A 53,986-nucleotide genomic window follows, 5' to 3' on the forward strand; every position below is an offset into this window, starting at 1 on the left:
GAGGACCGCCAGCTCGGCTGCAAGGACACCAAGCAGCTCTACCCGGTCGGCAAGCTCGACCGGACCGAGGCGAAGACGGCGGTGGCCACCCTGGCCCCCACCGGCTGGACACCGATCGGGCCGGCCCTGCTGGGCGCGGCCGAGGACCTCAAGGGCGGGAACGCCACCCGGCGGATCGTGCTCATCACCGACGGCGAGGACACCTGCGCCCCGCTCGACCCGTGCGAGGTGGCGCGCGACATCGCGGCCCAGGGCATCCACCTGGTCATCGACACGCTCGGGCTCGTCCCGGACGCCAAGACGCGCAACCAGCTGGTCTGCATCGCCGAGGCCACCGGCGGCACCTACACCTCGGTGCAGCACACCGCCGAACTCTCCGGCCGCGTCAAGCAGCTGGTGGATCGTGCGGCCACGCCGGTCGTCACCCCGGTGGCCACCGAGGGAGCCAAGCAGTGCGCAGGCGCCCCGCAGCTCGGCGCGGGCCTGTACACCGACCGCGAGACGTTCGGCGAGCACCGCTGGTACCGGGTGGACGTCAAGCCCGGCCAGGAGCTGCGCGCTTCGGTGAGCATCGCCGCCGACCGGGCCGTCAACAACGACTACGGAGTCATGCTGCGGGCGACGACCGTGCACGGACGGGAGATCGTCCGCGGCTCGGAGGCGGGCGACGGACGCACCGACCTGCTCTCGACCGGTCTGCGCTACCCGAAGGCCGAGCTCGACGACGACGGAGCGGACGGCGACGGCAAGCAGGCGGCGGAGACCGTCTGCCTCCAGGTCAGCAACTCCTTCTCGGCACCCGCCTCGGTGAAGACCACGCCGGGCCTGCCCGTCGAGCTCACCATCGACCTGGTCGACGGGCCCGACGACGCGTCCGACGCGGCGGCGTTCGGCCTCGGCCGCGGCTGGTGGCTGCTCGGCGTGCTGGTGCTCGCCGGTCTCGTCACCGGTCTGCTGTGGGGCTGGATCTCCCGCTGGCGAATCTCGGTCTGGAGGACGAACTGATGCGTACCGTACGCATACTGACGGCCGCGGCCCTCTCCGTCGGGGGTGTGCTCGGCCTGGCCGGCGCGGCCGCCGCGGACACCCCGGCCGCGAGCGCGAGCGCGAGCCCTGGCGGCAAGGCGTCCGGGCCGACCGAGGCGGGCACGGCCTTCCGTACCGCCACGGCGATCCGGCCCGGCCAGCGGGCCACGGCCGAAGCGTCCACCGGTGACTACCTCTACTGGGTGGTCCCGCTGGACTCCGGGCAGCGGGCCACGGTCAAGGCCACGGTGAAGCTGCCTCCGGCGGCGAACCGGCACGGTGCCTCGACCTGGCAGCTCGACGTCTACGACGGGCTGCGCCGCCGCCAGGCGTGCACGTACGGCGCGCAGCAGGCCGCGGCGGCCAAGGAGGCCGACTCGGTCGAGCTGTCCTGCACCCTGCGCACCGTCCGCCCCGGAGCGGAGCCCTGGGCCAACGACCCGCTGCCCGGCAGCTACTACGTCCGGCTGACGGTCGTCGCAGTGGCGGAGGAAGACCTCGGTCTGCCGGTACGCGCCGAGGTCGAGGCCGCCACCAGGGACACGGGAGGCGCCTTCGCGGTGGACGGGGCCCTCGCGGCGCCGCTCGTACCCGGCATCGGCAAGACCGCGCAGGCGGGCTCCGGGAGTTCGGCCAAGCAGCCGGCGGCCGTCGGCGAGCCGGAAGGCGGCTGGTCCGGTGGCCGCTGGTCCGACCGCTGGGTCTGGACCGCCGCGGGCGGGCTGCTCGGCGCCCTCGCCGGGATCTTCGGGTACTCCGTCACCCGCGGCAGGGGCCGGCCCTCCCGGGTACCGCCCGGCGCCTGACCGCCCCGGCGGTCACGGCACCCGCCGTGGCCGCCCGCGCAGCCCCCGGGCGCGGGCCCGGGGGCTGCGGTCCGAGGTGACCCGCGAGTAGGCGGCTAGCCTGGTGGAGGGGCCGCGCGTCGAGGTGGTGGGCCATGTCCGAGAACGACAGGTACTGGAGCTCGGGGAACTGGCACGTGTCGCAGGGCCGGGAGGACGAGTTCATCGAACGCTGGACCGCCTTCCTGACCTGGACCAATGCGGCGAGCAACGGGTTCCTCTCGGCCAGGCTGGTCCGCGACACGGCCGACCCCGGGCATTTCGTCTCCTTCGCGTCCTGGCGGGACCCGGAGGCCATGGGCGCATGGCAGCAGAGGCCCGAGTTCGGCGAGCTCTTCGGTGAGTGCCGCGCCCTGTGCGACAGCGTCGAGGCGGGCGGATACGTCCTCGCCGCCTACGTCCGGCCGTAGGGTCCGTTCTCAGTCGCCCGGCTCCGAGTAGCCCGCCTCCGCGTGGCCCGAGTCCGCCGAGATGTCCAGCCGGCCCGGCGCTGCGGGATCGGCCAGCCCGGCCGCGACGTCACAACGGCCCGCTCCGGCCTTGGCCGTGACCCGGAAGCGGGTGGCCGTCGGCACGGTGAGCCGGAGCCGGCCCGCGCCCGCCCGTGCGGTGACCCGTTCCGGCGGGGCGACGAAGCCGGCGACGGCCGAGCCCGCACCGGCCCTGATGTCCGCCTGCGGCGAGGTGAGCCCGGAGGCTTCGAGCGAGCCGGAGCCGATGCTCGCCCGCAGCGGTCCGCGCAGCGCGTTCAGCCGGAGCACCCCGGCACCGACCTCGGCGTCGACGGCGCCGCCGAGTCCGCTGATCACGGCCGTGCCGGAACCCGCGGTCACCTTCACCGGGACGTCGGCGGGCACGGTGACGGCCAGATCGACCGAGCAGCCGATACCGGCTTCCACGAGGGCGCCGACCGCCGGACAGCGCGGCGTCAGCTTCACGGTGTCGCCGAGCCAGCTCTCCTCGATCCTCGGGGCGGCCGCCGACCAGCGCACCGCGGCCTGGTAGGTCACCTGCCGGTCGGAGCGGGGGCTGACGTGTACGTCGGCGCTGCCCGCGTCGATCTCCACGGCGGACACCCGCCGTTCGCCGCTGTCCCCGCTCAGCGTCCCGCTCTCGGTGGACGTGTACGCCCAGACCTGCCAGGCGGCCGGGGCGACGACGAGCAGGGCGCTCAGGACCGCGGCCACGATCCAGGCCACCCGCTGCGGGCGGCCCCGGCCGCCCCCGCTCACGAGGCGCCGTCCAGGAAGCGCAGGACCGCGAGGACCCGCCGGTGGTCGCCGTCGGCCTGCGGCAGGTCGAGCTTGGCGAGGATGTTGTTGATGTGCTTGGCGACGGCGCTCTCGCTGATGACGAGCCCGTCCGCGATCCCCGCGTTGGAGCGCCCTTCGGCCATCAGTGCGAGCACGTCCCGCTCGCGCGGGGTCAGCCGCTCCAGCGGGTCGACGCCCCCGCCGCGGCGCAGCAGCAGCTGCGAGACGACCTGCGGGTCGAGTGCGGTGCCTCCGGCCGCGACCCGCTTGAGGGCGTCGATGAACTCCTCGACGTCGGCTACCCGCTGCTTGAGCAGGTACCCGATGCCCCCGGTCCGACCGGCCAGCAGATCGACGGCGTAGCGCTCCTCGACGTACTGCGAGAGCATCAGGACCGAGGTCCCGGGCCATTGTTGGCGGATCATCAGGGCGGCCCGCACGCCCTCGTCGGTGAAGCCGGGCGGCATGCGGACGTCGACCAGGGCGAGGTCCGGCTCGTGTGCGGCGACGGCGGCGAGCAGGGCCTCGGCGTCCCCCGTCTCGGCGGCCACCTCGAAGCCGGCCATTTCCAGGACCTTGACCAGGCCTATTCTCAGCAGCACCGAATCCTCGGCGATCACAGCCCGCACGGCAGCTCCACAGTCACGACGGTCGGGCCCCCGAGGGGGCTGTTGATCAGAATGGTTCCGTCGACCGACCCTACGCGTTTGCGCAGGCCCACCAGTCCGGTGCCCCCGGCCGGATCCGCGCCGCCCACGCCGTCGTCGGTGACGGTGATGCGCAGCAGGTCGGCGTCCCGGCGCACCTCCACTCGGCAGCGGGAGGCCTTGGCGTGTTTGGCGACGTTGGCGAGGGCTTCGGAGACGACGAAGTAGGCGACGGCCTCGACGGTGGGGCCGGGCCGGTGCGACAGCTCCACGGTCAGTTCGACGGGCAGCGGCGCCCGGGCGGCGATGCCGGAGAGGGCCGCGTCGAGTCCCCGGTCCTCCAGGACCGCCGGATGCAGGCCGCGTACCAGGCTGTTGAGCTCCTCGATGGCCTCCTTGGCCTCGCGGTGGGCCTCGTCGATCACCGCCTTCGCCTCGGGTGGCAGATCGGTGAGCGTGGCGCGGGCGATGCCGAGGTTCATGGCGAGGGAGACCAGGCGCTGCTGGGCGCCGTCGTGCAAGTCCCGTTCGATCCTGCGGCGTTCGAGGTCCGCGGCGTCGAGGACGCCGGCCCGGCTCTCGGCGAGGTCCTCGACGCGGCGCTCCAGCTCCTTGGCCCGGTTGGGCCCGAGGAGGGCGGCCGCGGCGAAGGTGTCGAGCCGGGCCAGGGCGGCGGCGAGCCAGGGGGTGGCCAGGAGCAGCAGGCAGCCGAGCACGGTGGCGGCGTCGAAGCCCTGGGTCCAGCCCAGGCTGCGGTCCTCTACGGGCAGCAGCCACGCCCAGGCGTAGACGGTGGTCCCGGCGACCCCGTACGCCCAGGCCAGGACGATCAGCGCCCCGCCGGCCCCGGCGAGCGGGCTGACCAGCAGGTGGTATCCGTACTGCCGCCAGGTCGACTCGGAGCGCAGCCGTTCGAGGAGCCCGCGCGGGCGCAGCGGCCGGTGTGCGTACCCGACGGCGGGTATCTCCAGCTCCACCAGCTCCCGGAACCGGCTGCGTTGTAGCAGGGTGAGCAGCGGACTCAGGAGCAGCATCACGAGCAGCGCGACCAGGGCGCCGCCCGGGGCCACAGCCATGAACGTGACCGCGGCTGCGGCGGGCAGGGCCATCGGGATCGCGGATACGGTGAAGACGGTGGTGCGCCAGGCCCACGCCGACCAGGGCGCGTGGTCGGCGATCCAGCTGGTGGTACGCCTCAGCGCCCCGGAAAGTCCCATGTCAGTACGGTAATCGCACTGGTCGGGGGCCGATCCACCCCCCTGATGCCCGCTCGGGGGTGTAGCCAGTGCCACCCCCGGTTCGGACAGTGCCGCTACTGATTCCGGTCCTCCGCACGGCCAGAGTGGTCACCGTACCCGGGGGACGGACCGCCGGGGCCGGAAGGAGCTCCACCGCCATGACTCTCGTCGCCCCGCGCTTCCGGACCCGCCGCTCGCCCCGGCTGGCGACGCTGCTCACCGGCGCCGGGACGGCCCTGCTGCCGTGGATGCTGGTGCTGGCGAAGACCCTGCCGCAGACCGCGGAGGTCTCCAACTGGTCCACCGCCTGGATCGGGCTGGACGCCATGCTGGCCGCCGGCTTGTGCGGTACGGGCCTGCTGTTGAAACGACACGATCCCCGCGCGGCGCCACTGGCCGCCGCCACGGCCGCGCTGCTGGCGATGGACGCCTGGTTCGACGTGACGACCACGGCTGCGGGCAGCGCCCAGGCGACGGCCGTCGCGCTGGCAGTGTGCGCGGAACTGCCGCTCGCGGCAGCCTGCGCGGCGGTGGCGGTCCGCCGCCCGCGGCACGCGTAAGGACCACTTCCTAGACCGGGTGGCCGTCGGCGTCGGTGGGTTCCCGTTGCGTGGAGAACCTGGAGACGAACACGTCGAAGAGGCCGTCCGGGCGCCGGGTCAGCGTGGCCCCGTCCTGCCAGGTGCCGTTGTCCGGCCACCACTGGCTGCCGTACGGATCACCCTGGTTCTGGTGGATGTCGTGCATGCCGAGCCCCTCGTCGAAGGGCGCGCCGAAGATCAGGACCGGCCGGCCCGGGACCAGGATCGGCTCCAGCGCCTGCGAGGCCTCCAGGCAGGAGCCCGACACCCAGGGCTCGGGCGGATTCAGCCTGTCCAGGATCCGCTGGATCCACTGCGGCGGGTGGCCGCCGAGGAGGCAGCCGGGGCGGTCCGCGAGCGCAGGGTGGCGCAGGTAGTCGAGCGCGCCCGATCCGGACGTCCGGGCGAGGTCGTGGTAGCCGGGCGTCGGCGAGGCGACCGGGTCGAGCACCGAGGCGTGCAGGGTGAGGACCTTCCACTGGACGCCGGTCGCGGAGTGCTTGCCGTCCACGTCGACGGCGCACGCGTAGCGGCCCGCGGGCGTGTCGACCTCCAGGTGGACGTGGAACCAACGGCCCTGGTCGTCGGGCCGGTCGCGGAAACAACGGTGCAGCGTTCCGGACAGCACTCCGTAGTTTTCGAGCGGCATGCGGCCAGTCAACCATCCGGCCCGACCGGCGGTGGGCGCCCCGAGGCGTGTCCGCCGCGGTCCCGCAACCCATGGCGAACACTTGACGGAACGTTGACTCCCTCCGGAGCGAGCCGCACCGGGCCCGGTGGCTACGGTCCCTCCCATGCCCCTGCCTCCTCCCCTCCCGGTCCTCCCGTACCGCAAGCCGACCCGTGGGCGCGACTACTGGGTACTGGACGACGTACTGCCGGATCCCGATGCCGTGCGGGAGCGCTGCCTGGCCAAGGAAGACTGGACCGAGGGCTATCCGCACAAGCCCGAGAGCTGGCCGGGGCTGCGCGCCATGCCGGGTCTGGAGCCCGACGAACTGGCCTTGGTGGAGCGGCTGGTGCGCAAGTCGACCGGCGCACCGAAGATCTGGGCCGAACGGGCGGCGGGCGGCGGCACGTTCAACCACAACTGTGTCCAGGTCGTCGGAGAGGGCGAGTCGGAGCCGCGCCCGCACACCGATTCGCGCACGCTCTGCCGCTACGCCGCCGTGCTCTACCTCAACCCGGAGGTGCCGAAGGACTGCGGGACGAGTTTCTACCGCCAGAGCCTGCCCGGCGGCGCCCTCGGCGGCAACCAGGTGATCGCGCCCCACAACAACCTGGTCGACGCGCTGGGCACCCGCTTCGTCTCCCCCGACTCCTTCACCGAGGACGTACGGGTCCCCCACCGCGCCAACCGGCTGCTGCTCTACTCCGCGAACCTGATCCACAGCGCCACCGGCTACTGGGGCCAGACCCTGGAGCAGAAGCGGATGACGGCGGTCTTCTTCTGGAAGGCGTAGCGCCGCCCCGGATCCACCGGCAGGCGGTTCAGCCGCGGGTCGTACGGATGCGCTCCGCCTCGGGCGCCGGCGGCTGGGCCGGGACCGCGGGGACCTCTGCCGGGTACGCGGTGTTCCGGCGGATGTCCTGCACGGCGCGGCCCAGACAGGTGCGCAGGAGGCGGCCCAAGGGTCGCTCTATCAGCCGGTGTATGAGCCAGGCGAGCGCCACCATGAGCGCGGTCACGCCCAGGACGAGGGGGACGGGCCGCACGTCGTGGCGGAAGTGGTGGATGACCGTCAGCCCGGCCATCATGTGGATCAGGTACAGCGGATAGGTGACCGCTCCCGCGTGCCGCAGCCAGCGCCACCGGACGCGGTCGAAGGCGCCGAGGGCTATCCCCGCCATGACGAGGAACCCGCAGGCGATGACGGTGTGGGCCGGCCAGACCGGCGTCTGTGCGGCGGCGCTGCGTCCCAGGTTGCTGATCATGCGGCCGTGGACGTAGCTCTGCGCGAGGACGAACTGGAGGCCCACGATGCCCCACAGGACGGCATTGGGCCCGAAGCGGCGCATCAGGTGGAAGGCGATTCCCGCGATGAAGTACGGCGAGAACGTCGGGATCGCGAAGAAGGACAGCACACCGCTGTCGGCGGTGGGTGCCACCACGCCGGCCACGGTCCAGACCGTGCAGAAGAGCACGCAGTTGCGGTAGGTGACGCCGCGCAGGACGACCAGCGCGAACAGGGCGTAGAACTTCAGCTCGACGAAGAGGGTCCAGTACGCGTCGTCGATGTGCGGCACCTTGATGCCGCCCTGGAGCATCGACAGGTTCACCACGACATCGCTGAACGCCTTGACCCCGCGCACCTCCGGCCAGGCGAACAGGACACCGGCCGTGAAGAGGACGGCCGCCCAATAGGCCGGGAAGAGACGGGAGATGCGGGAGGCGGCGAACTCGCCCACTCCGCGTCCCCAGGCGCTCATGCAGATGACGAACCCGCTGACGGCGAAGAAGATCTCGACGCCGAGCCAGCCGTAGGCGGCGCAGGCGCTCGCGACGGGGAAGACGGTGGTGGCCGGTTCTCCCCAGCCGCTGTCCAGGGCCAGGTAGTGGTAGCAGAGGACGGCCAGCGCGGCAACGATCCGGACGCCGTCCAGGGCGGCCAGGCGGGCGCCGCTGCCCTGCCCGGCCCTCGGCCCGGGGTGTCCGATGGCTCTCGACGCACTCATACCGTGGTTGCCGCTTCCATTGGATGACGATCCGATGACCGGATTTGATCAACGGGCACCCTACAGGTCACCCACAAGAGCCGCCCCTGTCCGCCGGGCAAGGTGTGACGGAAATCTGACGGACACCCGCCGGCCCTGGTGCCGGGACGCCGCCGGTGGTCGAATCGGCCCGTGAGCCCCGCACCCGCACCCCCACCACGGCAACCGGACCCCGACCTCCAAGGCACCCCGATCGGCCGCCGCCTGGTCCTCGGCATGGTCGGGCTCGGCGCGGCCGGACTGGCCGCCGCCCCCTCTCTCCAGGGCGGCTTCGAGACCTTCCTCGGCGCGGCCGCCGTCAAGGACCCCACCGGCCTCACGGGCCTGCTGCCGAACGGCGGCGGGTTCCGCTACTACTCGGTGGCCTCCTCCGTCCCCGAGCGCGGCCCCGAGAACTACCGGCTCACCGTCGACGGCCTGGTCGAGCGGCCCATGGAGTACACCCTCGACGCACTGCAGCGGCTCCCGCAGACCCGGGTCGTACGGGACGTGCAGTGCGTCACCGGCTGGCGGGTTCCCGGCACCCCCTTCGAGGGAGTACCCCTGGCACGGCTGCTGGACGCCGCCGGGGTGCACCCGGAGGCCCGGGCCATCCGCTTCAGCTGCTTCGACGGAACGTACACCGAGAGCCTCACGCTCCCCCAGGCCCGCCGGGACGACGTCATGGTGGCGCTGCGCATGCAGGACAAGCCGCTGGCCCACTCCCACGGGGGTCCCGTCCGGCTGTACGTCGCCCCCATGTACTTCTACAAGTCTGCGAAGTGGCTCTCCGGCATCACCCTCACCCGTGCCGTCGAACCCGGCTACTGGGAAGACCTCGGATACGACGTCGACGCCTGGGTCGGCCGGTCGAACGGACGCGACGATGCCCCCACGGTCTGATCAGGCAGCGGAACGCACCACACACCCTGGGCGGATCCTGCGCTTCAGCCGCTCCGAGCGGTGGATCCACCGTGCCACCGCCGCGCTGATGGGTCTGTGCGTCGTATCGGCGGCCTGCCTGTACCTGCCGCCGCTCGCCGAGCTCGTCGGCCGTCGGCACTTCGTCGTCACCGTGCACGTCTGGTCCGGGCTGCTGCTCGGCGCGCCGTTCCTGCTGGGGCTCGCCTCGCGGGCCTTCCGCGCCGATCTGCGGCGCCTGGGCCGGTTCGGGCCGCACGACCGGGTCTGGCTGCGGGCCGCCCTGCGGCGGGACCGGACGACGACGCGGCCCGCGGGGAAGTTCAACGCCGGGCAGAAGGTCTACGCGGGCTGGCTGGCCGGTGCGGTGCTCGTGATGGCGGGCACCGGCGTGCTCATGTGGTGGACCGGTCTCGTCCCGCTCGTCCGGCGCACGGCCGCCACCTTCGTCCACGACTGGCTGGCCCTTGCCGTCGGCCTCGTGGTCGCCGCGCACATCGGCAAGGCCCTGGCCGACCCCGAGGCGCGGCGCGGACTGCGCACGGGTTCCGTCGGCCGCGCGTGGGCCGACCGCGAACACCCGCTGTGGCAGCCCGAGCCGCCGGGCCGGCCCGAGCCCTGATACGCGATGCGAGATGCGGGCCCGGCGGGGCCGGCCGGCACGGATCGCGTGCCGGCCGGCCCCGCGGAGGCTCCCGGCGTCAGCCGCCGTCGCGCACCGCGACGATGCCGTTGAAGACGCCGGCGTACGCGGTGCCGTCCGGGCCGAGGGTGATCGGCGCCCAGTTGTTGTCGTACAGGGGCCCGGTGCCGGTCAGCTGCCGCCAGCGGCGCTCACCGGTACGGAAGTCCACCGCGGTGAGGTACCAGGCGTCAATCCCGCAGGCATTGGGTTCCTTCTCGTAGAAGTAGAGCAGCCCGTTCCCGGTGGAGAGCTTCGGAACGACGGAGGGTGAGCGGATCGCGCTCTGCCACACGATGTCGCAGCCGCTGCCGTCGGCGCGGACATCGATCCGGCTGACACCGCCGACGACCGACTTTCCGAGCAGCAGGCTGGTGAGGTTCTCGTAGCCGTAGTTGTTCTCGACGACGATGCTGTTCCCCCAGGTGATCAGGGAGTTGTCGGTGGTCGAGGCGCCGCTGCCGAACACCGGGACCTTGCAGACCAGCCGCCGGTCGGCCGGGACGTCCGCGCCCCGCCGGTAGACCAGGACGTTCATCCGGTCGTCGGCGTTGTCGGTGATGGCGACGTATCCGTTGCCGAAGAGATCCGGGGTGGTGCCCGAACCCTGGTTCACGGAGCCGGGCTTGGTCCCCGTACCGCGGTCGTACGTCTGGCGCCACTGCACTTCGGGGGTGCCGTCGGGGGCGGCGCGGAAGCTGTAGAGGGCGTGGTCGGAGACGATCGACACACCGTCCTCGGCCACCGAGAAGGAGTTCTGGATCTCCTCGCCCTCAAGCCGGACGGAACGGATCTGCGCGGTCTGCGGATCCACGGTGCCCACGCGGCCCTGGCGGGTGACCCACCAGATGCGGCCGTTCCAGTCGGGCATCACGGAGGTGACGGGATCGCAGGTGCCGCTGGGCCGCAGGTTGGTCCAGGTGACGCAGTCGTGCGGGACCTGGCCGGTGAGGTCCCAGTCGTCGTCGACGGCGAATTTCCAGCTGCCGTCCGGGTTCTGCGTGTGCGAGAGGCGCAGGATGTGCTGGCGGGAGTCGGCCAGCACGGCCCGGTTCTGGTCGTCGAGATAGAAGTAGGCACCGCCCGAGGTGTCCTTGAAGATCTTCGAGAAATCGAGGGAGGTGATCGCCTCGACCGTCGAGGAGCGCTGCGGGAGCCGGTGTTCCGCGAGCGTGGCCAGCGTGCGGGGGTCGAGGAGCTTGACCTTGAAGCCGGTGAAGGTGCCGCACACCGTGACCAGCCGGCCGCCCGCGTCGAAGGTGGCGGTGGCGCACTCGCCGCCGAGGGCCGCGATCTTCTCGCTGGTCACCCGCGGGTTCCTGCCGAGCGGCCCGGACCAGGGCGAGGTGGCGCTGCCCCCCGCGTCGGAGTGCATGCCGCTGCGGCCGTTGGGCGCGAGGAAGGGGTGCTGGGGCGGCGCTTCGCCGGGCAGCGGGACGGCGGCCGCGGGGGCGCCCTCGTAGTGGCTGACCAGGCGGTGGCCGGGGGCCTGGGGTATCTCCTCGGCCTGGGCCGGGGAGATCCCGTACATCGCGGTGAAGACGATGAGGGCGGGGACCACGGCGCAGTTCAGCGTTCTTCGGAACATCCGGAATTCCTCCGTTCTCTTCCGTTCTGTTGACAATGCGTATGCCATCGCGCCGCCGCCAGACGCTAGATCGGTCGGCCGGAGGAGTCCATGGAAGAGCCGGATGATTCACGAAGGCGCAACAGACGATCAAGCCGGACGGGCGGACGGGCTCTACGGCCGCAGACCCGAGACCGCTTGGGCCGTGGCCGACAGGCCGTCGTGGATGGACGCCGCCATGCTGCTGCTCGCGAGGTGGAAGCCGAGCAGCACGCAGACGAGGGCGTGGGAGAACTTGAGGCCGCCGCTGCGCATGAAGATCCACGCGAGGACGAAGAGCAGCACGACCACGGAGAGCGAAATCACCATCGTTACCTCCTTAGGCGGCGCCATCGTGGCGCAGGAGGGGGTGCCTTCGGGCGAAACCCGTGTCCGCCGTACGGGTGTTGACGGTCCGTGACGGGCGATCGGTGCTTGACGATCCCGTCCCGCCGGGAACGGGAGGAGCCTGCGGAAGCAGCCCGGGGTCGCACGGGTATTGCCGCGCCGCCCACACCCGTGCCATATATGTCTAGACCTTTACGAGGAAGCGGAAGCCGAGGGAGCCCCGTGCGACGCACCGCCCCCCTGCTCGCCCTCTGCCTGGCCGCGACCGGGCTCACCGGCTGCACCGCGGCCGACACCACGCCGCCTGCGGCTCCCGCCGGGATCACCGCGCAGGCCGGCAGTGCCACCTCCGTGCACGTCATGTGGCAGGCACCCGCCCCGGCCGACGGGGTGACCGGCTATCTGGTGTTCCAGGCGGACCGGCTGGTGCGGGAACTCCCCGCCGACAAGACGATGGCGGACGTCACGGGCCTCACCCCGCAGACCGCCTACACCTTCACCGTGCGGGCCCGGGACGCCGCCGGGAACACCTCCGCCCCCGGCGCGGCAGCCGAGGCCACCACTCCGGCGGCCAAGGCCGAGGACCGCCGGGTGCCCACCGCCCCTGCCCGGACGACGGGCCGGGCGGACGGCCCGCGGTCGGCCACGCTGTCCTGGACGGCGGCGACCGACGACACCGGCGTGACCGCGTACGACGTCTACCAGGGCGGCGTCCGAATCCACACGGTCGGCCCCGCCGAGACCGGCACCACCCTGAGCGGCCTCCAGCCGGACTCCGTCTACACCTTCACCGTCCGCGCCCGCGACGGCGCGGACAACTCCTCCCCCGAAAGCCCGGCGGTGGACGTGACCACCCCGCCGTCCGCCGGGCAGGGACCGGGCACCGCACCCGCCGAGTTCACCGCGACCGCCTCCCCCGGGGCCGTCACGCTGACCTGGACCGCCCCGGACACCGGCCGTCCGACCGGCGAGTACGAACTCCACGTCAACGGAAGGCCCGTCACCGTCATCCAGTTCGGCGACGGCGCGGTGCCCCCGTCCGGAGCCACCCGGGTGGAGCACCGGCTCACGGTGACCGAGCCGGCCGGCACGCAGTGGACGCTCAAGCTGCGCGCCCGGCTGCCCGACGGCAACTGGGGGGCCTTCTCCGCGGAACGGAGCATCGTACTCATGGCATGAGGCACACGGCCGACGCCCCGGCAACGTGACAGCAATCCGGACCGAACGGCATTGCCGGACAAGAAGATCGCGCACAATACATTCGTGTTCGGTGAGTACGCGTTCAACAGAAAACAGTCGGATTCCGCAGAAACCGAGGGCGATCCCGAGCCGGCTCCCGGCGTCGTGCCGGGCAACCTGCCGCCCGCCCCGGCGGGCTTCATCGGCCGGGAGAGGGAACTCGCGGAACTGCACTGCCTGTTGCGTTCCCGCAGGCTGACCACCCTCACCGGGGTGGGCGGCGTCGGAAAGTCCCGCCTCGCCCTGCGGGCCGCCACCGACCCCGAACAGGCCCGGCCCGACGGGGTCTGGTGGGTGGAGCTCTCGCCGCTGCGCGACCCCGGCCTGCTCACCATGACCGTCGCCCACGCCGTCGGGCTGGCCGACCACTCCGCCCGCCCCCTCGACGAGGAGCTGTGCGCATGGATGGCCGACAAGGAACTGATGCTCGTCCTCGACACCTGTGAGCACATGGTGGCCGACTGCCGCCACCTCGTGGGTGAACTCCTGCAGTCCGCACCCGGGCTGACGGTCCTGATCACCTCCCGTGAGCCGCTCGGCAGTCCGTGCGAGAGGGTCGTCGAGGTCTGCCCGCTGCCCTGCGAGGGGCCCGACAGCGATGCCCTCGCCCTGTTCCGGGCCCGGGCCGTCGCCGCGACCCCGGAGGCCGCGGCCGCCTTCGAGGACCCCGAACGGGCCGAGCTCGCCGCCGAGGTGTGCCGCCGCCTCGACGGGATCCCGCTGGCCCTGGAACTGGCCGGCGCCCGGCTGCGGTTGTGGACGCTGGAGCAGATGGTGCAGCGCCTCGGCGCCCGCTTCGCGGTGCTTTCCGATACCCGGCCCGCGCTGCAGCCGCCCCGGCACCGGACGATGCGGACCGCCATCGGCTGGAGCCACGAGCTGTGCGAACCGGTGGAACGGCTGCTGTGGGCCAGGCTGTCCGTGTTCACCGGGGACTTCGACGTCGCCGCGGCCCGGGCGGTGTGCGCCGGCGGCCCGCTGCCCGCATCCCGGGTGGAGCGGGTGCTCGCAGGCCTGGTCGCGAAGTCCGTCGTGCGGCGAACCCGGGAGCGCGGCGGGGGCGACCGCTACCACATGCTGGACACCATCCGCGAGTACGGCAACGACTGGTTGAGCGAGCTCGGCGAGGTCCAGACGGTCGCCGACCGGCACGCCCACTGGTACGCGGCGCTCTCCCAGGCCGCCGACCGCGGCTGGCTGAGCCCGGGCCAGGTGGACTGGTACCGCAGGATGACCGCCGAGCACGCACAGCTGCGGACGGCGTTGGAGCACCTCCTGAGCGCCGACCCTGCGGCCGCACTCGAAATGGCCGGAGCCCTCTGGTTCTTCTGGTTCTCCTGCGGGCACGTCCACGAGGGCCGCGGCTTCCTGGAACGGGCGCTGAAGACGGCCCCGGGCACCGGGGCGGCCCACACCCAGGCCCTGTGGGCCCTCGGGCTGACCGCCCTGCTCCGGGGGGACATGGACGCGGCCCGGCGGATCGGCGAGGAGTGCACCCGTGCGGCGGCCCGGCTCGCGGATCCGGAGCCGGAGCTGCGCGCGGCGTATCTGCACGCCGCGTCGGTGCTGATGCCCGGGAATCCCGTACGGGCGCTGGAGCTGGCGGGGCCCCGGGCGCGGGCCGGCCACGGCGGCCGGACCAGCGGCCCGGGCTGGCTGCTGTGCCGGCTGGCCACCAGCTACGCCCTGTGCGACCTGGAGCGCTTCGAGGAAGCCACCGAGGAGGCGCGCGGACTGCGCGAGGCGTGCGCGGAGCTGGGCGAGCGCTGGCTGCGGGCCTACGCGGACTACGTGCTGGCGGTGGCGGCCTTGGGGCTCGGCCACCACGGCGAGGCGGCACGCCACGTACGGGCGATGCTGTCCGGGAAGCGGCTGCTCGGCGACCGGTTCGGCATCGCGCTCGGCCTGGACCTGCTCGCGGCGGCGGTCGCGGCCCTGGGCGACGGGGAGCTCGCGGCGCGCCTGCTGGGCACCGGGCACGCGTGGTGGCGCACGCTCGGCCGGCCGCAGATCGGCTCACCCTCGCTGAAGGCCCTGCGGGACCAGGGCGAGCGGCAGGCCCGCGCGACGATCGGCGACGAGGCCTACGAGACCGCATTCCTGGGCGGAGCGGCGGCATCCACCGGCTGAACCGCAGCCGGTGGGCCGCGTAACGTCGGAGCTCCCGTCAGTACGGGAGGGGTCTGCCCGACGGTGTGCGCAGGTCCAGGTCTCGGGGTGCGGGCTTGGGGACGGGCTTGCGGATCAGCTGCTGGCGCATGCGGCCTCCTTGCTCAGACCAGGGCCGGGCGGCGGGGTTCCACCGCACGGCCGTCGGGAAGCAGCTCACCGGTATCGTCGAAGATCACCAGGCCGTTGCAGAGCAAACTCCAACCCTGTTCGGGGTGGAAGGCCACGGTGCGGGCGGCGTCGTGATCGGCGCTGTCGGCGGACGGGCAGGGGGGCTGGTGGGAGCACATGGCGCACCTCCTCGCAGTGTGGGGCGGGAGGGCCGGTGGTCACCCGGTCGAATCCGCGATCCACGGTGGCGGTGAGTATTACTGATCGCCGCCCCCGGACGGAACCCATATTCGGGGTCCAGTTCAGGGTGTGTATGCCCGCTTACCATGCGCTCATGCCCGGTATCCGGATCGTTCACCGAACGCCCCTCCCGCCCCCCGAGGCGTGGCTGCGGCTGACGGACTGGGAACGACACGGCGCACAGGTTCCGCTCACGCGGACGATCATCGAAACGGCACCGCCCACGCGCGTCGGAACGGTCTTCACGGCACGCACGGGTGTGGGCAGGATCACCTTCGACGATCCTATGGAAGTCGTGCTCTGGCAGCCCCCGGAGGGGGCCGCGCCGGGGCTGGTCCGACTCGTCAAGCAGGGCCGCGCGGTCACGGGCTGGGCGGAGATCGCGGTCCGGCCCGGGCCGGCCGGCGGATCGCAGGTGGAGTGGCGTGAGGAACTGCGCGTACGCGGCCTGGGCCGTCCCTTCGATCCCCTGGTCGCGACGGCGGGCCGGCTCCTGTTCTCCCGGGCCGTCGTCCGGCTGCTGCGGGCGTGAGGGGCCGGGCTAGGGTCACGTGATCACGCCCGTCGATCACCGCGAGACCCAGGAGACACCCTGTGGCCACTCCGCCACCGCACCACGGCCCCGGCCCCGGCCCGTACCCCCCGTACGCCTCCCCGCAGGGCAACCCGTACGGCCCGTACCCCGTACCGCAGCAGGCGGGCCCGTACGGCCCCCACCCGGTTCCGGGAGCCGTGCACGGCTGCCGCTTGTGCGGGGCGCTGCCGGCCGCGCAGGCCACCGTACGCGGGCACCAGGGCATGCTCGTCCTGATGCGGTTCCTGCGCCAGGAAGGGCCGTTCTGCCGCGACTGCGGGCTCGCCACCTATCGCAGGATGTCCGCGGCCACACTGTGGCAGGGCTGGTGGGGCCCGCTGTCCTTGTTCATCACACCCTTCACCCTGCTGCTGAACCTCGGTGCGCGGGCGGGCTTCCTCAGGCTCGCTCCCCCGACGGGCGCCATCCTGCCCACCCTGGACCCGGGCAAGGCGCTGTGGCGCCGCCCGCCGGCGCTGGCCTTCCTCGTGGCGACCGTGCTCGTCGCCTGCACGCCGCCCGTGCTCGTGCTGCTGGGCCTGATGGCCGGGGACGACGAGCCGCCGACCGGCCCGGCCATCGGGACGTGCGTGCGCGAGGCGGACGAGCTGCGCAACGAGAAGCTGGTTCCGGAAGCCTGCGGTTCCCCGCTGGCCAAGTACCGGGTCACCAAGCGGCGGGGCACCCCCGGCGCGGACTGCGCGGACGGCGACCTGATCAGCGTCCCCGGCAAGTGGGCCGAGGGTGCCCACTCGCTGTGCCTCACGCCCGTGCACTGACGGACTCGCGCGTGAGGCACGGCGGCCGGCTAACGGATCGGCATCTGCGAGATCGTGCGGGCGATCACCAGCCGCTGGATCTCGCTGGTGCCCTCGAAGATGGTGTAGATCGCGCTGTCGCGGTGCATGCGCTCCACCGGGTACTCACGGGTGAACCCGTTGCCGCCGAGGATCTGGACCGCCTGGGCGGTGACCTTCTTGGCCACCTCGCTCGCGAACAGCTTCGACATGGAGCCCTCCGCCGAGGTGAAGGGCCTGCCCGCGACTGCCATCCAGGAGGCCCGCCACACCAGCAGCCGGGCCGCGTCGATCTGGGTCCGCATGTCGGCGAGCTGGAAGGCCACGCCCTGGTTGTCGATGATCGGGCGGCCGAACTGCGTACGGGTCTTGGCGTAGTCGAGGGCCACCTCGTACGCCGCGCGCGCGGTGCCGACGGCCATGGCGCCGACCGCCGGGCGGGAGGCCTCGAAGGTGGCCATGGCCGCGTTCTTGACGCGCTCGCCGCCGCCCTGCGCGGCCCGCTCGCGGGCCCGCGCCAGCCGCTCGTCCAGCTTGTCCTTGCCCCCGAGCAGGCAGGAGCCGGGCACGCGCACGTCCTCCAGGACCACCTCGGCGGTGTGCGAGGCACGGATGCCGTGCTTCTTGAACTTCTGGCCCTGGGACAGACCCGGGGTGTTCGGCGGCACGATGAAGGAGGCGTGGCCCTTGGTCCCGAGATCCGGGTCGACGACGGCGACGACGATGTGGACGTTGGCGATGCCGCCGTTCGTCGCCCACGTCTTGGTGCCGTTCAGCACCCACTCGTCCTTGGCCTGGTCGTAGACGGCCCGGGTCCGCATCGAGCCGACGTCGGATCCGGCGTCCGGCTCGGAGGAGCAGAAGGCGGCGACCTTCACGTCGTCCGGGGTGCCGTACATCTGCGGGATCCAGGTGCCTATCTGCTCCTCGGTGCCGTTGGCGAGGACGCCGATGGCGGCGAGCCCGGTGCCCACGATCGACAGGGCGATGCCCGCGTCACCCCAGAACAGCTCCTCCATGGCCATCGGGACGCCGAGACCGGTAGGGTCGAAGAACTGCTGGGCGTAGAAGTCGAGCGAGTAGATGCCGACCTTCGCGGCCTCCTGGATGACGGGCCACGGAGTCTCTTCGCGCTCGTCCCATTCCGCGGCGGCGGGCCGGATCACGTCGGCCGCGAAGCCGTGGATCCAGTCCCGTACCTGCTTCTGGTCGTCATTGAGCTCCATGGTGAACTCCGCCATGTCCCCTCCAGCTGTGCGTCCACCAGTGCGTTACTAGCGGTAACCCTTACGGTGGCCACAGTCTGTTACCGACGAGTAAGCACTGTCAAGCAGAGTCGTCCGCAGTGCAGCCGATTCCTTCGCGAGGGTGTGCGGGGTGTTACGTTGCGTGGGCGTCACGCACCATCGCAAGGGCGGGGAGAGAAACACGTCATGGAGACCACTCAGCAGGCCGGCGAACCGGGAACGGCCGAGCGCCGCAGGCGGGAGCTGCTCGAAGCGGCCGACCGGGTCGTCCTCCGGGACGGCCCCAAGGCGTCCATGAACGCCATCGCGGCGGAGGCCGGCATCACCAAGCCGATCCTCTACCGGCACTTCGGCGACAAGGCGGGGCTCTACCAGGCCCTCGCCGTCCGGCACACCGACGCCCTGCTCGACTCGCTGCGGGCCGCGCTCGACGCCCCGGCCGAGCGCCGCAGCCGGGTGGAGTCCACCCTCGACACCTATCTCGCGGCCATCGAGGCCCGCCCGCAGGTGTACCGGTTCCTGATGCACCCGGCCGAGGACTCGCACGCTGCCGAGCGGGGCTTCGACGTGGGCCTGCACTCGGCCCCACTGCTGCGCCGGCTCGGCGAGGAGCTCGCCGAGGTCATCGGAGAGCGCGTGGACCTCGGCCCCGGCGGCGAGCGCCTGGCCCGCATCTGGGGCCACGGCATCGTCGGCATGATGCACGCCGCCGGCGACTGGTGGCTCAGCGAACGCCCGTGCGAGCGTGCGGAGTTGGTCGCCGGACTCACCGACCTGCTGTGGGGCCGGCTGGCCACGGCCGGCAACCGCCTGGACGGCCCGGGGTTCTAGCAAGCCGGGTCCCCGGCCGGGACCCCGCGCTCAGTTCTGCGCGGCCGCGGCGGCCTGCGCGCCCCACGGCGTCCTGCGGATCGCCCGTCGCAGCCGCCGGGCGCGCAGCCCGGTGACCCGGTCCGCGTAGACCGTGCCGTCGAGGTGGTCGCATTCGTGCTGGAGGCAGCGGGCGAAGAACCCGGTGCCGGTGATCCGTACGGGCGCGCCGTCCGAGGTGACCCCTTCGACGACCGCGCGGTCGAACCGGACCGTGCCCGCCTCCAGGCCGGGCAGCGACAGACAGCCCTCGGGGCCGCGGAACTCGTCCCCGTCGGCCGCCACCAGCCGCGGGTTGACGATGTGCCCGACGTGGCGCACGTCCTCGTCGTCGGGGCAGTCGTACACGAACACCCGCTGCCCGACACCGATCTGGTTCGCGGCGAGGCCGACGCCCTCCGCGGCGTACATCGTCGCGAACATGTCCTCGATGAGCCGGTCGAGGGCCGGGCCGAATGCGGTGACCTCCGCGCAGGCCCCGTGGAGCACCGGATCGCCCAGCAGGCTCATGGTGCGGACGAGGCCGGCGGTACCGGGAATGGGGCGCTGTCGCATGGCCGTAAGGGTACGACGGGCGAATATATGAGGAGATCCGCGGCACCCTGGGGGGGCGCCGCGGTCAGGGCCCCGGCCGGTACTGGATAGGCTGGGGCCGACCGACGCAAGGAGGACAAGGGACGATGGCAGGCAACACAGAGCCGCTTTCGCCGCGGGCCAAGCTGGCCGTGACGGCGGGCAAGGCCGCGGCGGCGGTGTCGCGGGCCGCGGGACGCGGAAGCGGATCGGTGATCGGGGGCAAGGTCGCACTCCGACTCGACCCCGATCTTCTCGGAGCGCTCGCGCAGCATCTCGACGTCGTCCTCGTCTCCGCGACGAACGGCAAGACCACGACGACCCGACTGATCGCCGAGGCCCTGCGGGCCAGCGGTCCGGTCGTGTCCAACGCCCTCGGCGCCAACATGCCGGCCGGCATCACCTCCGCCCTCGCGGGCGGCTCGGACGCCAAGTACGGCGTCATCGAGGTCGACGAGAAGTACCTCGCCGGGGTGGCCCGGGACGTCACCCCCAAGGTGATCGCCCTGCTGAACCTCTCCCGCGACCAGCTGGACCGCGCCGCGGAGACCCGCATGCTCGCGGAGAAGTGGCGCGAGGGACTCGAAGGCTCCAAGGCCGTGATCGTCGCCAACTGCGACGACCCGCTGATCGTGTGGTCGGCCTCGTCCTCGCAGAACGTGGTGTGGGTCGCCGCCGGCCAGGAGTGGAAGGACGACGCCTGGTCGTGCCCCTCCTGCGGTGGCGTCATGCAGCGTCCCGGCGACGACTGGTTCTGCGCCGAGTGCGGCTTCCGGCGGCCCACCCCCAGCTGGGTGCTGTCCGGGGACCACGTGCTGGACCCGCACGGCTCGGCCTGGCCGATCCACCTGCAGCTGCCCGGCCGCGCCAACAAGGCGAACGCCGCCACCTCGGCCGCCGTGGCCGCCGTCTTCGGCGTCCCGCCGCAGGTCGCGCTGGAGCGCATGTACCAGGTGCAGGCCGTCGCCGGACGCTACGACGTGGTCACCTTCCAGGGCCGTGAGCTGCGCCTGCTGCTCGCGAAGAACCCGGCGGGCTGGCTCGAAACGTTTTCCCTGATCGACCCGCCGCCCACCCCGGTGATCCTTTCTGTGAACGCGCGCGGCGCCGACGGCACGGACACCTCCTGGCTGTGGGACGTGGACTACCCGCGCCTGGCCGGCCACCCGATCTTCGTGATCGGCGACCGCAAGCTGGACCTGGCGGTGCGGCTGGAGGTCGCGGGCCTGGACTTCCGGGTGTGCGAGACCCTCGACGAGGCCGTGCAGCTGGCGCCGCCCGGTCAGATCGAGCTGATCGCCAACTACACCGCCTTCCAGGACGTGCGCCGCCGCGTCGGCAACTAGTACTCATACCTCCAGAGGACACAAGAGCATGAGCGACAACAGCCTGCGTCTGGTGTGGGTCTACCCCGACCTGCTGAGCACGTACGGAGACCAGGGCAACGCCCTCGTGGTGGAACGCCGGGCGCGCCAGCGCGGCCTGGACGTGCAGCGCGTGGACGTGCGCAGCGACCAGCCCATCCCCACTTCGGGCGACATCTACCTGATCGGCGGCGGCGAGGACCGGCCGCAGCGGCTCGCCGCGGAGCGCCTGCTGCGCGACGGCGGTCTGGAGCGGGCCGTCTCGAACGGCGCGATCGTCTTCTCCGTCTGCGCCGGCTACCAGATCCTCGGCAACGAGTTCGTCAACGACGTGGGCGAGCGCCAGCCGGGCCTGGGCCTGCTGGACGTCGTCACCGTGCGCGGTGACGGCGAGCGGTGCGTCGGCGACGTACTGGCGGACATCGACCCGAAGCTCGGCCTGCCGCAGCTCACTGGCTTCGAGAACCACCAGGGCGTCACGCACCTCGGCCCTTCGGCCAAGGCGTTCGCCCGCACCCGGCTGGGGCGCGGCAACGGAACGGGCGACGGCACCGAGGGCGCGTACAACGACACGGTCTTCGGGACCTACATGCACGGTCCCGTGATGGCCCGCAACCCGCAGATCGCGGACCTGCTGCTGAAGCTGGCCCTCGACGTGAACGCGCTGCCGCCCATCGACGACCGGTGGTACGAGGCGCTGCGCGCCGAGCGCATCGCGGCGGCCACCCAGCCCGCGTAACAGCTCCGTCACCCGGCGTACGGCCGGGATTCGCGGCCGCTTCGGCCCGGATTCCCTTCGGGAGTCCGGGCCGACGTGCGTTCGCACGGCGGATCTGACCAGCATGTGGAGGATGGTTCAGTCCAGCCCGGTTCCGCTTGTAGGGTGACGGGTAGTTCCAACCGGACGACGTGGTCCGGTCGTCGGCCCACGTTGCAAAGGTTTTTCCTGCCATGCGCATTGGTGTGCTCACTTCCGGCGGCGACTGCCCCGGCCTCAATGCCGTCATCCGCTCCGTCGTGCACCGCTCCGTCGTCGACCACGGCGACGAGGTCATCGGCTTCCACGACGGCTGGCGCGGTCTGCTGGAGTGCGACTACCGCAAGCTCGACCTGGACGCCGTGGCCGGCATCCTGGCCCGCGGCGGCACCATCCTCGGCTCCTCCCGGGTCCAGCCCGCGCACCTGCGCGACGGCGTGGAGCGGGCCCGCGGGCACGTCGCCGACCTCGGTCTGGACGCCATCATCCCGATCGGCGGCGAGGGCACCCTGAAGGCCGCGAACCTGCTCGCGCAGGCCGGTCTGCCGATCGTCGGCGTCCCGAAGACCATCGACAACGACATCGCCTCGACCGACGTCACCTTCGGCTTCGACACCGCCGTCGGGGTCGCCACCGAGGCCCTGGACCGGCTGAAGACCACCGCCGAGTCCCACCAGCGCGTGATGGTCGTGGAGGTCATGGGCCGCCACACGGGCTGGATCGCCCTGCACTCGGGCATGGCGGCCGGTGCCCACGCCATCGTCGTCCCCGAGCGCCCCTTCGACATCGACGAGCTGACGGCGGTCGTCGGCGAGCGGTTCTCCGCGGGCAAGCGGTTCGCGATCGTCGTGGTCTCCGAGGGCGCCAAGCCGCGCCCCGGCTCCATGGAGTTCCAGGAGGGCGGCACCGACCAGTACGGCCACGAGCGCTTCGCCGGGATCGGCAACATCCTCGCCGTCGAACTGGAGCGGCGCCTGGGCAAGGAGGCCCGCCCGGTCATCCTGGGCCACGTCCAGCGCGGCGGCACGCCCACCGCGTACGACCGGGTCCTGGCCACCCGCTTCGGCTGGCACGCGGTCGAGGCGGCGCACCGTGGCGAGTTCGGGATGCTGACCGCCCTGCGCGGCACCGAGATCGAGATGGTGCCGCTCGCGGACGCCGTGCAGACCCTCAAGACGGTCCCGGCGGAGCGGTACGACGAGGCACAGACCGTTCTGTGATATTTCCCCCCTTCTACGCCAATACCCCGTAGTGGCCGCCCCCGGACGAGTTCACGTCCGGGGGCGGCACTACTGTGGTGGGGCACCACAGGTCAAGGGAGTGGACAGATGGATCACAGCGGTCACGGCATGGACATGAATATGGACATGGACCTGCCGCCGTTCACTCTCGGACGCGGGCTGGAGTTCTCCTTCGACGCGTTCTTCCTGATCGGCTCGCTCGTGGGGCTCGGCCTGTACCTGTGGGGCGTGGCGCGGCTGCGCCGGCGCGGGGACGCCTGGCCGCTGGGCCGGACCGTCGCCTTCACCTCGGGTGTGCTGAGCGTCGCCCTGGTGATGTGCACCAAGCTGAACGACTACGGCATGGTCATGTTCAGCGTGCACATGATCCAGCACATGGTCATCAGCATGCTCTCCCCGATCCTGCTGCTGCTGGGCGCGCCGGTGACCCTGGCGCTGCGCGCGCTGCCGCCCGCCGCGCGCGGCCACAAGGGCCCGCGCGAGCTGCTGCTGATGCTGCTGCACAGCCGCTACCTGAAGGTGATCACCCACCCGGCGTTCACCATCCCCATGTTCATCGCCAGCCTCTACGCCCTCTACTTCACGCCGCTCTTCGACTTCCTGATGGAGAGCAAGGCCGGGCACATCGGCATGATGGTGCACTTCCTGGCCGTCGGCCTGATCTTCTTCTGGCCGATCATGGGTGTGGACCCGGGCCCGCACCGTCCCGGCTACGTGATGCGGATGCTGGAGCTCTTCGCCGGCATGCCGTTCCACGCGTTCTTCGGCATCGCCCTGATGATGGCGAGCGAGCCGATGATCAAGACGTACGCGAACCCGCCGGCCTCCCTCGGCATCGAGCCGCTGCTCGACCAGCAGTGGGGCGGCGGCATCGCCTGGGCCTTCAGCGAGATCCCGTCGGTGCTGGTGCTGATCGCGCTGGTCTACCAGTGGTACCACTCGGAGCAGCGGGCGGCGAAGCGCGCCGACCGGGCCGCGGACCGCGACGGCGACCAGGAGCTGGAGGCGTACAACTCGTATCTCGCCTCACTCCAAGCGCGTGGCCAGTAGCGGAGGGGCAGCTTCTCGCGCCACCATGGGGCATGACCGGATCCGTTAAGGCGATGGCCGTCATGACCTTCGCCGCTCTGGTGGCCGTCGCCACCTACTCGGTAGCCCTCGGCAGCAACGGCTGGCTGTGGTTCGGCTGGGTGGTGCTGGGGCTGCTCACCGCCGCGATGGCGGCGTCCCGCCATTCCTGAACCGGCGCATCCGTCACGCCCGTCCCTCCTCTGGCCCGGCTCTTCGGTCCGCATCGCCCGGACCGTGGGCGCCGACGCCAACCTGGTCCCGAGTCTGTCGCAGGTCAGGATCCGGCCAAGGTCATCCTGTGCCGACCGGTCGGATTCAGGTTCGCCATGCCATCTGGCACCGTGTCCGGCACACTGGCCCGACCTCCAGGTGAAGGGAAAATGCCCCGGTGTTCTACCACTTGCTCAAGCACGTGCTGCTCGGTCCGCTGCTGCGGCTGCTGTTCCGGCCGCGCATCGAGGGACTGGAGAACATTCCGGCAGAGGGGGCTGCGATCGTCGCGGGCAATCACCTGTCCTTCTCCGACCACTTCCTGATGCCCGCCATCCTCAAGCGCCGGATCACGTTCCTCGCGAAGGCGGAGTACTTCACCGGTCCCGGGGTGAAGGGGCGGCTGACCGCGTTCTTCTTCCGCAGCGCCGGGCAGATCCCGGTGGACCGGTCGGGCAAGGACGCCGGGCAGGCTGCGCTGCGCGAGGGACTCGGGGTGCTGGCCAAGGGCGAGCTGCTGGGCATCTACCCGGAGGGCACCCGCTCCCACGACGGACGGCTGTACAAGGGGAAGGTGGGCGTGGCCGCGATGGCGCTCGGGGCCGGTGTGCCCGTCGTACCGTGTGCGATGGTCGGCACCTTCGAGATCCAGCCGCCCGGGCAGAAGATCCCGAAGATCCGGCGTGTGACGATCCGCTTCGGCCGGCCGCTGGACTTCTCGCGGTACGCGGGGCTGGAGGGCGAGCGGGCCGTGCTGCGGGCGGTCACCGACGAGATCATGTACGCCGTGCTCCGGCTGTCCGGCCAGGAGTACGTCGACCGGTACGCCGCCGAGGTCAAGGCGGAGGAGGAGGAAGCACGGAAGAAGGCCCGGCGCAGGACGCGCTGAGCCTTCTCCCGTGCTGTGCAGTGCCGTGCCCGGTACTGCTGCGTGCCGCCGCGGGCCTTAGCGGACGGCCGGCAGCTCCTCCAGCGCCGGGAGGTCGGACGCCTGGGACTTGGCGAGCGACTTCGCGGCGGCCGGGGCCGGGGCGACCGGAGTGGCGTGCGGACCACACTTCACGTCCGCGGCGTCGACCTTGCCCTGGAGCAGGTAGGCGTCCACCCGGGTGTTGATGCAGGGGTTCACCAGGCTGGTGACACCGTGCGAGCCGGCGTTCTGCTCGGTGATCAGACGCGAGCCGGCGAGGCGTCGGTGCAGCTCGACGCCACCCGCGTACGGCGTGGCCGCGTCACGCTCGGACTGGACGATCAGGACCGGGGCCAGGCCGTGCTTGGCCCCGACCTCGACCGGCTTGCTCTGCTTGGACTTCCAGGTCGCGCAGGGCAGGTTCATCCAGGCGTTGGACCAGGTCAGGAACGGGTACTTCTCGTTCAGCTTGGTGTTGTCCGCGTCCCACTTGGCCCAGCTGGTCGGCCACTTGGCGTCGGCGCACTCGACGGCGGTGTAGACCGCGTTGCTGTTCTCCGAGGCGATGTTGCCGGCCGTGTCGGACATGTCCGGGGCGATGGCGTCGATCAGCGGCTTCTCGTCACCGGCGGCCCAGGCGCTGAAGGCCTGCGCGACCGGGACCCATGAGGAGTCGTAGTACGGGGCGCCCTGGAAGAAGTTGATCAGCTCGGCCGGGCCGGCGACGCCGCCGAGCGGCTTGGCCTTGGCCTGGGCGCGCAGCTGCTGCCACTTCGCCTCGATCTTGGCGCGGGTGTCGCCGAGGTGGAAGACGTTGTCGTTCTTGGCGACCCAGTCCTGCCAGTCGTTCCAGCGCATCTGGAAGGCGACGTCCTGCTCCAGGTTCGCCTCGTACCAGATGTTCTCCCGCGCCGGGTTGACCACGCTGTCGACGATCATGCGGCGCACGTGGGTCGGGAACAGGGTCGCGTAGACCCCGCCGATGTAGGTGCCGTAGGAGACGCCGATGAAGTTCAGCTTCTTCTCGCCGAGGGCGGCGCGGATGACGTCCAGGTCACGCACGATGTTCGGCGTGGTCATGTACGGCAGCATGGCGCCGCTGCGCTCCTTGCAGCCGTCCGCGTACTCCGCGGCGAGCTTGCGCTGGGCGCTCTTGTCGGCCTCGGTGTCCGGGACCGGGTCGGCCTTGGGGACCTTGACGAACTCCTGCGGGTCGATGCAGGAGATGGGCGCCGAGTGGCCGACACCGCGGGGGTCGAAGCCCACGAAGTCGTACGCCTTGGCGGTGTTCACCCAGAGCGCCGAGTTGGTGGTGACCCGTCGCGGGAAGCGCATGCCGGAGCCGCCGGGGCCGCCCGGGTTGTACAGGAGCGCGCCCTGGTGCTCCTGCTTGGTGCCGGTGCTGACGGCGCGGTCGACCGCGAGGTCGATGGTCTTGCCGAACGGCTTGGCGTAGTCGAGCGGGACCTTGACCCAGCCGCACTGGATCGGGGCGGCGTAGCCCCAGTCGGCGGGGCAGTCCTTCCACTCGATACCGGTACGGGCGGCGCGGGCGGCGGCGAGCTGGACGCCCAGCGCCTCCGGAACCGGGTTGTTCTGGGTGGAAGAAGCAGCGGCTGCCGGCGTTGCCAGCAGCAGGCCCGCGGCCATCGCTCCGGTGATCAGAGTGGCAGCGCTCCCCAGCGCTGCATTGCGTATCACGTGGTTGTTCCCCCTGCATCAGACCCGGCCTGACGAGGCCGGGTCGGTCGGGTGCAGTCGGTCGATTGCAGGTGGATCCTTTCGTCTGACCTACACCTGACAACAGAGCAAGGTCACGTTCTTTGCCAACCCGATAACCGGAAAGGCGTGTACCGCTGAGCGGTGTCTGATTCGTCCCAGGTTTCCTCAGCGGTTACCACGCGTACGTCCGACACGCCGCGTCGAGTACCTCGCGCAGCCGCATCGCGTCGGGTGCCAGGGCCGTCACGAGGACGGCGGGACCGGCCAGCGGAGTGACGGCCGCGAACTCCCCGAGCACCGCGGCGGCCGGCGCCGACGCGGCGAACGCCGGGTCCACCACGAGGAGCTGACCGAGCGCCCGGTGGCCCGCCAGCCCCGCCGGGCCGTCCCAGCCGCCGGGCGCACCCGGTCCGCAGGCCAGCTCCTGGTCCAGCAGCGCGATCCCGCCCCGGGTCACTGCGAGCCTGCTGCGCAGCAGGCCCGGCTCCTCCCCCGTACGGCCCAGCACCTGCTCCTCGCGCAGCAGCAGCCTGGCCGTGGGGGCGAGTTCGACGCGGGTCTGCACCCGCAGGTCGCTGCCGCGTACGGAGACCAGCGGCTCCGGCAGCCACCGTACGGCCGCATCCTCGGCCAGGGTCAGCCGTACGTCGTACCGCGCGGGCTCACCACCACGGCCGGGCAGTGCCAGGGTGGCGGCCGCCGAGGCCAGGACCAGCCGGGCCCCGGGGCCGGCGGCCGCCTCCACCGTGAGGTGGTCCCCGCCGAGCGGGGCGCTCATCGCGCCGACCAGCATCACGCCGGCTTCGGCTCCCGCGCCCCGGGTGCGGCGCAGCGCGAGCGGCCCCTCCCCGGCCAGCAGCGGCAGGGCGGTACCGCCGCGGCCGTCGGCGACGGCGGAGATCCGCGCGGTGGCGCGTACGCCGGCCGGCGCCGGGGCGGGCGCAGGCGCGGCGCGAGGGAATCGGGGAGGCGCTTCCGGGGGCGCGCCGGCCACCGTGGGACTCACCGGGCGGTCCAGGCGGCGATCCGCTCGCGCACCCAGTCGGCCACCGGCGCCACGCCGGTCTCGCCGCGCAGCGACTGGAAGGCGACGGGGAGTTCGCCGCGCTGCTCGGCGGCGTCCCGGGCCATCCGGTCCAGGTCGGAGCCCACGTAGGGGGCGAGGTCGGTCTTGTTCACGACGAGCAGGTCGGCGGTGGTGACGCCGGGGCCGCCCTTGCGCGGGATGTCGTCGCCGCCTGCCACGTCGATGACGAAGATCTGGGCGTCGACGAGGCCGCGCGAGAAGGTGGCGGTGAGGTTGTCGCCGCCGGACTCCACGAGGATCAGGTCGAGCGGGGCGGTCTGCCGGTGGGCTTCCTCCAGCTCCTCCACCGCCTCCAGGTTGGCGGAGATGTCGTCGCGGATGGCGGTGTGCGGGCAGGCGCCGGTCTCCACCGCGCTGATCCGCTCGGGCGGCAGGACGGCCTCGCGGAGCAGGAACTCGGCGTCCTCCCGCGTGTAGATGTCATTGGTGACGACGGCCATGGACAACTCGGCACGCAGGGCGCGGCAGAGTGCGGCCACGGTGGCCGTTTTGCCGGATCCGACGGGGCCACCGAGCCCGATGCGCAGGGCGCGGCGCGAGCCGTCCGCCCGTACGGGCAGGGCGCTGTGGGTGTGGCGCTGGGGGTAGGTCGCGCCGTGGTCGAGGTGCATGGGGGCTCCAGGGGTCGTGGAGACGGTCAGGGAGGCGGTCAGGGAGGCGGTCAGGAGGCGAACAGCCGGACCGGCCAGTCGGCATGGATCTCCGCCGCGATCTCCAGGAGTGGCGAAGAGGCCGCCGGCAGGGCGTCGGAGCCTTCCACCCGGGCCCGTTGCGCGGCCTGCGCGGCCCGGCCGGAGACGGCGTCGAGCTCCGGGGCGAGCCGGGCCAGGACCCCGCTCGCCTCGAAGGGGTCCAGGCCGAGCAGCCGCACCGTCGCGGTCGCCGGTCCGCCGACGCTCTCGTACGCCGCCACGTGCGCGGCCTCCAGCGGCCCGAGCCCGGCCGCCCGGGCGGTGAGCCCGAGCACCACCGGCTGGTGCGCCCCGCGCGGGAAGGCCTCGGCGAGCGCGTCCAGTTCGGCGGCGGGCCAGGTGGCCCGGGCCGCCCTCAGCAGCTGCCGGCCCAGCCGCCGCGCCGCGGTGCGCAGCGCGGGCGACGGGGTACGGGCGTCGGCGGCGGTGTCGAGGACCGCCGGGTCGAGCCCGAGGGCTGCGGCCGCGGCGAGTGAGGCGGCGACGAGGCCGGCCGTGTGGAGCCGGCCCCGGCAGAACTCCTCCAGGGTGGCGGCGTCGTGGATCCGCCCGGCCTTGCAGGCGGCCTCGGCCCCGCCCGAGTGGGCGTGCCCGCCGGCGGGGAAGCGGCCGTCGGCGAGCACGAGCAGTGCGGAGAGGCTCATCAGAAGAGGAAGTATCTCTGCGCCATGGGCAGTTCCGCCGCGGGTGCCGGCTCGACCACCTCGCCGTCGATGGTGACGGTGAAGGTGTCGGCGTCGACCTCGACCCTCGGCATGGCGTCGTTGTTGCGCATGTCCGCCTTGCCCACCTTGCGGGTGCTCTCGATGGCCACGAACTGCTTGCCGAGTCCCAGCCGTTCGGGCAGGGCGTCGTCGAGTGCGGCCTGCGCGGTGAAGTTGATCGAGTTCAGCCCGGGGGCCCGGCCGTGGCTGCCGAACATCGGGCGGGGCAGGACCGGCTGCGGGGTGGGGATGGAGGCGTTCGCATCACCCATCTGTGCGTAGGCGATCTGGCCTCCCTTGATGACCACTTCGGGCTTGACCCCGAAGAAGGCGGGCGTCCACAGCACGAGGTCGGCGAGTTTCCCGGCCTCCACCGAGCCGATCTCCCGCGCGAGGCCCTGGGCCACGGCGGGGTTGATGGTGTACTTCGCGACGTAGCGGCGGGCCCGGTGGTTGTCGGCGGGTCCGTCGCCGGGCAGGAAACCGCGCCGCTTCTTCATCACGTGGGCGGTCTGCCAGGTGCGCATCACGACCTCGCCGACGCGGCCCATCGCCTGGGCGTCGGAGGAGATGATGGAGATGGCTCCGAGGTCGTGCAGGACGTCCTCGGCGGCGATGGTCGAGGGCCGGATCCGCGACTCGGCGAACGCGAGGTCCTCGGGGACAGCCGGGTTGAGGTGGTGGCAGACCATCAGCATGTCGAGGTGTTCCTCGATGGTGTTGATGGTGTGCGGCCGGGTCGGGTTGGTGGAGCTGGGCAGGATGTTCGACTCGGAGACCACGGTGATGATGTCGGGTGCGTGCCCACCGCCCGCGCCTTCGGTGTGGTACGAGTGGATGGTCCGCCCCGCGATGGCCGCGAGGGTGTCGCCGACGAATCCGGCCTCGTTGAGTGTGTCGGTGTGGATGGCGACCTGGGCGCCGGTCTCCTCACAGACGCCCAGGCAGGCGTCTATGACGGCGGGGGTGGCCCCCCAGTCCTCGTGGATCTTGAAGCCGAGCGCGCCGCCGCGCAGCTGGGAGTACATCGCCTCGCGCGACATGGTGTTGCCCTTGCCGAGCAGGCCGATGTTGACGGGGTAGGACTCCAGGGCCGCGAACATCCGGGCCAGGTGCCAGGGTCCGGGGGTCACGGTGGTGGCCTTGGTGCCCTCGGCGGGTCCGGTGCCGCCGCCGACCAGGGTGGTGATGCCGGAGGCCAGGGCCTCGTCGACGACGGTCGGGGAAATGAAGTGCACGTGGGTGTCGATGGCGCCCGCGGTGACGATCTTCCCGTTGCCCGCGATGATCTCGGTCTCGGGGCCGATCACGAGCGCGGGGTCCACCCCGTCCATCGTGTCGGGGTTGCCGGCCTTGCCGATGCCGCAGATACGGCCGTCGCGGATGCCCACGTCGGCCTTGACGATGCCCCAGTGGTCGAGGACGACGACCCCGGTGATCACGGTGTCGGGGGCGCCCTCGGCTCGGGTGGTGCGGGCCTGCCCCATGGACTCGCGGATCACCTTGCCGCCGCCGAACACCGCCTCGTCGCCGGAGTGTCCGGGGCCGCCGCTGAGATCCCGTTCGATCTCGACGAAGAGGTCGGTGTCGGCGAGCCGGATCCGGTCGCCTGCGGTCGGTCCGAAGAGGTCGGCGTACGACCTGCGGTCGAGTTCAGCCATCGAGCGGCCCCCCGGTCTCCCCGCGCAGGCCCGGTATGGTGCGCAGCCCGCCCAGCGGTACGAGTTCCACCGCGACCGGGATGCCGGGCTCGAAGCGCACGGCGGTGCCGGCGGCGATGTTGAGCCGCAGCCCGCGGGCCGCCCCGCGGTCGAAGTCGAGGCCGGGGTTGGCCTCGGCGAAGTGGTAGTGGGAGCCGACCTGGACGGGCCGGTCGGCGGCGTTGAGCACGGTGAGGCGGGTGACGGGCCGGCCCTCGTTCAGGCGCACCGGGCCGTCCCCGTGGACGATTTCGCCGGGGATCATTCGACTACTCCCCTTCAGACGATCGGGTCGTGGACGGTGACGAGCTTGGTGCCGTCCGGGAAGGTCGCCTCGACCTGGACGTCGTGGATCATCTCGGGGATCCCCTCCATCACCTCGGCGCGGCCGAGCACGGTGCGGCCGGAGGCCATGAGCTCGGCCACGGTCCGCCCGTCGCGGGCCCCTTCGAGGATGTGCGAGGTGATCAGGGCGACCGCCTCGGGATGGTTGAGGAGGACCCCGCGCGCCCTGCGCTTCTCGGCCACGTCGGCGGCCACGTGGATGAGCAGTCGTTCCTGCTCGTGCGGTGTCAGTTGCACTCGTATCACCAAGCTTCCAGGACAAGATCAACTTTGCGCCGGGTCGACCCTATTGGCCTTCAACACTTTGTTGACCTGCGCATATCCGAGCCAAGCGTGTCTTGCCCAACGCAGAGAAAGGCTTTCCGTCCCGAGCACCGCCGCTTTACCGGCGGATGGGCGATCATTGACGGAAGGCCGTGGCCGCCACGCTAGGCCCCGCTCTTTTCCGCCGCGTTAACCCACGTTTCGGAAAGGCACCCGGTTCAACCTGGGGGCCTCCCACAGCCTGTTCCGTATACGAACCGGCCCCGGACGATCGCCCGGTCGCCGCCGGAGGGCCCGCCATCGAGGAGATCCATGTTTCCCAACCCGGTCCGCCACATCACCTTCGACGCCCTGGAGCCCTACAAGATCGCCGAGTTCTGGTCCGCGGTGACCGGCTTTCCGATCCACCCGGACGACGAGAAGGACGACGACGAGATCCTCCTGGACCCGGACCGGCCCGGAGTGCCGGGCCTGCTGTTCATCCGCGTGCCGGACGCCAAGGCCGTGAAGAACCGGGTCCACCTGGACATCCAGCCGCCCACGGGAACCCGGGACGAGACCGTCGAACGACTGATCGGGGTCGGGGCGAGGCTGGTGGACGACCGGCGGCGGGAGGACGGCTCCGGCTGGGTCGTGCTCGCCGACCCGGAGGGCAACGAGCTGTGCATCGAGCGCAGCACCGCGGAGCGCGGGCAGGGCTGAGCGCGGGCCGGGCAGGGTGCGGGCAGGGCAAGGTGCGGCTCAACAGCCGGTGGCGCTCGTCGCCGGGGCCCCGACGGGCCAGGGCAGGGCGATCCAGACGGTCTTGCCGCCGTCCTCGGTCGGGCTGACCGAGAGCCGGCCGCCCGCCTCGGCGGTGAGCCAGCGGATGATGACCATACCCCGGCCGTTGTCCTGCTGGACGGCGGCCGGGAGGCGCCTGGGCCAGCGCGGGTGGCTGTCGGTCACCCCGACGCGGAGCCACTCCCCGCGCTCCAGGCGGATGTCGACGGTGAAGGTGGGAGACTGGCCGAACGTGTGCTGCACGGCGTTGGTGGCGAGCTCCGAGACGATCAGCCGGACGCTGTCGGCGGTGTCGGCGTCATCGGGCAGTCCCCATGCGCAGAGCACCTCCTCGACGTAGCGGCGGGCGGTGGCGACCGAGGCGGGATCGCTCGGCAGAGTGACGGATGCTTCCTGGGGGTCTGCCATGGCGACGGTCCCTTTCCCACCGGGGCGAACCGCCCCGGATCTGTGCTGGACGCCAGAGTGCCACCCATCGTCCCGTCGGCGCTGCCGTTCCCCCAAGGTATGCATATATCTGTCGCTCAATGCGGTGAACTCTGCTACGGAAGAGCGTATTTGGACGGCAGACTGGTGCGAGCTGTGCCGGTGGAAGGAGGCGGGTATGCAGCACGGTCCCTCGGTGCGCCGGCGCAAGCTCGGCGAGGAACTGCGCGCCCTGCGCGACCGGACCGGACTCACCAGTGGCGAGGCGGCCCGGATCGCAGGATGGCACCAGTCGAAAATCAGCCGCATCGAGACGGGCCGCAGTGGCGTGAAACTGGAGGACATCCGCCGCCTCCTCGACGTCTACGCAGAGGTCGTCAGCCCCGAGCAACGAGCCCTGCTGGAGGCCCTGTCGGCCTCGGCGGCGGGCCCCGGGCCGGGCGGCGACACCGGGCGCGGCCGCCAGTGGTGGCACGACTACCGGGGCCTGCTCCCGCAGGAGTACCGGGATTTCATCAGCCTGGAGGCGGGCGCCCGCTCCGCCCGTACGGTCGAACTCTCCGTGGTACCGGGCCTGTTGCAGACCCCGGAGTACGCGCGGGCCGTGACCCGGGCGGCGCTCGGCGGGCTGCCGGAGCCCAAGGTCGACGCGCTGGTCGACGTACGGCTGGCCCGGCAGTCGGTACTGCGGGCGGATCCGCCGCTGGAGCTGAGCGCCATACTGGACGAGGCGGTGCTGCGGCGGCAGATCGGCGGCCCCGGGGTGATGGCGGCGCAATTGCGGCATCTGGTGCAGGTGGCACGGTTGCCCCAGGTGCGCTTGCAGGTACTGCCGTTCAGCGTGGGGGGCCATCTCGGCCTGACCGGACCGTTCGTCATTTTCTCATTTCCGAACATCGCCGATCTGGATGTGGTGGTACTCGACCATTTGACGAGTAGCCTCTATCTGGAGCGGAAGGAAGACCTTGAGGCGTACAGCGCCGCATTCCGCACCATCCAGGCGCACGCCCTCCCGCCCCAGGACTCGTCGGATCTCATCAGCTCACTCGCTGACGACGCGTAAGGAGGCACCCCCGTGTCCGCAACCCCCCTCTCCATCAGCGGACTTCTGATCAGCGCGCGGTGGCGGCGGAGCAGCCGCAGCACCGGAATGAACAACTGCGTGGAAGCGGCCGTCCTCGGCGGCGGCCTGCTGGCCGTCCGCGACTCCAAGCGGACGGACGGCCCGGCCGTGCTCTTCACCGGGCCGGCCTGGGACGGCTTCCTCGCATCCGTACGGGCGGACGTGCTCGCGTGACGCCCTAGCGGTCCGTGGCTCCGGCCGGGGCGGTTCCCAGGATCGTCTCGACGGCCCGGTCGATCTCGTCCCCCGTGAGATCGGCCCGTGCGGTCAGCCGCAGCCGGGAGATGCCGTCCGGCACCGACGGCGGACGGAAGCATCCCACGGACAGACCTGCCTCGCGGCAGTCGGCGGCCCAGCGCAGTGCCGCCGAAGCCGACGGGGCCCGTACCGACACCACGGCCGCGTCCGGCCGGGCCGCGGTCAGGCCGGACGCGGTGAGCCGCCCGTACAGTCGGTCGGCCACCTCGCGGGCCCGGCCGGCGCGCTCCGGTTCCCGCCGGAGCAGGCGCAGGCTCGCCAGCGCCGCACCCGCGGCGGCCGGCGCCAGCCCGGTGTCGAAGATGAAGGTCCGGGCCGTGTTGACCAGGTGCCGGATCACCTTGGCCGGACCGAGCACGGCTCCGCCCTGGCTGCCCAGGGACTTCGAGAGCGTGAGAGTGGCGACCACACCGGGCGCGCCCCCGAGTCCGGCGGCGTGCAGGGCTCCCCGGCCGCCCTCACCCAGCACGCCCAGGCCGTGGGCGTCGTCCACGACCAGGGCCGCGCCCTCCTCCCGGCAGGCGGCCGCGTACGCGGCGAGCGGGGCGGCGTCCCCGTCCACGGAGAACACCGAGTCGCTGACCAGCAGCGCCCGGCCCTCGTGCGTGGCGAGCGTCTTGCGTGCGGCCTCCGGGTCGGAGTGCGGGACCACGGCGATCTCGGCGCGGGAGAGCCGACAGCCGTCGACGATCGAGGCGTGGTTGCCGGCGTCGGAGACGACGAGGGTGCCCCGGTCGCTGAGCGCGGTGACCGCCGCCAGGTTCGCGGCGTACCCGGAGGACAGGACGAGCGCGGCCTCGAAGCCGCAGAAGGCCGCGAGCTCCCGTTCCAGCTCGGCATGGAGCTCGGTCGTACCGGTCACCAGGCGTGACCCAGTGGCCCCGGCTCCCCACCGCTCGGCCGCCTCACGCGCGCCGCGCACGGTCTCGGGGTGCCGGGACAGGCCGAGGTAGTCGTTGCTCGCGAGGTCCAGCAGCGGCGAGCAGGCCGGGCGGGGGCGCAGTGTCCGGATGAGTCCGGCCTGCTCCCGGGCCCGCTCCGCGTCATCGATCCAGGCGAACACGTCTTCGGGCTCGGGGCTGTGCTGGGGCATCGGCGGGTCCTCGTGTTTTGTCGGCTGTCCACAGGCGCGTGCCTGACCCTAATAGCCGTCACCTGAGTGCCAGGTGTGGCGATCCACACACTCCGTTCCGGCCATGTTGTGCGATCTCTCCTTGGCCGGGAGTGGTGGTGTGGTCCAGGATCGGCCTCATGGACCTGCTGAACACCCTGGTGGACAAGGGGCTGCGGCGCGAGCTGCCGACCCGCGAAGAGGCACTCGCCGTATTGGCGACCTCTGACGACGAACTGCTCGACGTGGTGGCTGCGGCCGGCAAGGTGCGCCGCCAGTGGTTCGGGCGTCGGGTCAAGCTGAACTACCTGGTCAACCTGAAGTCCGGGCTCTGCCCGGAAGACTGCTCCTACTGCTCCCAGCGGCTGGGATCGAAGGCGGAGATCCTCAAATACACGTGGCTCAAGCCGGAGGAGGCCTCCCAGGCCGCCGCGGCCGGTGTCGCGGGCGGCGCGAAGCGCGTGTGCCTGGTGGCCAGCGGACGCGGCCCGACGGACCGCGACGTGGAGCGGGTCGGCAAGACGATCGAGGCGATCAAGGAGCAGAACGAGGGCGTCGAGGTCTGCGCGTGCCTCGGCCTGCTCTCGGACGGCCAGGCCGAGCGCCTGAAGGACGCGGGCGCCGACGCCTACAACCACAACCTCAACACCTCCGAGGCCACGTACGGCCAGATCACCAAGACCCACACCTACGCGGACCGGGTCGACACGGTGCAAAAGGCGCACGCCGCGGGCCTGTCCGCCTGCTCCGGCCTCATCGCGGGCATGGGTGAGAGCGACGAGGACCTGGTCGACGTCGTCTACTCGCTGCGCGAGCTGGACCCGGACTCGGTACCGGTCAACTTCCTGATCCCGTTCGAGGGCACCCCGCTGGCCAAGGAGTGGAACCTCACCCCGCAGCGCTGCCTCCGGATCCTGGCGATGGTGCGGTTCGTCTGCCCCGACATCGAGGTCCGGCTCGCCGGCGGGCGCGAGGTGCACCTGCGCACCATGCAGCCGCTGGCGCTCCAGCTGGTGAACTCGATCTTCCTCGGCGACTACCTCACCAGCGAGGGCCAGGCCGGCCAGGCCGACCTCGACATGATCGCGGACGCCGGTTTCGAGGTGGAGGGCGCCGGTACGACTACCCTCCCAGCCCACCGGGCGGACGCGGCGGCCGCAGCTGCCGCGGCCCACGGGCCGTGCGGTTCCTCGGCGGCGGAGGCGGGCTGCGGCTCGGCGTGCGGCGGCTGCTCGGGCCACGAGCACGAGGCCGTCCCGGCACAGGCGGCGGCCCAGGCGGCCCAGGCTCCCGCGGCGGCTCAGGCGCCGGCGGGCGAGGTCCGCTCGGACCTGGTGGCAGTCCGCCGCCGGGGCGCGGGAACGGATCTCGCCCCCAATGCCTGACCAGCACCACTCGCTGCCGGCCGCGGAACTGCTCGCGCTGGACCGGCAGCACGTCTGGCACCCGTACGGCCCGATGCCCGGGCGGCAGGAGCCGCTGGTGATCTCCTCCGCCTCGGGCGTCCGGCTGCGGCTGGCCGAGCCCTCCCAGGGGCAGGACGAGCTGGTCGACGGCATGTCCTCCTGGTGGTCGGCGATCCACGGGTACAACCACCCGGTGCTGAACGAGGCCGTGACCGGCCAGCTCGGCCGGATGTCGCACGTGATGTTCGGCGGGCTCACCCACGAGCCCGCCGTCCGGCTGGCCGCCCGGCTGGTCGAGATCACCCCGCGCGGCCTGGAGCACGTCTTCCTCGCGGACTCGGGCTCGGTCTCGGTCGAGGTCGCGGTGAAGATGTGCCTCCAGTACTGGCGCTCCATCGGCCGGTCCGGCAAGACCAGGCTGCTGACCTGGCGCGGCGGCTACCACGGCGACACGTGGACGCCGATGGGCGTGTGCGACCCCGAGGGCGGCATGCACGAGCTCTGGTCGGGGATCCTCCCGCGCCAGCTCTTCGCCGACGTCCCGCCGGGCGGCTTCGACGCACCCGTGGACCCCGCGTACGTCGAGCACCTGCGCTCCCTGGTCCGCGCGCACGCGGACGAGCTGGCCGCGGTGATCGTGGAACCGGTGGTCCAGGGCGCGGGCGGCATGCGCTTCCACAACCCCGGCTACCTGCGGGTGCTGCGCGAACTGTGCGACCAGTACGACGTCCTCCTCATCCTGGACGAGATCGCGACGGGCTTCGGCCGCACCGGCGCCCTGTTCGCGGCGGACCACGCCGGGATCACGCCGGACGTGATGTGCCTGGGCAAGTCCCTGACGGGCGGCTACCTCACCCTGGCGGCGACCCTCTGCACGGAGCGGGTGGCGGCCGGGATCTCCCGGGGCGAGGTCCCGGTCCTCGCCCACGGGCCGACGTTCATGGGCAACCCGCTGGCCACAGCCGTCGCGTTGGCGTCGATCGACCTGCTCCTCGGCCAGGACTGGCAGCGCGAGATCAAGCGCATCGAGGCAGGGCTCCTGGAGGGCCTGGCCCCGGCGCAGGGCCTGCCCGGTGTCCGGGACGTACGGGTACTGGGCGCGATCGGGGTGGTCCAGCTGACCCGCCAGGTCGACATGGCCGCGGCCACCCGGGCGGCCGTCCGGGAGGGCGTGTGGCTGCGCCCGTTCCGGGACCTCCTCTACACGATGCCGCCGTTCGTCACGGGCGACGCCGACGTGGCGCGCATCTGCCGTGCGGTCTGCGCTGCGGCGGCGGAGGGCTGACATGACGGTACTCATGGTCTCGGGCACGGGCACCGAGATCGGCAAGACGGTGGTCACCTCGGCGATCGCGGCGTCCGCGGTGGCGTCGGGCCGCTCGGTGGCGATCCTCAAGCCGGCCCAAACCGGCATGGAACCCGGCGTTCCGGGGGATGCGGCGGAAGCGGTCCGCCTGGCCGGTCCCACGGTCACGGCGGTGGAACTGGCCCGCTACCCGGAGCCGTTGGCCCCGGACACGGCGGCCCGCCGCGCGGGCCTGCCCACCGTCTCGCCGGCGGCCGTCGCGGAGGCGGCGAGCCGGCTCGCCCGCTCCCACGACCTGGTCCTGGTGGAGGGTGCGGGCGGCCTCCTGGTCCGCTTCGACGAGGCGGGCCACACCCTGGCCGATGCGGCCCGCCTCCTCGACGCCCCGGTCCTGGTGGTCGCCCCGGCGGCCCTCGGCACCCTCAACTCCACGACCCTGACGGCCGAGGCCCTGCGGGCACGGGGGCTGGAGTCGCCGGGCGTGGTCATCGGCAGCTGGCCCGCCGAGCCGGACCTGGCCTGCCGCTGCAACCTGGCGGACCTCCCGGCGTCCTCGGGGCTCCCCTTGCTGGGCGCCGTCCCGGAGGCCTCGGGATCCCTGTCCCCGGAGTCCTTCCGCACGGCAGCACCCACCTGGCTGTCCCCCGAGCTCTCGGGCACGTGGTCCCCCGAGTCGTTCCTGACGGCCTGGCAGCCCTGAGCCCGGACCGGGCCCCCGGCCCGGCGATGCCACACCCGGCCGAGCCGGGGGCACCTCCGGGTACGGCCGGTTGGCCGCACCGCAGGGGCCGGGCCTCCCGCTCGGTGGCGCCGCGGGCAGACCCTGCCGGGCTGCCCGCGGCGCCCCGGCTCAGTGCCCGCCGCGAGGCTCGCGGCAGCCGCCCTCCATGTAGACCCCGTGCGCCTGCACCGACACCGGCGGGGTCAGACGGCCCGTCACACACGGCCCGCTCTCCGGGATCGACAGCACGAAGGAGAGATTGCCCGGGCCGGATCCGTACACGTCCCCGGGCTCGACCTTGTACCCCATTCCGGTCAGGAGCCGGCTGAGCTCCTCCGTCGACTGCGGTGCGGCCTTCCCGCCGGAGCCGCCCAGAGCCGCCTTGATCCGCGCGGCGTGCGCGTCCCCCCGGCACTGGCTCCCGGGAGTGAGCGTGGCCTGCTTCTTGTATCCGTGGTTCTCCGCGTACTTGCGCGCCTCGGGATCCGTGGGCAGGTCGTCCGGCGTGTCCGGCCCGGCCGTGGCCGCACCCCCCTTGCCCGCGCACAGGGCTGCCACCTCCGGGAAGAGCTTGTCGTGGCGGGCCACGGCGGCCGCCGCCAGGGCAGCGTAGTCCGGGGTCGAGGAGGGAGCCGGAGCCGGGGTCAAGGGCGGGGCCGGGGACGGGGCCGCGCCGCTCCCCGGCACCGTGGTGCCGCAGCCGGTCAGTGCGAGCAGACCTGCGGCGAACAGCACGGCACCGGCCGGGGTGATACGGGATGTCACTGGCTCTCCACTTTCCCTGGGCGGTCCCCGCCGGGCGGGGCGAATCCTGCGATCTTCCGATTGTCGTAGCACCAGGGCCCCGGGTTCCTGAGTGCGCGTACTCAACCGGCCTGCGGCGCCGGGCAGTCCCGCTGTGCACTGCGGCACCGGCCCGCTCGGCCCGCCCCGGCTGCGCCGGTTTTGCGGGGCGCCCGGGCGGGGAACAGCCCGGCAGGGCAACCGCACCCGCCGCCACCCGCCCGGAGGCCCGACATGCCCACGCCACACCTTGACCCGGACTCGGTCAACCACCCGCTCTTCGCCCGGTTCTACGCCCGGTTCAGCGCCGCCGCCGACACCCGCGGCGGCGTCCTGCCCCTGCGCCGCGAGCTCCTGCACGGGGTCTCCGGCCGGGTCATCGAGATCGGCGCCGGCAACGGCCTCAACTTCGCCCACTACCCCCGCGCCGTCTCCGAAGTCGTCGCCGTCGAACCCGAACGGAGACTGCGCCGGCTCGCGGCGGAGGCCGCCGTCCGCGCCGAGGTCCCCGTCGACGTCGTGCCGGGCGTCGCCGAGGCCCTGCCGGTCAAGAGCGAGGCCTTCGACGTCGCCGTCGCCTCGCTCGTGCTGTGCACCGTGCGGGACCTGCCCCGCTCGCTCGCGGAGCTCCACCGGGTGCTCCGCCCCGACGCCGAGCTCCGCTTCTTCGAGCACGGCCGCGCACCCACCGCCGGCATGGCCGCCGTCCAGCGGACGCTGGACCGGACCGTCTGGCCCCGCCTCTTCGGCGGGTGCCACACCTCCCGGGACCCGGCCGCCGCGATCGAGGCCGCCGGCTTCCGGATCGTCTCGTACCGCACCTTCCGGCTGCCGGAGCGCGGGCCGGCGTTCCCCACCTCGTACTGCGTGATCGGCTCGGCCCGGCGCGGGCCCGCCCAGGCCTAGCCCAGGCCGCCTCTCAGCCGCCCAGCGGCTTGACCCAGCGCGTCCAGTGGTCCTCCGGGTGGTACCCGGCCGCCTCCCACGCTCCGTGCGCCCGCTCGTTGCGGTCCAGCACCATCGCGTCCGCGCGCCGTCCGCCGAGCGCCATGAACCGTTCCTCAGCGGCGGCCAGCAGTGCCGACCCGATGCCCTGCCTGCGGTGCGACGGGTGCACCGCGAGCCGGTAGAGGTGGCAGCGCCAGCCGTCGAAGCCGGCGATCACGGTGCCGACCAGCTCGCCGTCGCGCCGGGCGAGCAGCAGGGCTTCCGGATCGCGGGCGTGGAGCTGCTCGACCCCGGCGAGGTCGTCGCTGATACTCGTTCCCTCGGCAGCGGTCTTCCAGAAGTCGAGCACGGCGGAGAGATCGGCGGCCGGCGCCGGACCGATATGAAGATCACTCATCTCGGGATCCCATCATCCGGGTGCGCTCCACCAAAAGAATGATCCTCCCCCTTTGCTCATCCTTTACTATTGTGGACAGTAGTCGACCGACTCGAACGAAAGGTGTGAGCGTCCGCCCATGGGCGAGCCCCCCAGTACCCGACATCGCGCGATACCCCTCCTCCTGGCTGATCATGGGACGGAGGTGACCGACCGATGACCGAAGTGCTCCTGCTCGTCGTGGCGCTGCTGCTCTGCCTTGCCTGCGGAGCATTCGTCGCGGCCGAGTTCTCGCTGACCACCGTCGAGCGCAGCGAGCTCGAACAGGCCGTGGAGCGCGGCGAGCGCGGGGCGGAGAGCGCCCTCGCGGCCGTCCGCAGCCTGACGTTCCAGCTCTCCGGCGCCCAGCTTGGCATCACCGTGACCGGCCTGGTCATCGGCATGATCTCCAAGCCCTCGATCGCCACCCTGCTCCAGGGACCCTTCGAGGCGATGGGACTGTCGGCCGCAGCCGCCTCCTCCACCGCCCTGGTCCTGGGCACCGTGCTCTCGACCGTCGTCCTGATGGTCGTCGGCGAACTGGTACCCAAGAACTGGGCGATCTCGTCCCCGCTGGCCATCGCCAAGCGGGTGGCCACCATGCAGCGGGTCTTCAGCCGCGCCTTCCGGCCCTTCATCAGCCATCTGAACAGCACGGCGAACCACATGGTCCGCCGGTTCGGCATGGAGCCGACGGAGGAGCTGACCTCGGCGCGCACCCCGCAGGAGCTGGTGGCGCTGGCCCGGCACTCCGCCAAGGCCGGGGCGCTGGAGAAGGACACCGCCGAACTGTTCGTACGGACCCTGAACCTCGCCGACCTGACCGCGGAGAACGTCATGACCCCGCGGGTCCAGGTCACCGCCCTCGATGTGCAGACCACCGCCGAGGACGTGGCGAACGCGACGCTCGCGACCGGGCTCTCGCGCTTCCCGGTCTACCGCGGCAGCCTCGACACCGTCGTCGGCACCGTCCACGTCAAGGACGTGCTCGCACTGCCCGCCGGGGAGCGCCACCGCCGCCCCGTCTCCCAGCTGCTGCGCGAACCGCTGCTGGTACCGGAGTCGCTGACCGTGGACCGGCTGCTGGACCTGCTGTCCGGCCGCCAGACCATGGCCGTGGTGATCGACGAGTACGGCGGCACGGCCGGCGTGGTCACCCTGGAGGACATCGTCGAGGAGGTCGTCGGCGAGGTGCGCGACGAGCACGACCCGCACGAGACGTCGGACCTGGCGCCGGCCGGGACGGACGCCTCCGGGCGCCGCCTGTACTCCGCCGACGGCGCCGCGCGCACCGACCAGCTGGAACGGATCGGACTGCGCGTGCCGGACGGCCCGTACGAGACCCTCGCAGGGCTGATAGCGACCGAGCTGGGCCGGATCCCGGCCGTCGGCGACAGCCTGGAGCTGGGCGGCTGGCGGCTCGACGTGGTGGACGCCGGCGGCCGGCGGGCGGCGCGGGTGCTGCTGCACGCGCCCGTCGAGCCTTCGCAGGACCAGGGTGGGGAGGGAGCCCGATGACGGCGCTCCAACTGCTGATCGGCCTGGCGACCCTGGCCGTCAACGCCTTCTTCGTCGGCGCGGAGTTCGCACTGATCTCCGTACGGCGCAGCCAGATCGAGCCGTACGCCGAGCAGGGCGACCGGCGTGCCCGCGCCGTGCTCTGGGCCCTGGAGCACCTCTCGGCGCTGATGGCGGCCGCGCAGCTGGGCATCACGCTGTGCACCCTGGTCCTCGGTGTGGTGGCCGAGCCGGCCATCGCACACCTGCTGACCCCGCTGTTCGACCTCTTCGGGGTGCCCTCCGGGCTGACGCACGCCATCTCGTTCGTGGTGGCGCTGACGCTGGCGACGTACCTGCACATGCTCTTCGGCGAGATGCTGCCGAAGAACGTGGCGCTGTCCGAGCCGGTGCGCACCGCGCTGCTGCTGGGTCCGCCGCTGGTGACCCTGACCCGGGCGCTGAAGCCGGTGATCTTCGCGATCAACGCCTTCGCCAACCTGCTGCTGCGGATGCTGCGGGTGGAGGTGAAGGACGAGGTCGCGGCGACCTTCACGGACGACGAGCTGGCGCGGATCGTGAAGGACTCCAGCGCGGCGGGGCTGATCGACGACCGGGCGAGCGAGCGGCTGTACGACGCCCTGGAGCTGGGCCGGCGGCCGGTCACCGATGTGGTGCTGCCGCTCGACCGGGTCGTCGTGGCCCGGGAGGGCATCTCGCCGACGGGTCTGGAGCGGCTGTCGGCCGAGTCCGGGTACTCGCGCTTCCCGGTGATCGACGCCCAGGCGGGGATCCTCGGGTACCTGCACGTCAAGGACGCCCTGGACACGGAGGGACCGGAGCGGGACCAGCCGTTCCCGGTGACCGCGCTGCGTCCGATCGCCCAGGTACGGGCGGAGACCCCGCTGGACGACGTGCTGACCGCGATGCGGCGCAGCCGGACGCACCTGGCGGCGGTGCTCGGCTCGGGCGGGGTGATGACGGGGCTGGTCACGATGGAGGACGTGCTGCGCGAGCTGTTCGGCAGGCCGGCTTCGGCCTGACGCGGCTGCCGCCGGAGCGGTGCCCCGCCCCTGCGGGGCAGGGGTACCGCGCGGTAGCATCGCTCCGCCATGGAGATGAATGCGCGTTACACCAGTTTCGTCGCGGTCGGCGACTCCTTCACGGAGGGCATGTCCGACCTGCAGCCCGACGGCTCCTACCGCGGCTGGGCCGATCTGCTGGCCGCCCGCCTCGCGGCGCGCGAGCCCGGCTTCCGTTACGCGAACCTCGCGGTGCGCGGGAAGCTGATCGGGCAGATCGCCGAGGACCAGGCCCCGGTCGCGGCGACGATGGGCGCCGACGTGGTGACGCTGGTCGGCGGCCTGAACGACGCCCTGCGGCCGAAGGTCGACATGGGCCGGGTGCGCGGGCACCTGGAAGAGGCCGTGGTACTGCTGGCGCCCACCTGCAAGACGCTGGTCCTGATGCGCTCGCCGGGGCGCAACGGGCCGGTGATGGACCGCTTCCGTCCGCGTATGGAGGAGCTCTTCGTCATCATCGAGGGGCTGGCCGCCCGGCACGGGGCCCTGGTGGTGGACCTGTACGGGGCCGCCGTGCTCGCCGACCCCCGCATGTGGGACGCGGACCGGCTGCATCTGACGGCCGAGGGCCACCGCCGGGTGGCGGAGGCGGTCTGGCAGACGCTGGGTCTGCCGCCCGAGCAGGACTGGCGCGCCGGACTCCCGCCCGCGGTGGCGCCGGGCTGGGCCGTGCGCCGCTCCCAGGACCTGAGCTTCGCGCGGCAGCACCTGCTGCCGTGGGTCGGCCGCCGGCTGACCGGCCGCTCCTCCGGGGACGGCCGCCCTGCCAAGCGCCCGGAGCTGCTGCCGTACGAGGCCGCTGCGACCGAGCGGCTCTCGTAGCAAGGCACAATCCGAGGCGGGGTCCCTACCTGCGTAAACGCACAGCGGCGGCACAAGTAGAATCCCTACACGTGACAGCCAAGCCCCGCATCCCCAATGTCCTGGCCGGCCGCTACGCCTCCGCGGAGCTCGCCGTCCTGTGGTCCCCCGAGTACAAGGTGACGCTGGAGCGGCGGCTGTGGCTCGCCGTGCTCCGCGCCCAGAAGGACCTCGGCATCGACGTCCCCGACGCCGCCCTCGCCGACTACGAGCGCGTCCTGGAGACGGTCGACCTCGCCTCCATCGCCGAGCGCGAGAAGGTCACCCGGCACGACGTGAAGGCCCGCATCGAGGAGTTCAACGACCTCGCCGGCCACGAGCACGTCCACAAGGGCATGACCAGCCGCGACCTCACCGAGAACGTCGAGCAGCTGCAGATCCGGCTCTCTCTGGAGCTGGCCCGCGACCGTACCGTCGCCGTCCTCGCCCGCCTCGGCAAGCTGGCCGGCGAGCACGCGGAGCTGGTCATGGCCGGCCGCTCCCACAACGTCGCCGCGCAGGCAACGACCCTGGGCAAGCGCTTCGCCACCGCGGCCGACGAGCTGCTGGTCGCCTACGACCGCCTGGAGGACCTGCTCGGCCGCTACCCGCTGCGCGGGATCAAGGGCCCGGTCGGCACCGCCCAGGACATGCTCGACCTGCTGGGCGGCGACGCCGCCAAGCTGGCCGACCTGGAGCAGCGGATCGCCGCCCACCTCGGCTTCGCCCAGGCCTTCACCTCCGTCGGCCAGGTCTACCCGCGCTCGCTCGACTACGACGTGGTCACCGCCCTGGTGCAGCTGGCGGCCGCCCCCTCGTCGATCGCGAAGACGATCCGCCTGATGGCCGGCCACGAGCTGGTCACCGAGGGCTTCAAGCCCGGTCAGGTCGGCTCCTCCGCGATGCCGCACAAGATGAACACCCGCTCCTGCGAGCGCGTCAACGGCCTGATGGTCATCCTGCGTGGCTACGCCTCGATGACCGGCGAACTGGCCGGCGACCAGTGGAACGAGGGCGACGTCTCCTGCTCCGTGGTCCGCCGGGTGGCCCTGCCCGACGCGTTCTTCGCGTTCGACGGCCTGCTGGAGACCTTCCTGACGGTCCTCGACGAGTTCGGCGCCTTCCCGGCGGTCGTGGCCCGCGAGCTGGACCGCTACCTGCCGTTCCTCGCGACCACCAAGGTCCTGATGGGCGCGGTGCGGGCCGGTGTCGGCCGCGAGGCCGCCCACGAGGTCATCAAGGAGCACGCGGTGGCCTCCGCGCTCGCCATGCGCGAGCAGGGCGCCGAGCGGAACGAGCTGCTGGACAAGCTGGCCGCCGACGAGCGGATGCCGCTGGACCGGGCCCAGCTCGACGCCCTGATGGCCGACAAGCTGTCCTTCACGGGCGCCGCCGGTGACCAGGTCTCGGCGGTGGTCTCCCGTATCGAGGCGATCGCCAAGCAGCACCCGGAGGCCGCCGGGTACACGCCGGGGTCGATCCTCTGACCCCCGAAGAGCTGAGCGCCGCCCGTGACCGCGTCCTCCCGGACGTGGTCACGGGCGGTCTGCGTGTGCTGTTCTGCGGAATCAACCCGGGTCTCCTCTCCGCCGCGACGGGCCATCACTTCGCCCGCCCCGGCAACCGTTTCTGGCCCGTCCTGCACCTGTCCGGCTTCACCCCGCGCCGCCTGGACCCCGCGGAGCAGGAGGAGCTGCTGGCCTACCGGCTCGGCATCACCAATGTCGTCGCCCGAGCCACGGCCCGGGCCGACGAGCTGAGCACCGAGGAGTTGCGCGAGGGGGGCCGCATCCTGACCGCCAAGGTGGAACGGCTGCGCCCGCAGTGGCTGGCGGTCGTCGGGGTCACCGCGTACCGCACGGCCTTCGGCGAGCGGAAGGCCCTGATCGGCCCCCAGGACCGGACCATCGGCTCCACCCGCATCTGGGCGCTCCCCAATCCCAGCGGTCTCAACGCCCACTGGACCGCGGAGTCCATGGCCCAGGAGTACGCCCGCCTCCGCGCGGCCGCCGAGTCGACCCCCGAAACCTAGGGCGGGTCGATCACGGTCACCGCGGCCATCAGCTGCGGCGAGTGGTCGGCCCCCCACCGGGCCTCGTAGACGGCGACCCAGCGGTCCCCGGCCCGCCAGAGGTGCAGGTGGTCGCTGGTGTCGGCGATCTCCTGCCACGGCTGCGCCACCTCCCCGTCCTCCGTCCGCAGCTTCAGGCTGTCGAGCGTGAACCGGTCGGGCTCCCCCCAACGCTCCTCCAGCCGCTGAGCGAGGGCCTCGAACTCAGCAGCCACCTGGTCCTCGTGCTCCAGGCGCTCGGCCGCGTCCTCGTCCCCGTACCACCGGCTTCCGCCCAGCTCCGCGAGGTGGTAGCCAGGGCCGCTGGTGCCCACTTCGGACCTGCCCCGGACGTCGGGGAAATCACGCGTCCGGAGCCGGTCGATCGTGTCGAGATGCTCTGCCGTGGTCATGCCGTCAGTATCCCGGGGACCACTGACAACTGGCTCGGCATCACGCGTCCCGCCGGCGCACGGCCAGCCAGCCGCCGGTCACCGCGGCCAGCGCCCACAGCGCCAGCACCCCGAGGCCGCTCCAGGGACCGAGCCGGCCGGTGGAGTCCAGGTGCATCACGAGCTGCCCGGCCTGGTCCGGCAGGAACTCGGCGACACCGCCGGCGGCCTGGCCGATGATGAACGGAGCCATGACGACGAAGGGTATGAGCACGCTCAGGACGACCGCCGCACTGCGCAGCACCGCTGTCAGTCCGGCCGCGAACAGGGCCATGAGCGTGAGGTACACACCGCTGCCGAAGACGGCGCGGAGGGTGCCCGGATCCCCCAGCGAGAGGGCGTACCGGCCCATCAGCGCCTGGCCCAGGACGAAGGTGAGGAGTCCGGTGACCTGGCCCACCAGGAAGGCGAGCGCGCCCACCATGGCGATCTTCGACAGATAGAAGCGGGTACGGTTCGGCACCGCGGTCAGCGTGGTACGCAGGGCGCCGTTGTGGAACTCGGCAGACAGCGCGCTCGCCCCGAGGGCGAAGGCTGCTATCTGGCCGAAGCTGATGCCGTAGAAGGCTCCGAGAAGCGGGTCTTCTGCCATGCTGCCCGCCTCGGCCTGGCCTACCGTGGCGGCCGCCAGGGCCTGTATCCCGGCGGTGGCCACGAGCATGGCGATCAGTGCTCCGAATGTGCCGCGAAGGGACCGTATCTTGATCCATTCCGAGTGCAGGACGGGGACGGTGGGCAGAGCAGCGCTCATGGCGAAGCCTCCTTGAATCTTGGGGAAAGTCAGTGGGTGGCGGCGAACTGGGCGTGGTCGGCGGTGAGGTCGAGGTAGGCCTGCTCCAGTGAGGCGCGTTCGTCGGAGAGTTCCAGCACGGGGATGCCCTCACGGGCGGCCATGCCGCCGAGCTGCTCCGCCCGTATGCCCTCCACGGTCCAGCGCCCGTCATCGGCGCTCGCCATCTCGAAGCCGTCCCGGGCCAGGGCCGCCTGCAGCCGGACCGGGTCGGAGGTGCGCAGACGCACCTTCGGGGTGCTGCGGGCGTCGATGAACTCCTCCATGGAGGAGTCGGCCAGCAGCTTGCCCTGCCCGAGCACGACCAGGTGGTCGGCGAGCGCCGCGGTCTCGGACATCAGGTGGCTGGAGACGAGCACCGTGCGCCCCTCCGCGGCGAGACCCTGCATCAGCTCGCGGATCCAGATGATGCCTTCGGGATCAAGCCCGTTTGTCGGCTCGTCCAGCAACAGCACCTCGGGGTCTCCCAGCAGCGCGGCCGCTATGCCGAGGCGCTGGCGCATGCCGAGCGAGAAGGTCTTGATCCGCCGCCTGGCCGCCGATGCTATCCCCGCCTGCTCCAGTACCTCTTCGACCCGGCGCAGCGGGATGCGGTTGGCCGCGGCGAGGAAGCGGAGGTGGTCCCGGGCGGTGCGCCCGCCGTGGGCCGCCTGGGCGTCCAGGAGTGCGCCGACCCGGTGGAGCGGCTCGGGGAAGTCGGTGAACCGCGCCCCGCCGATCGTGGCCGTCCCGGAGGTGACCCGGTCCAGGCCCAGCAGCAGGCGCATCGTCGTGGACTTGCCGGCGCCGTTGGGGCCCAGGAATCCGGTGACCCGCCCCGGCAGGACATCGAAGGTGAGGCGGTCCACGGCCCGGGTCCGGCCGTATTCCTTGGTCAGTTCTCGGATCTCGATGCTGTTCATGGCTCAAGACTCGCCGCCCGCCCCACCCCCTTCCCTCCCCCATGCGAGGGTGCCGTCTCCCCCACGTGGGGGAGACGCATCGTCGCCGGTCACTGCCACGATGGGGGCATGTACCGACTGCTCCGTGCCCCGCTCCAACCGGTGACCTACTCACGCTGGTTGCACCTGTGTGTGCCCGTGCTGCTGCTCGCCCTGTGGATGTTCATAGAGCCGGCATGGCCGTGGATGCCGTTGGTCATCGTCATACCGTTCGGCCTGGTGCCGTGGGTGCGGCTGGCCGAGGGGCTGCAGGCGCAGTTCCTTCTCACGCCGCACGACCACGGAAACCCCGACAGCACCATCAGCGCTGCCCCGTCGGCACGGTGGGGCGACCGGTGGCGGACACTGCTGTGGCTGGAGATACGGCTGGTCATCGCGCTCGCCGCCATGTTCGCGACCCTGTGGCTGCCGGAAATGACTGTCGAACTGATCGCGGCGGCGATCGGGCACCCGCTCGACTCGGGCCCCATGCTGCCCTTCCTTCCGCCGCGTTGGGCCGCCGCACTGCTCGTTCCGGTGCCGTTGGCCCTTCTCATCGTCATAGTGGTGCTGCTGGGCGAGCTGGTTACCGCGGTCGCGCGCCGGTTGCTGGGGCCTTCGGCAGCCGAGCGGCTCACCGCCCTGGAGGCACGCACCGAGCAGTTGTTGGAGCGCACCCGCATCGCGCGGGAGCTGCACGACTCGATCGGGCACGCCCTGACGGTGGCCGTGGTGCAGGCGGGGGCGGCGCGAGCCGCCGGCAACCCGGAGTTCACCGACCGGGCGCTGAACGCGATCGAGGAGACGGGCCGGGCCGCGCTGGAGGACCTGGAACGGGTCCTGCTGGTCCTGCGGGAATCGGCGCAGCCCGTCTCGCAGCGGCCGACGCTGGCGGAAGCCGACCGGCTGCTGGAGTCGGCCCGGGCCTCGGGGTCGCATGTGGACGCCCAACTGAGCGGGCCGTTGGAACAGTTGCCGGGACCCGTCACCCGGGAGGGCTACCGGATCCTGCAGGAGGCGCTCACGAACGTGCTGCGGCACTGCGGTCCGGTTCCGGTCCGGGTCCAGGTGGAGATGGCCGTCGGCCGGCTGGACATCGAGGTCACGAACCCGTTGCCGGAGGGGCCCACCCTCATGGCCGGCGGCGGGAGCGGACTGCGCGGGATGCGGGAGCGGGCCGCGCTGCTCGGCGGGGAGGCCGAGACCGGGCCGTTCGAGGGCAGTTGGAGAGTGCGCGCACGGCTTCCGCTGGAGCGAATACGCTGACCGGATGCCGGTTACCGTTCTGCTCGTCGATGACGAACCCCTGGTACGCGCTGGTCTGCGTGCCGTCCTTGATGCACAGCCCGACATCGAGGTGGTGGGCGAGGCGGCCGACGGCGCCTCCGTCGTCCCGCTCGTCCGGCAGCTGAGGCCCGACGTGGTCGCCATGGACGTGCGGATGCCGTTGCTGGACGGGATCGAGGCGACGCGGGCCGTGCTGCGGACCGTGGACTCGCCACCGAAGATCCTCGTCGTGACCACGTTCGAGAACGACGAGTACGTGTACCAGGCCCTGCGGGCCGGGGCGGACGGGTTCCTGCTGAAGCGGGCCCGCCCCTCCGAGATCGTCCATGCGGTACGGCTGGTCGCGGAGGGCGACACGCTGCTGTTCCCGGCGGCCGTGCGGGCCCTGGCCGCGGAGTACGGGAACCGGCAGGCGCGATCGGTGCTGGAACGAGCCGCGCTGACCGAGCGGGAGGAGGCGGTGCTGCGGCTGATGGCCAGAGGTCTGACGAACGTCGAGATCGCCCGCGAGCTGATCGTCGGCACGGAGACGGTCAAGTCCCACGTGAGCGCAATTCTGGGCAAGCTGGGGGCACGCGACCGGACCCAGGCCGTGATCACGGCGTACGAGTCGGGATTCGTCGCCCCCGCGTGAGGGGAGCGGCCGGTTCCGGCCGATGGGGGGCTGCTTCTCGCAGCGATCGCGGGGGCGCAGTACGATCCGGCAGACAGGCTCGCCATCTGGGAGGACACACGTTGGGGCAGCTGACCGGCGGGGATCCCTCTCTGCTTCGGCGAATCAATTCGGCCGTGGTGCTGCGGGCACTGAGGGCGGCCGAATCGCCGACACTCACCGACCTCACCCGGGTGACCGGGTTGTCCCGGCCGACCGTCGAAGGGGTGGTCGAGGGGCTGGTCGGGACCGGGCTCGTCGTCGAGGCCGGCGCGGAGGAGGGTGCGCGGCGCCAGGGGCGACCGGCCAGACGCTACCGGTTCCGGGCCGAGGCGGGGCACCTCCTCGGCATCGAGATCGGCTCGCACCGGATCGCGGTGCTGCTGTCCGGGCTGGACGGGCGAGTGATCGGCGCCGGCACCAAGGACGTCGCCGAGACCGCGTCCGCGGACGAGCGGCTGGAGCGGGTACGGGCGGCGGTGGCCGATCTGCTCCGGCGCGCCGGCGTGCCCCGCGACTCGCTGCGCGCGGTCGGTGTCGGCAGCCCTGGGATCTTGGAGGCGGACGGCACCGTACGCCTCGGCACGGCTCTGCCCGGCTGGACCGGGCTGCCGCTCGGTGAGCGGCTGCGGCGCTCGTTCCGCTGCCCGGTGCAGGTGGAGAACGACGCCAATGCGGCCGCGGTCGCGGAGCATTGGAAGGGCGCCGCGCAGGACACCGACGACGTGGTGTTCGTGATGGCGGGGCTCAGCCCCGGCGCGGGTTCGCTGATCGGGGGACGGCTGCACCGCGGGTTCGGCGGGGCGGCCGGTGAGATCGGTGCCCTGCACCTGCTGGGCCGCGACGTCACGCCGGAGAAGCTGCTGTCCACGACGGGCGAACCGCTGCACCCGCTGGACGAGCAGGCGGTGGCCGAGGTGTTCGCGATGGCCCGGCGGGGCGACGAGCGGGCCGTTGCCGCGGTGGAGCGCTTCATCCAGCGGCTGGTGCACGATGTGGCGGCACTGGTCCTGGCCCTGGATCCGGAGCTGGTCGTGGTCGGGGGCTGGGCGGCCGGGCTGAACGGGGTCCTGGACCCCCTGCGACGGGAGCTGGAGCGCTACTGCCTGCGCCCCCCGCGGGTGGCACAGTCCCTGCTCGGCGAGGCCGCGGTGGCCACCGGAGCCCTCCGCTTGGCGCTGGACCACGTGGAGGAAGAGCTCTTCGCGGTGGAGAAGACGGTCACGACGCGGCGCCGCTGACGGGCGCGTCGAGTCGGGTTCCCGCGGCCGGCCGCCCGGGAGGGGCCAGGGACCACTGGCCACGCGCTGCGGGCTCTGAGCGCACCCGCGAAGCACGGGCCTCGTGCCGCGGGCCATAGACCGCGGGCCCCGGAGCGCAGGCCACGAACGACGGGCCACGGACCACAAGCCACGGTGCACGGGCGACGGCTACTGAGCGCAGCCCGCGAACCACCGGCCACGGAGCACAGGCCGCGAACGACGGGCCACAGGCCGCGGTGCACGGGCGACGGGCTACCTGAGCGCAGCCCGCGAACCACCGGCCACGGTGTAGAGGCCGCGGGCCACGGGCCACAGGCCGCGGTGCACGGGCCGTCGGCCGGGTCAGGCCGCGAGCCACGGGCCGTGGACCACGGGGCTCCGGACCGCCGTGCGCCGGACGGCGGAACGCCTGCAGGACCTGCAGAACTGTACGACGGGGCACGGCCATGCCCGAGAGACCCGTACGGCCCCGTCCCGGCAGGTGCCGGGCGGGGCCGTCGTGGTGCGGCGGGAAACCGCGGTGGTCAGGAGGCGGCGCGCGCCTCGTGCGCTATCTCCACGTCGCCCGCGTCGCCGAAGGTCAGGCGGCAGGTGTCCGCGCGGTACGTGGCGACCGAGACGGCGGCCGTTCCCGCGGCGGTGAAGTAACGGGTGGTGACCACGAGCACCGGGGCGCCCGGCAGCCGGTCCAGTTCCTTGGCGTCGTCGGCACGCGCCGAACCGAGCTCCACCGAGCGGTCCTGGCCGTCGAGGACGAGCCGCTGCAGCTCGCGCAGCACGGTGCGGGCGCGGGCGGGTCCGGCCGGGGCGTCGATGGCGGACAGGCCGGGCACGGAGGCGGCCGGCACGTAGAGCAGTTCGGCGGCGACGGCCTGGCCGTGGGAGACCCGGGTCCGGCGCACGGTGTGCACGGGCTGGTCGGCGGCGGCGCCGAGGAGCCCCAGGACGGCGGCGGACGGCAGGGCGGCGTCAGCCACGTCCACGACCTCCCAGCCGTCGGCGCTCTCGCCGGGCCAGCTGTGCCGCGTGCTGCCGACGGCCACGCCGACCCGCGGCGGGGCGACGGTGGTACCGACCCCGCGGCGGCGCTGCAGCCGGCCTTCGAGTTCGAGCTGTTCCAGGGCCTGCCGCAGGGTCGCGCGAGCGACTCCGAAACGGGCGGCGAGCTCACGTTCGTTCGGGAGGACCTCACCCACGGCGAAGTCCTGGTCGAGCGCCTCGCTGAGGACGGTCTTGAGGTGCCAGTACTTCGGTTCCGGCACCGTTTCGAGCTGCGTGGTCCCCACCCTGACTCCTCCTGCCATCGCTGCAATCGCCGTGTTCCAGCGGCAGTTCCGCGCCCTTGTTTATTAAAGGTTCCTGCACTATCCCTGCGACGATAGGACGGCGCACCCCCTTGGTCAAGACCAATCCTCACCCCTTACCGGGCAGATCGGGCATACGCATCAAGCCGTTCATGCGATGTTCTCGCTCGTCCCGACACACGCGCCGGAGGCTTGTCCCACCGGGCTACCGGACGGTAATCATGACGGTAGTCATTACTGACAGCCTGTCTTACACGCGTCCACCCGACGAGGAGCAGCATGACCGCCACGGTCTCCTTCCCGATCGAATCGCCGCTGGGCCCCCGCACCGCCACCGTCGCCTACGAACGCAAGGGCGCCGGCGCGCCGCTTCTCCTGCTGCATGGCATCGGCCACCATCTCCAGGCCTGGCACCCCGTGACCGACATCCTGGCCGCCGAACACGACGTGATCGCCGTCGACCTGCCCGGCTTCGGCGCCTCGGAGCCGCTGCCCGAGGGAGTCCCGTACGACCTGGAGACCTTCGTCCCCGCGCTCGGCGCGCTCTGCTCCGCCCTCGGCGTCGAGCGGCCGCACGTGGTCGGCAACTCCCTCGGCGGCCTCCTCGCGCTCGAAATGGGCCGGAGCAACCTGGTCCGCTCGGTCACGGCGCTCTCCCCCGCCGGCTTCTGGACCGAGGCCGAGCGCAAGTACGCCTTCGCCACCCTGCGCGCGATGCGCGTCGGCGCGCTCGCCCTGCCCCACTCCACCCTGGAGCGGCTCTCGCGCAGCGCCGCCGGCCGGGCCGCACTCACCGGCACCATCTACGCCCACCCCGCCCGCCGTTCACCGCAGGCCGTGGT

The 53,986-nt window shown here is 72.3% G+C and carries 59 protein-coding genes (2 of these 59 running past the window's edge); 34 read left to right on the plus strand and 25 right to left on the minus strand.

Annotated features, from left to right (window positions below):
• The 3 genes from ABTY04_RS05560 to ABTY04_RS05570 all read left to right on the plus strand — a co-directional run.
• Window positions 1–1,005 carry the 3' portion of a VWA domain-containing protein gene (locus ABTY04_RS05560; RefSeq protein WP_352212015.1) on the plus strand. Its footprint begins 276 nt before the window's first position, so only the last 1,005 of its 1,281 coding nucleotides appear in the window; its start codon lies off the left edge, out of view; the stop codon is at window positions 1,003–1,005.
• On the plus strand, window positions 1,005–1,832 hold the full coding sequence (locus tag ABTY04_RS05565) for a hypothetical protein (RefSeq protein WP_352212016.1): 828 nt from the start codon (window positions 1,005–1,007) through the stop codon (window positions 1,830–1,832). Before ABTY04_RS05560 ends, ABTY04_RS05565 begins: the two co-directional genes overlap by 1 nt.
• Window positions 1,833–1,966: 134 nt before the next feature.
• On the plus strand, window positions 1,967–2,281 hold the full coding sequence (locus tag ABTY04_RS05570) for an antibiotic biosynthesis monooxygenase family protein (RefSeq protein WP_352212017.1): 315 nt from the start codon (window positions 1,967–1,969) through the stop codon (window positions 2,279–2,281).
• Between the two features lie 9 nt (window positions 2,282–2,290).
• On the opposite strand, the gene ABTY04_RS05575 is transcribed toward ABTY04_RS05570, so the two are convergent.
• Genes ABTY04_RS05575 through ABTY04_RS05585 form a run of 3 tightly spaced genes read right to left on the minus strand, consistent with a single transcriptional unit; the run spans window position 2,291 to window position 4,988 of the window.
• Window positions 2,291–3,103, minus strand: a complete 813-nt coding sequence (locus ABTY04_RS05575; RefSeq protein ID WP_352212018.1) for a DUF4097 family beta strand repeat-containing protein — start codon at window positions 3,101–3,103, stop codon at window positions 2,291–2,293.
• Window positions 3,100–3,753, minus strand: a complete 654-nt coding sequence (locus ABTY04_RS05580; RefSeq protein ID WP_352212019.1) for a response regulator — start codon at window positions 3,751–3,753, stop codon at window positions 3,100–3,102. The genes ABTY04_RS05575 and ABTY04_RS05580 overlap by 4 nt, the downstream gene beginning before the upstream one ends.
• The gene (locus ABTY04_RS05585; RefSeq protein WP_352212020.1) at window positions 3,741–4,988 is read right to left on the minus strand and encodes a sensor histidine kinase; all 1,248 of its coding nucleotides are present in this window, start codon (window positions 4,986–4,988) and stop codon (window positions 3,741–3,743) included. The genes ABTY04_RS05580 and ABTY04_RS05585 overlap by 13 nt, the downstream gene beginning before the upstream one ends.
• Before the next feature lie 179 nt (window positions 4,989–5,167).
• Between ABTY04_RS05585 and ABTY04_RS05590 the strand changes: the two genes are divergently transcribed.
• Window positions 5,168–5,569, plus strand: coding sequence for an LPXTG cell wall anchor domain-containing protein (locus ABTY04_RS05590; protein WP_352212021.1), 402 nt, complete (start codon window positions 5,168–5,170; stop codon window positions 5,567–5,569).
• Window positions 5,570–5,579: 10 nt separating this feature from the next.
• On the opposite strand, the gene ABTY04_RS05595 is transcribed toward ABTY04_RS05590, so the two are convergent.
• Window positions 5,580–6,239, minus strand: coding sequence for a DUF2278 family protein (locus ABTY04_RS05595; protein ID WP_352212022.1), 660 nt, complete (start codon window positions 6,237–6,239; stop codon window positions 5,580–5,582).
• A 145-nt stretch (window positions 6,240–6,384) separates the two neighbouring features.
• Between ABTY04_RS05595 and ABTY04_RS05600 the strand changes: the two genes are divergently transcribed.
• Entirely contained in the window at window positions 6,385–7,053 is a 669-nt protein-coding gene (locus tag ABTY04_RS05600) for a DUF6445 family protein (RefSeq protein WP_352212023.1), read from the plus strand.
• Between the two features lie 28 nt (window positions 7,054–7,081).
• Here the strand turns inward: ABTY04_RS05600 and ABTY04_RS05605 are convergent, their stop codons facing one another.
• Complete coding sequence (locus ABTY04_RS05605; protein ID WP_352212024.1) at window positions 7,082–8,266, minus strand: acyltransferase family protein; 1,185 nt, start codon at window positions 8,264–8,266, stop codon at window positions 7,082–7,084.
• Between the two features lie 255 nt (window positions 8,267–8,521).
• On the opposite strand from ABTY04_RS05605, the gene ABTY04_RS05610 reads away from it, so the two are divergent.
• Window positions 8,522–9,187: a molybdopterin-dependent oxidoreductase gene (locus ABTY04_RS05610; protein ID WP_352212155.1), complete on the plus strand. Its 666-nt coding sequence runs from the start codon at window positions 8,522–8,524 to the stop codon at window positions 9,185–9,187.
• Window positions 9,171–9,827, plus strand: a complete 657-nt coding sequence (locus tag ABTY04_RS05615) for a cytochrome b/b6 domain-containing protein (RefSeq protein ID WP_352212025.1) — start codon at window positions 9,171–9,173, stop codon at window positions 9,825–9,827. Before ABTY04_RS05610 ends, ABTY04_RS05615 begins: the two co-directional genes overlap by 17 nt.
• A gap of 79 nt (window positions 9,828–9,906) precedes the next feature.
• Here the strand turns inward: ABTY04_RS05615 and ABTY04_RS05620 are convergent, their stop codons facing one another.
• Both ABTY04_RS05620 and ABTY04_RS05625 read right to left on the minus strand, forming a co-directional pair.
• Window positions 9,907–11,418 carry a hypothetical protein gene (locus tag ABTY04_RS05620; protein WP_352212156.1) on the minus strand — a complete coding sequence of 504 codons (1,512 nt, stop codon included), beginning with the start codon at window positions 11,416–11,418 and terminating at the stop codon, window positions 9,907–9,909.
• A gap of 210 nt (window positions 11,419–11,628) precedes the next feature.
• The gene (locus ABTY04_RS05625; RefSeq protein ID WP_352212026.1) at window positions 11,629–11,823 is read right to left on the minus strand and encodes a hypothetical protein; all 195 of its coding nucleotides are present in this window, start codon (window positions 11,821–11,823) and stop codon (window positions 11,629–11,631) included.
• Between the two features lie 240 nt (window positions 11,824–12,063).
• Between ABTY04_RS05625 and ABTY04_RS05630 the strand changes: the two genes are divergently transcribed.
• Together ABTY04_RS05630 and ABTY04_RS05635 are read left to right on the plus strand one after the other, a co-directional pair.
• A complete protein-coding gene (locus ABTY04_RS05630; protein ID WP_352212027.1) occupies window positions 12,064–13,020 on the plus strand; it encodes a fibronectin type III domain-containing protein in 957 nt (318 codons plus the stop codon).
• A gap of 84 nt (window positions 13,021–13,104) precedes the next feature.
• A complete protein-coding gene (locus ABTY04_RS05635; RefSeq protein ID WP_352212028.1) occupies window positions 13,105–15,210 on the plus strand; it encodes an ATP-binding protein in 2,106 nt (701 codons plus the stop codon).
• A gap of 143 nt (window positions 15,211–15,353) precedes the next feature.
• Here the strand turns inward: ABTY04_RS05635 and ABTY04_RS05640 are convergent, their stop codons facing one another.
• Window positions 15,354–15,539, minus strand: a complete 186-nt coding sequence (locus ABTY04_RS05640; protein WP_030300124.1) for a DUF5999 family protein — start codon at window positions 15,537–15,539, stop codon at window positions 15,354–15,356.
• A 155-nt stretch (window positions 15,540–15,694) separates the two neighbouring features.
• Between ABTY04_RS05640 and ABTY04_RS05645 the strand changes: the two genes are divergently transcribed.
• Together ABTY04_RS05645 and ABTY04_RS05650 are read left to right on the plus strand one after the other, a co-directional pair.
• Window positions 15,695–16,132, plus strand: coding sequence for an SRPBCC family protein (locus tag ABTY04_RS05645; RefSeq protein ID WP_352212029.1), 438 nt, complete (start codon window positions 15,695–15,697; stop codon window positions 16,130–16,132).
• 62 nt (window positions 16,133–16,194) lie between these two features.
• A complete protein-coding gene (locus ABTY04_RS05650; RefSeq protein ID WP_352212030.1) occupies window positions 16,195–16,953 on the plus strand; it encodes an LppU/SCO3897 family protein in 759 nt (252 codons plus the stop codon).
• 29 nt (window positions 16,954–16,982) lie between these two features.
• Here the strand turns inward: ABTY04_RS05650 and ABTY04_RS05655 are convergent, their stop codons facing one another.
• Window positions 16,983–18,212 carry an acyl-CoA dehydrogenase family protein gene (locus ABTY04_RS05655; RefSeq protein WP_352212031.1) on the minus strand — a complete coding sequence of 410 codons (1,230 nt, stop codon included), beginning with the start codon at window positions 18,210–18,212 and terminating at the stop codon, window positions 16,983–16,985.
• Window positions 18,213–18,404: 192 nt separating this feature from the next.
• On the opposite strand from ABTY04_RS05655, the gene ABTY04_RS05660 reads away from it, so the two are divergent.
• Window positions 18,405–19,049, plus strand: a complete 645-nt coding sequence (locus ABTY04_RS05660; RefSeq protein WP_352212032.1) for a TetR/AcrR family transcriptional regulator — start codon at window positions 18,405–18,407, stop codon at window positions 19,047–19,049.
• A gap of 30 nt (window positions 19,050–19,079) precedes the next feature.
• Here ABTY04_RS05660 and def read toward each other — a convergent pair whose 3' ends face one another.
• Window positions 19,080–19,643 carry a peptide deformylase gene (def, locus tag ABTY04_RS05665; protein WP_352212033.1) on the minus strand — a complete coding sequence of 188 codons (564 nt, stop codon included), beginning with the start codon at window positions 19,641–19,643 and terminating at the stop codon, window positions 19,080–19,082.
• 125 nt (window positions 19,644–19,768) lie between these two features.
• Between def and ABTY04_RS05670 the strand changes: the two genes are divergently transcribed.
• From ABTY04_RS05670 to ABTY04_RS05695, 6 genes are all read left to right on the plus strand, one after another.
• Window positions 19,769–21,007, plus strand: coding sequence for a MurT ligase domain-containing protein (locus ABTY04_RS05670; protein ID WP_352212034.1), 1,239 nt, complete (start codon window positions 19,769–19,771; stop codon window positions 21,005–21,007).
• Between the two features lie 28 nt (window positions 21,008–21,035).
• On the plus strand, window positions 21,036–21,764 hold the full coding sequence (locus tag ABTY04_RS05675) for a type 1 glutamine amidotransferase (protein WP_352212035.1): 729 nt from the start codon (window positions 21,036–21,038) through the stop codon (window positions 21,762–21,764).
• Window positions 21,765–21,976: 212 nt separating this feature from the next.
• Complete coding sequence (locus ABTY04_RS05680; protein WP_352212036.1) at window positions 21,977–23,002, plus strand: 6-phosphofructokinase; 1,026 nt, start codon at window positions 21,977–21,979, stop codon at window positions 23,000–23,002.
• Between the two features lie 108 nt (window positions 23,003–23,110).
• Window positions 23,111–24,073 carry a cytochrome c oxidase assembly protein gene (locus tag ABTY04_RS05685; RefSeq protein ID WP_352212037.1) on the plus strand — a complete coding sequence of 321 codons (963 nt, stop codon included), beginning with the start codon at window positions 23,111–23,113 and terminating at the stop codon, window positions 24,071–24,073.
• Window positions 24,074–24,105: 32 nt separating this feature from the next.
• Complete coding sequence (locus tag ABTY04_RS05690; protein ID WP_352212038.1) at window positions 24,106–24,264, plus strand: hypothetical protein; 159 nt, start codon at window positions 24,106–24,108, stop codon at window positions 24,262–24,264.
• A gap of 218 nt (window positions 24,265–24,482) precedes the next feature.
• Window positions 24,483–25,193 carry a lysophospholipid acyltransferase family protein gene (locus ABTY04_RS05695; RefSeq protein ID WP_352212039.1) on the plus strand — a complete coding sequence of 237 codons (711 nt, stop codon included), beginning with the start codon at window positions 24,483–24,485 and terminating at the stop codon, window positions 25,191–25,193.
• A gap of 57 nt (window positions 25,194–25,250) precedes the next feature.
• On the opposite strand, the gene ABTY04_RS05700 is transcribed toward ABTY04_RS05695, so the two are convergent.
• The 7 genes from ABTY04_RS05700 to ABTY04_RS05730 form a co-directional block, all read right to left on the minus strand.
• Window positions 25,251–26,864, minus strand: a complete 1,614-nt coding sequence (locus ABTY04_RS05700; RefSeq protein WP_352212157.1) for an alpha/beta hydrolase — start codon at window positions 26,862–26,864, stop codon at window positions 25,251–25,253.
• Between the two features lie 244 nt (window positions 26,865–27,108).
• On the minus strand, window positions 27,109–27,837 hold the full coding sequence (locus ABTY04_RS05705; RefSeq protein WP_352212158.1) for an urease accessory protein UreD: 729 nt from the start codon (window positions 27,835–27,837) through the stop codon (window positions 27,109–27,111).
• Window positions 27,838–27,938: 101 nt separating this feature from the next.
• The gene (ureG, locus tag ABTY04_RS05710) at window positions 27,939–28,634 is read right to left on the minus strand and encodes an urease accessory protein UreG (RefSeq protein WP_352212040.1); all 696 of its coding nucleotides are present in this window, start codon (window positions 28,632–28,634) and stop codon (window positions 27,939–27,941) included.
• A 50-nt stretch (window positions 28,635–28,684) separates the two neighbouring features.
• The gene (locus ABTY04_RS05715; RefSeq protein ID WP_352212041.1) at window positions 28,685–29,359 is read right to left on the minus strand and encodes an urease accessory protein UreF; all 675 of its coding nucleotides are present in this window, start codon (window positions 29,357–29,359) and stop codon (window positions 28,685–28,687) included.
• Window positions 29,359–31,080: an urease subunit alpha gene (locus ABTY04_RS05720; protein WP_352212042.1), complete on the minus strand. Its 1,722-nt coding sequence runs from the start codon at window positions 31,078–31,080 to the stop codon at window positions 29,359–29,361. Before ABTY04_RS05720 ends, ABTY04_RS05715 begins: the two co-directional genes overlap by 1 nt.
• Window positions 31,073–31,384, minus strand: a complete 312-nt coding sequence (locus ABTY04_RS05725; RefSeq protein ID WP_352212043.1) for an urease subunit beta — start codon at window positions 31,382–31,384, stop codon at window positions 31,073–31,075. The genes ABTY04_RS05720 and ABTY04_RS05725 overlap by 8 nt, the downstream gene beginning before the upstream one ends.
• A 14-nt stretch (window positions 31,385–31,398) precedes the next feature.
• Entirely contained in the window at window positions 31,399–31,701 is a 303-nt protein-coding gene (locus ABTY04_RS05730) for an urease subunit gamma (protein WP_030300160.1), read from the minus strand.
• 339 nt (window positions 31,702–32,040) lie between these two features.
• On the opposite strand from ABTY04_RS05730, the gene ABTY04_RS05735 reads away from it, so the two are divergent.
• A complete protein-coding gene (locus ABTY04_RS05735) occupies window positions 32,041–32,430 on the plus strand; it encodes a VOC family protein (RefSeq protein WP_352212044.1) in 390 nt (129 codons plus the stop codon).
• Window positions 32,431–32,469: 39 nt separating this feature from the next.
• Here ABTY04_RS05735 and ABTY04_RS05740 read toward each other — a convergent pair whose 3' ends face one another.
• Window positions 32,470–32,919, minus strand: coding sequence for an ATP-binding protein (locus tag ABTY04_RS05740; protein ID WP_352212045.1), 450 nt, complete (start codon window positions 32,917–32,919; stop codon window positions 32,470–32,472).
• 196 nt (window positions 32,920–33,115) lie between these two features.
• On the opposite strand from ABTY04_RS05740, the gene ABTY04_RS05745 reads away from it, so the two are divergent.
• On the plus strand, window positions 33,116–34,000 hold the full coding sequence (locus tag ABTY04_RS05745; protein WP_352212046.1) for a helix-turn-helix domain-containing protein: 885 nt from the start codon (window positions 33,116–33,118) through the stop codon (window positions 33,998–34,000).
• 12 nt (window positions 34,001–34,012) lie between these two features.
• Complete coding sequence (locus ABTY04_RS05750) at window positions 34,013–34,234, plus strand: DUF397 domain-containing protein (RefSeq protein WP_352212047.1); 222 nt, start codon at window positions 34,013–34,015, stop codon at window positions 34,232–34,234.
• A 4-nt stretch (window positions 34,235–34,238) separates the two neighbouring features.
• Here the strand turns inward: ABTY04_RS05750 and ABTY04_RS05755 are convergent, their stop codons facing one another.
• The gene (locus tag ABTY04_RS05755; RefSeq protein WP_352212048.1) at window positions 34,239–35,411 is read right to left on the minus strand and encodes an 8-amino-7-oxononanoate synthase; all 1,173 of its coding nucleotides are present in this window, start codon (window positions 35,409–35,411) and stop codon (window positions 34,239–34,241) included.
• A gap of 158 nt (window positions 35,412–35,569) precedes the next feature.
• Here ABTY04_RS05755 and bioB point away from each other — a divergent pair, with 158 nt between their 5' ends.
• From bioB to bioD, 3 genes are read left to right on the plus strand one after another with little or no spacing between them, the layout of a single operon-like run.
• Window positions 35,570–36,814, plus strand: a complete 1,245-nt coding sequence (bioB, locus tag ABTY04_RS05760) for a biotin synthase BioB (RefSeq protein WP_352212049.1) — start codon at window positions 35,570–35,572, stop codon at window positions 36,812–36,814.
• The gene (locus ABTY04_RS05765) at window positions 36,807–38,120 is read left to right on the plus strand and encodes an adenosylmethionine--8-amino-7-oxononanoate transaminase (RefSeq protein ID WP_352212050.1); all 1,314 of its coding nucleotides are present in this window, start codon (window positions 36,807–36,809) and stop codon (window positions 38,118–38,120) included. Before bioB ends, ABTY04_RS05765 begins: the two co-directional genes overlap by 8 nt.
• A 1-nt stretch (window position 38,121) precedes the next feature.
• Window positions 38,122–38,841 (plus strand): dethiobiotin synthase, encoded by a 720-nt coding sequence (gene bioD, locus ABTY04_RS05770; RefSeq protein ID WP_352212051.1) that lies wholly within the window; start codon window positions 38,122–38,124, stop codon window positions 38,839–38,841.
• Window positions 38,842–38,991: 150 nt separating this feature from the next.
• On the opposite strand, the gene ABTY04_RS05775 is transcribed toward bioD, so the two are convergent.
• The gene (locus ABTY04_RS05775; protein WP_352212052.1) at window positions 38,992–39,627 is read right to left on the minus strand and encodes a hypothetical protein; all 636 of its coding nucleotides are present in this window, start codon (window positions 39,625–39,627) and stop codon (window positions 38,992–38,994) included.
• 252 nt (window positions 39,628–39,879) lie between these two features.
• Between ABTY04_RS05775 and ABTY04_RS05780 the strand changes: the two genes are divergently transcribed.
• Window positions 39,880–40,551 (plus strand): class I SAM-dependent methyltransferase, encoded by a 672-nt coding sequence (locus tag ABTY04_RS05780; RefSeq protein WP_352212053.1) that lies wholly within the window; start codon window positions 39,880–39,882, stop codon window positions 40,549–40,551.
• A gap of 13 nt (window positions 40,552–40,564) precedes the next feature.
• Here the strand turns inward: ABTY04_RS05780 and ABTY04_RS05785 are convergent, their stop codons facing one another.
• Window positions 40,565–40,990 carry a GNAT family N-acetyltransferase gene (locus tag ABTY04_RS05785; RefSeq protein WP_352212054.1) on the minus strand — a complete coding sequence of 142 codons (426 nt, stop codon included), beginning with the start codon at window positions 40,988–40,990 and terminating at the stop codon, window positions 40,565–40,567.
• A 195-nt stretch (window positions 40,991–41,185) separates the two neighbouring features.
• On the opposite strand from ABTY04_RS05785, the gene ABTY04_RS05790 reads away from it, so the two are divergent.
• The 5 genes from ABTY04_RS05790 (at window position 41,186) to mug (ending at window position 46,459) form a co-directional block, all read left to right on the plus strand.
• Entirely contained in the window at window positions 41,186–42,526 is a 1,341-nt protein-coding gene (locus ABTY04_RS05790) for a hemolysin family protein (RefSeq protein ID WP_352212055.1), read from the plus strand.
• The gene (locus ABTY04_RS05795) at window positions 42,523–43,548 is read left to right on the plus strand and encodes a hemolysin family protein (RefSeq protein ID WP_352212056.1); all 1,026 of its coding nucleotides are present in this window, start codon (window positions 42,523–42,525) and stop codon (window positions 43,546–43,548) included. The genes ABTY04_RS05790 and ABTY04_RS05795 overlap by 4 nt, the downstream gene beginning before the upstream one ends.
• Before the next feature lie 69 nt (window positions 43,549–43,617).
• Window positions 43,618–44,409: an SGNH/GDSL hydrolase family protein gene (locus ABTY04_RS05800; protein WP_352212057.1), complete on the plus strand. Its 792-nt coding sequence runs from the start codon at window positions 43,618–43,620 to the stop codon at window positions 44,407–44,409.
• Between the two features lie 71 nt (window positions 44,410–44,480).
• Entirely contained in the window at window positions 44,481–45,914 is a 1,434-nt protein-coding gene (purB, locus tag ABTY04_RS05805; RefSeq protein WP_352212058.1) for an adenylosuccinate lyase, read from the plus strand.
• Window positions 45,911–46,459 carry a G/U mismatch-specific DNA glycosylase gene (mug, locus tag ABTY04_RS05810; protein ID WP_352212159.1) on the plus strand — a complete coding sequence of 183 codons (549 nt, stop codon included), beginning with the start codon at window positions 45,911–45,913 and terminating at the stop codon, window positions 46,457–46,459. Before purB ends, mug begins: the two co-directional genes overlap by 4 nt.
• Here mug and ABTY04_RS05815 read toward each other — a convergent pair.
• From ABTY04_RS05815 to ABTY04_RS05825, 3 genes are read right to left on the minus strand one after another with little or no spacing between them, the layout of a single operon-like run.
• Entirely contained in the window at window positions 46,456–46,890 is a 435-nt protein-coding gene (locus ABTY04_RS05815) for a hypothetical protein (protein ID WP_352212059.1), read from the minus strand. The two genes, mug and ABTY04_RS05815, sit on opposite strands and share 4 nt — an antisense overlap.
• Before the next feature lie 40 nt (window positions 46,891–46,930).
• On the minus strand, window positions 46,931–47,680 hold the full coding sequence (locus ABTY04_RS05820; protein WP_352212060.1) for an ABC-2 transporter permease family protein: 750 nt from the start codon (window positions 47,678–47,680) through the stop codon (window positions 46,931–46,933).
• Window positions 47,681–47,709: 29 nt separating this feature from the next.
• On the minus strand, window positions 47,710–48,621 hold the full coding sequence (locus ABTY04_RS05825) for an ABC transporter ATP-binding protein (protein ID WP_352212061.1): 912 nt from the start codon (window positions 48,619–48,621) through the stop codon (window positions 47,710–47,712).
• A 108-nt stretch (window positions 48,622–48,729) separates the two neighbouring features.
• On the opposite strand from ABTY04_RS05825, the gene ABTY04_RS05830 reads away from it, so the two are divergent.
• The 3 genes from ABTY04_RS05830 (at window position 48,730) to ABTY04_RS05840 (ending at window position 51,819) form a co-directional block, all read left to right on the plus strand.
• Entirely contained in the window at window positions 48,730–49,905 is a 1,176-nt protein-coding gene (locus ABTY04_RS05830) for a sensor histidine kinase (protein WP_352212062.1), read from the plus strand.
• 4 nt (window positions 49,906–49,909) lie between these two features.
• On the plus strand, window positions 49,910–50,560 hold the full coding sequence (locus ABTY04_RS05835) for a response regulator (RefSeq protein WP_352212063.1): 651 nt from the start codon (window positions 49,910–49,912) through the stop codon (window positions 50,558–50,560).
• Window positions 50,561–50,661: 101 nt separating this feature from the next.
• Window positions 50,662–51,819 carry an ROK family transcriptional regulator gene (locus tag ABTY04_RS05840; protein WP_352212064.1) on the plus strand — a complete coding sequence of 386 codons (1,158 nt, stop codon included), beginning with the start codon at window positions 50,662–50,664 and terminating at the stop codon, window positions 51,817–51,819.
• Between the two features lie 545 nt (window positions 51,820–52,364).
• Here ABTY04_RS05840 and ABTY04_RS05845 read toward each other — a convergent pair.
• A complete protein-coding gene (locus tag ABTY04_RS05845) occupies window positions 52,365–53,126 on the minus strand; it encodes a GntR family transcriptional regulator (RefSeq protein WP_352212065.1) in 762 nt (253 codons plus the stop codon).
• A gap of 297 nt (window positions 53,127–53,423) precedes the next feature.
• Here ABTY04_RS05845 and ABTY04_RS05850 point away from each other — a divergent pair, with 297 nt between their 5' ends.
• A protein-coding gene (locus tag ABTY04_RS05850) for an alpha/beta fold hydrolase (protein ID WP_352212066.1) crosses the window boundary here: on the plus strand, window positions 53,424–53,986 show its 5' portion. Its footprint extends 289 nt past the window's final position; 563 of the gene's 852 nt are visible here — the first part of the coding sequence; it begins with the start codon at window positions 53,424–53,426; its stop codon lies off the right edge, out of view.

Source organism: Streptomyces sp. NPDC097981 (assembly GCF_040302565.1).
Classification (GTDB): domain Bacteria; phylum Actinomycetota; class Actinomycetes; order Streptomycetales; family Streptomycetaceae; genus Streptomyces.

Coding starts and splice junctions, on each gene's coding strand:
- ABTY04_RS05565 (WP_352212016.1), top strand. CDS start 1,005: ATGCGTACCGTACGCATACTGACGGCCGCGGCCCTCTCCGTCGGGGGT.
- ABTY04_RS05570 (WP_352212017.1), top strand. CDS start 1,967: ATGTCCGAGAACGACAGGTACTGGAGCTCGGGGAACTGGCACGTGTCG.
- ABTY04_RS05585 (WP_352212020.1), bottom strand. CDS start 4,988: ATGGGACTTTCCGGGGCGCTGAGGCGTACCACCAGCTGGATCGCCGAC.
- ABTY04_RS05590 (WP_352212021.1), top strand. CDS start 5,168: ATGACTCTCGTCGCCCCGCGCTTCCGGACCCGCCGCTCGCCCCGGCTG.
- ABTY04_RS05595 (WP_352212022.1), bottom strand. CDS start 6,239: ATGCCGCTCGAAAACTACGGAGTGCTGTCCGGAACGCTGCACCGTTGT.
- ABTY04_RS05600 (WP_352212023.1), top strand. CDS start 6,385: ATGCCCCTGCCTCCTCCCCTCCCGGTCCTCCCGTACCGCAAGCCGACC.
- ABTY04_RS05605 (WP_352212024.1), bottom strand. CDS start 8,266: ATGAGTGCGTCGAGAGCCATCGGACACCCCGGGCCGAGGGCCGGGCAG.
- ABTY04_RS05610 (WP_352212155.1), top strand. CDS start 8,522: ATGGTCGGGCTCGGCGCGGCCGGACTGGCCGCCGCCCCCTCTCTCCAG.
- ABTY04_RS05615 (WP_352212025.1), top strand. CDS start 9,171: ATGCCCCCACGGTCTGATCAGGCAGCGGAACGCACCACACACCCTGGG.
- ABTY04_RS05620 (WP_352212156.1), bottom strand. CDS start 11,418: ATGTACGGGATCTCCCCGGCCCAGGCCGAGGAGATACCCCAGGCCCCC.
- ABTY04_RS05625 (WP_352212026.1), bottom strand. CDS start 11,823: ATGGTGATTTCGCTCTCCGTGGTCGTGCTGCTCTTCGTCCTCGCGTGG.
- ABTY04_RS05640 (WP_030300124.1), bottom strand. CDS start 15,539: ATGTGCTCCCACCAGCCCCCCTGCCCGTCCGCCGACAGCGCCGATCAC.
- ABTY04_RS05645 (WP_352212029.1), top strand. CDS start 15,695: ATGCCCGGTATCCGGATCGTTCACCGAACGCCCCTCCCGCCCCCCGAG.
- ABTY04_RS05655 (WP_352212031.1), bottom strand. CDS start 18,212: ATGGCGGAGTTCACCATGGAGCTCAATGACGACCAGAAGCAGGTACGG.
- ABTY04_RS05660 (WP_352212032.1), top strand. CDS start 18,405: ATGGAGACCACTCAGCAGGCCGGCGAACCGGGAACGGCCGAGCGCCGC.
- def (WP_352212033.1), bottom strand. CDS start 19,643: ATGCGACAGCGCCCCATTCCCGGTACCGCCGGCCTCGTCCGCACCATG.
- ABTY04_RS05670 (WP_352212034.1), top strand. CDS start 19,769: ATGGCAGGCAACACAGAGCCGCTTTCGCCGCGGGCCAAGCTGGCCGTG.
- ABTY04_RS05675 (WP_352212035.1), top strand. CDS start 21,036: ATGAGCGACAACAGCCTGCGTCTGGTGTGGGTCTACCCCGACCTGCTG.
- ABTY04_RS05680 (WP_352212036.1), top strand. CDS start 21,977: ATGCGCATTGGTGTGCTCACTTCCGGCGGCGACTGCCCCGGCCTCAAT.
- ABTY04_RS05685 (WP_352212037.1), top strand. CDS start 23,111: ATGGATCACAGCGGTCACGGCATGGACATGAATATGGACATGGACCTG.
- ABTY04_RS05690 (WP_352212038.1), top strand. CDS start 24,106: ATGACCGGATCCGTTAAGGCGATGGCCGTCATGACCTTCGCCGCTCTG.
- ABTY04_RS05700 (WP_352212157.1), bottom strand. CDS start 26,864: ATGGCCGCGGGCCTGCTGCTGGCAACGCCGGCAGCCGCTGCTTCTTCC.
- ureG (WP_352212040.1), bottom strand. CDS start 28,634: ATGCACCTCGACCACGGCGCGACCTACCCCCAGCGCCACACCCACAGC.
- ABTY04_RS05715 (WP_352212041.1), bottom strand. CDS start 29,359: ATGAGCCTCTCCGCACTGCTCGTGCTCGCCGACGGCCGCTTCCCCGCC.
- ABTY04_RS05720 (WP_352212042.1), bottom strand. CDS start 31,080: ATGGCTGAACTCGACCGCAGGTCGTACGCCGACCTCTTCGGACCGACC.
- ABTY04_RS05725 (WP_352212043.1), bottom strand. CDS start 31,384: ATGATCCCCGGCGAAATCGTCCACGGGGACGGCCCGGTGCGCCTGAAC.
- ABTY04_RS05735 (WP_352212044.1), top strand. CDS start 32,041: ATGTTTCCCAACCCGGTCCGCCACATCACCTTCGACGCCCTGGAGCCC.
- ABTY04_RS05740 (WP_352212045.1), bottom strand. CDS start 32,919: ATGGCAGACCCCCAGGAAGCATCCGTCACTCTGCCGAGCGATCCCGCC.
- ABTY04_RS05745 (WP_352212046.1), top strand. CDS start 33,116: ATGCAGCACGGTCCCTCGGTGCGCCGGCGCAAGCTCGGCGAGGAACTG.
- ABTY04_RS05755 (WP_352212048.1), bottom strand. CDS start 35,411: ATGCCCCAGCACAGCCCCGAGCCCGAAGACGTGTTCGCCTGGATCGAT.
- bioB (WP_352212049.1), top strand. CDS start 35,570: ATGGACCTGCTGAACACCCTGGTGGACAAGGGGCTGCGGCGCGAGCTG.
- ABTY04_RS05765 (WP_352212050.1), top strand. CDS start 36,807: ATGCCTGACCAGCACCACTCGCTGCCGGCCGCGGAACTGCTCGCGCTG.
- bioD (WP_352212051.1), top strand. CDS start 38,122: ATGACGGTACTCATGGTCTCGGGCACGGGCACCGAGATCGGCAAGACG.
- ABTY04_RS05780 (WP_352212053.1), top strand. CDS start 39,880: ATGCCCACGCCACACCTTGACCCGGACTCGGTCAACCACCCGCTCTTC.
- ABTY04_RS05785 (WP_352212054.1), bottom strand. CDS start 40,990: ATGAGTGATCTTCATATCGGTCCGGCGCCGGCCGCCGATCTCTCCGCC.
- ABTY04_RS05790 (WP_352212055.1), top strand. CDS start 41,186: ATGACCGAAGTGCTCCTGCTCGTCGTGGCGCTGCTGCTCTGCCTTGCC.
- ABTY04_RS05795 (WP_352212056.1), top strand. CDS start 42,523: ATGACGGCGCTCCAACTGCTGATCGGCCTGGCGACCCTGGCCGTCAAC.
- ABTY04_RS05800 (WP_352212057.1), top strand. CDS start 43,618: ATGGAGATGAATGCGCGTTACACCAGTTTCGTCGCGGTCGGCGACTCC.
- ABTY04_RS05815 (WP_352212059.1), bottom strand. CDS start 46,890: ATGACCACGGCAGAGCATCTCGACACGATCGACCGGCTCCGGACGCGT.
- ABTY04_RS05820 (WP_352212060.1), bottom strand. CDS start 47,680: ATGAGCGCTGCTCTGCCCACCGTCCCCGTCCTGCACTCGGAATGGATC.
- ABTY04_RS05825 (WP_352212061.1), bottom strand. CDS start 48,621: ATGAACAGCATCGAGATCCGAGAACTGACCAAGGAATACGGCCGGACC.
- ABTY04_RS05830 (WP_352212062.1), top strand. CDS start 48,730: ATGTACCGACTGCTCCGTGCCCCGCTCCAACCGGTGACCTACTCACGC.
- ABTY04_RS05835 (WP_352212063.1), top strand. CDS start 49,910: ATGCCGGTTACCGTTCTGCTCGTCGATGACGAACCCCTGGTACGCGCT.